This window comes from Variovorax sp. GW822-FHT04A09 (genome assembly GCF_058801005.1).
This window is the reverse complement of sequence record NZ_JBXAMV010000001.1, coordinates 1240607-1297174: the sequence shown is the minus strand read 5'-3', so window position 1 is coordinate 1297174 and position 56568 is coordinate 1240607. Positions and strand designations below refer to the sequence as shown.

Annotated in this window: 49 protein-coding genes (2 of these 49 only partly in view); 37 read left to right on the top strand and 12 right to left on the bottom strand. The window is 67.7% G+C overall.

What is annotated here, in order from left to right; translation table 11 throughout:
• The 23 genes from AC1RLW_RS05825 to AC1RLW_RS05715 all read left to right on the top strand — a co-directional run.
• Positions 1–459 carry the 3' portion of a cobyrinic acid a,c-diamide synthase CobB gene (locus AC1RLW_RS05825; RefSeq protein WP_493192461.1) on the top strand. Its footprint begins 939 nt before the window's first position, so 459 of the gene's 1398 nt are visible here — the last part of the coding sequence; its start codon lies beyond the left edge, outside the window; its stop codon occupies positions 457–459.
• Positions 446–1027, top strand: coding sequence for a bifunctional adenosylcobinamide kinase/adenosylcobinamide-phosphate guanylyltransferase (locus tag AC1RLW_RS05820; protein WP_159271953.1), 582 nt, complete (start codon positions 446–448; stop codon positions 1025–1027). The genes AC1RLW_RS05825 and AC1RLW_RS05820 overlap by 14 nt, the downstream gene beginning before the upstream one ends.
• 11 nt (positions 1028–1038) lie before the next feature.
• Positions 1039–1905, top strand: a complete 867-nt coding sequence (locus AC1RLW_RS05815) for an ABC transporter substrate-binding protein (RefSeq protein ID WP_493193062.1) — start codon at positions 1039–1041, stop codon at positions 1903–1905.
• A gap of 5 nt (positions 1906–1910) precedes the next feature.
• Positions 1911–2921, top strand: a complete 1011-nt coding sequence (locus tag AC1RLW_RS05810; RefSeq protein ID WP_095747588.1) for a FecCD family ABC transporter permease — start codon at positions 1911–1913, stop codon at positions 2919–2921.
• The gene (locus tag AC1RLW_RS05805; RefSeq protein ID WP_493192460.1) at positions 2918–3700 is read left to right on the top strand and encodes an ABC transporter ATP-binding protein; all 783 of its coding nucleotides are present in this window, start codon (positions 2918–2920) and stop codon (positions 3698–3700) included. Before AC1RLW_RS05810 ends, AC1RLW_RS05805 begins: the two co-directional genes overlap by 4 nt.
• Positions 3701–4007: 307 nt before the next feature.
• Positions 4008–4577 carry a cob(I)yrinic acid a,c-diamide adenosyltransferase gene (gene cobO, locus AC1RLW_RS05800; RefSeq protein WP_493192459.1) on the top strand — a complete coding sequence of 190 codons (570 nt, stop codon included), beginning with the start codon at positions 4008–4010 and terminating at the stop codon, positions 4575–4577.
• Positions 4578–4582: 5 nt separating this feature from the next.
• On the top strand, positions 4583–5281 hold the full coding sequence (gene bluB / locus AC1RLW_RS05795) for a 5,6-dimethylbenzimidazole synthase (RefSeq protein ID WP_354343563.1): 699 nt from the start codon (positions 4583–4585) through the stop codon (positions 5279–5281).
• A complete protein-coding gene (locus AC1RLW_RS05790; RefSeq protein WP_159271949.1) occupies positions 5281–5754 on the top strand; it encodes a MotA/TolQ/ExbB proton channel family protein in 474 nt (157 codons plus the stop codon). Before bluB ends, AC1RLW_RS05790 begins: the two co-directional genes overlap by 1 nt.
• Positions 5751–6104, top strand: a complete 354-nt coding sequence (locus tag AC1RLW_RS05785) for a DUF2149 domain-containing protein (RefSeq protein ID WP_062479884.1) — start codon at positions 5751–5753, stop codon at positions 6102–6104. Before AC1RLW_RS05790 ends, AC1RLW_RS05785 begins: the two co-directional genes overlap by 4 nt.
• Positions 6101–10093 carry a cobaltochelatase subunit CobN gene (cobN, locus tag AC1RLW_RS05780; protein ID WP_493192458.1) on the top strand — a complete coding sequence of 1331 codons (3993 nt, stop codon included), beginning with the start codon at positions 6101–6103 and terminating at the stop codon, positions 10091–10093. Before AC1RLW_RS05785 ends, cobN begins: the two co-directional genes overlap by 4 nt.
• A gap of 18 nt (positions 10094–10111) precedes the next feature.
• Positions 10112–11092 (top strand): adenosylcobinamide-phosphate synthase CbiB, encoded by a 981-nt coding sequence (gene cbiB / locus AC1RLW_RS05775; protein ID WP_493192457.1) that lies wholly within the window; start codon positions 10112–10114, stop codon positions 11090–11092.
• A gap of 95 nt (positions 11093–11187) precedes the next feature.
• Positions 11188–11958, top strand: a complete 771-nt coding sequence (locus AC1RLW_RS05770) for a hypothetical protein (protein WP_493192456.1) — start codon at positions 11188–11190, stop codon at positions 11956–11958.
• Positions 11959–12060: 102 nt separating this feature from the next.
• Positions 12061–13059 (top strand): aminotransferase class I/II-fold pyridoxal phosphate-dependent enzyme, encoded by a 999-nt coding sequence (locus AC1RLW_RS05765; protein ID WP_493192455.1) that lies wholly within the window; start codon positions 12061–12063, stop codon positions 13057–13059.
• A gap of 54 nt (positions 13060–13113) precedes the next feature.
• A complete protein-coding gene (locus AC1RLW_RS05760) occupies positions 13114–13467 on the top strand; it encodes a CidA/LrgA family protein (RefSeq protein WP_056581435.1) in 354 nt (117 codons plus the stop codon).
• A complete protein-coding gene (locus AC1RLW_RS05755) occupies positions 13464–14192 on the top strand; it encodes an LrgB family protein (protein WP_095947756.1) in 729 nt (242 codons plus the stop codon). The genes AC1RLW_RS05760 and AC1RLW_RS05755 overlap by 4 nt, the downstream gene beginning before the upstream one ends.
• 35 nt (positions 14193–14227) lie before the next feature.
• The gene (locus AC1RLW_RS05750) at positions 14228–14698 is read left to right on the top strand and encodes an OsmC family protein (protein WP_493192454.1); all 471 of its coding nucleotides are present in this window, start codon (positions 14228–14230) and stop codon (positions 14696–14698) included.
• 208 nt (positions 14699–14906) lie between these two features.
• Positions 14907–24644, top strand: coding sequence for a hemagglutinin repeat-containing protein (locus AC1RLW_RS05745; protein WP_493192453.1), 9738 nt, complete (start codon positions 14907–14909; stop codon positions 24642–24644).
• Positions 24645–24646: 2 nt separating this feature from the next.
• The gene (locus tag AC1RLW_RS05740) at positions 24647–25045 is read left to right on the top strand and encodes a hypothetical protein (protein ID WP_493192452.1); all 399 of its coding nucleotides are present in this window, start codon (positions 24647–24649) and stop codon (positions 25043–25045) included.
• A gap of 63 nt (positions 25046–25108) precedes the next feature.
• Positions 25109–25540: a hypothetical protein gene (locus AC1RLW_RS05735; protein WP_493192451.1), complete on the top strand. Its 432-nt coding sequence runs from the start codon at positions 25109–25111 to the stop codon at positions 25538–25540.
• Positions 25541–25542: 2 nt separating this feature from the next.
• A complete protein-coding gene (locus tag AC1RLW_RS05730; RefSeq protein WP_493192450.1) occupies positions 25543–26277 on the top strand; it encodes a hypothetical protein in 735 nt (244 codons plus the stop codon).
• A 114-nt stretch (positions 26278–26391) separates the two neighbouring features.
• Positions 26392–28107: a ShlB/FhaC/HecB family hemolysin secretion/activation protein gene (locus tag AC1RLW_RS05725; RefSeq protein WP_493192449.1), complete on the top strand. Its 1716-nt coding sequence runs from the start codon at positions 26392–26394 to the stop codon at positions 28105–28107.
• A 24-nt stretch (positions 28108–28131) separates the two neighbouring features.
• Positions 28132–28509 (top strand): hypothetical protein, encoded by a 378-nt coding sequence (locus tag AC1RLW_RS05720; RefSeq protein WP_493192448.1) that lies wholly within the window; start codon positions 28132–28134, stop codon positions 28507–28509.
• Between the two features lie 279 nt (positions 28510–28788).
• On the top strand, positions 28789–29415 hold the full coding sequence (locus AC1RLW_RS05715; RefSeq protein ID WP_493192447.1) for an FMN-binding negative transcriptional regulator: 627 nt from the start codon (positions 28789–28791) through the stop codon (positions 29413–29415).
• A 21-nt stretch (positions 29416–29436) separates the two neighbouring features.
• On the opposite strand, the gene AC1RLW_RS05710 is transcribed toward AC1RLW_RS05715, so the two are convergent.
• Positions 29437–30351: a LysR family transcriptional regulator gene (locus AC1RLW_RS05710; protein WP_493192446.1), complete on the bottom strand. Its 915-nt coding sequence runs from the start codon at positions 30349–30351 to the stop codon at positions 29437–29439.
• Between the two features lie 181 nt (positions 30352–30532).
• On the opposite strand from AC1RLW_RS05710, the gene AC1RLW_RS05705 reads away from it, so the two are divergent.
• The 4 genes from AC1RLW_RS05705 to AC1RLW_RS05690 all read left to right on the top strand — a co-directional run bounded on the left by AC1RLW_RS05705 (position 30533) and on the right by AC1RLW_RS05690 (position 37625).
• Positions 30533–31414: an alpha/beta hydrolase fold domain-containing protein gene (locus AC1RLW_RS05705; protein WP_070060505.1), complete on the top strand. Its 882-nt coding sequence runs from the start codon at positions 30533–30535 to the stop codon at positions 31412–31414.
• A gap of 155 nt (positions 31415–31569) precedes the next feature.
• A complete protein-coding gene (locus tag AC1RLW_RS05700) occupies positions 31570–32823 on the top strand; it encodes an efflux RND transporter periplasmic adaptor subunit (protein WP_062479898.1) in 1254 nt (417 codons plus the stop codon).
• A gap of 40 nt (positions 32824–32863) precedes the next feature.
• The gene (locus AC1RLW_RS05695) at positions 32864–36136 is read left to right on the top strand and encodes an efflux RND transporter permease subunit (RefSeq protein ID WP_070060506.1); all 3273 of its coding nucleotides are present in this window, start codon (positions 32864–32866) and stop codon (positions 36134–36136) included.
• Between the two features lie 25 nt (positions 36137–36161).
• Positions 36162–37625 carry an efflux transporter outer membrane subunit gene (locus AC1RLW_RS05690; RefSeq protein WP_493192445.1) on the top strand — a complete coding sequence of 488 codons (1464 nt, stop codon included), beginning with the start codon at positions 36162–36164 and terminating at the stop codon, positions 37623–37625.
• Positions 37626–37650: 25 nt separating this feature from the next.
• Here the strand turns inward: AC1RLW_RS05690 and AC1RLW_RS05685 are convergent, their stop codons facing one another.
• The gene (locus AC1RLW_RS05685; RefSeq protein ID WP_493192444.1) at positions 37651–37881 is read right to left on the bottom strand and encodes a hypothetical protein; all 231 of its coding nucleotides are present in this window, start codon (positions 37879–37881) and stop codon (positions 37651–37653) included.
• A gap of 90 nt (positions 37882–37971) precedes the next feature.
• Here AC1RLW_RS05685 and AC1RLW_RS05680 point away from each other — a divergent pair, with 90 nt between their 5' ends.
• Genes AC1RLW_RS05680 through AC1RLW_RS05665 form a run of 4 tightly spaced genes read left to right on the top strand, consistent with a single transcriptional unit; the run spans position 37972 to position 41835 of the window.
• Positions 37972–39438 (top strand): cobyric acid synthase, encoded by a 1467-nt coding sequence (locus AC1RLW_RS05680; protein ID WP_493192443.1) that lies wholly within the window; start codon positions 37972–37974, stop codon positions 39436–39438.
• Complete coding sequence (gene cobT, locus AC1RLW_RS05675; protein ID WP_493192442.1) at positions 39435–40478, top strand: nicotinate-nucleotide--dimethylbenzimidazole phosphoribosyltransferase; 1044 nt, start codon at positions 39435–39437, stop codon at positions 40476–40478. The genes AC1RLW_RS05680 and cobT overlap by 4 nt, the downstream gene beginning before the upstream one ends.
• Entirely contained in the window at positions 40475–41269 is a 795-nt protein-coding gene (locus AC1RLW_RS05670) for an adenosylcobinamide-GDP ribazoletransferase (RefSeq protein WP_095745119.1), read from the top strand. The genes cobT and AC1RLW_RS05670 overlap by 4 nt, the downstream gene beginning before the upstream one ends.
• A complete protein-coding gene (locus AC1RLW_RS05665; RefSeq protein ID WP_493192441.1) occupies positions 41266–41835 on the top strand; it encodes a histidine phosphatase family protein in 570 nt (189 codons plus the stop codon). The genes AC1RLW_RS05670 and AC1RLW_RS05665 overlap by 4 nt, the downstream gene beginning before the upstream one ends.
• Positions 41836–41845: 10 nt before the next feature.
• On the opposite strand, the gene AC1RLW_RS05660 is transcribed toward AC1RLW_RS05665, so the two are convergent.
• From AC1RLW_RS05660 to AC1RLW_RS05645, 4 genes are read right to left on the bottom strand one after another with little or no spacing between them, the layout of a single operon-like run.
• Positions 41846–42703, bottom strand: coding sequence for an Ivy family c-type lysozyme inhibitor (locus AC1RLW_RS05660; protein ID WP_493192440.1), 858 nt, complete (start codon positions 42701–42703; stop codon positions 41846–41848).
• Positions 42704–42724: 21 nt separating this feature from the next.
• Positions 42725–43372 carry an endonuclease III gene (nth, locus tag AC1RLW_RS05655; RefSeq protein WP_095745121.1) on the bottom strand — a complete coding sequence of 216 codons (648 nt, stop codon included), beginning with the start codon at positions 43370–43372 and terminating at the stop codon, positions 42725–42727.
• On the bottom strand, positions 43369–44724 hold the full coding sequence (locus tag AC1RLW_RS05650) for a type II toxin-antitoxin system HipA family toxin (RefSeq protein ID WP_493192439.1): 1356 nt from the start codon (positions 44722–44724) through the stop codon (positions 43369–43371). Before AC1RLW_RS05650 ends, nth begins: the two co-directional genes overlap by 4 nt.
• A gap of 9 nt (positions 44725–44733) precedes the next feature.
• Complete coding sequence (locus AC1RLW_RS05645; RefSeq protein ID WP_493192438.1) at positions 44734–44991, bottom strand: helix-turn-helix domain-containing protein; 258 nt, start codon at positions 44989–44991, stop codon at positions 44734–44736.
• Between the two features lie 139 nt (positions 44992–45130).
• On the opposite strand from AC1RLW_RS05645, the gene AC1RLW_RS05640 reads away from it, so the two are divergent.
• Positions 45131–46318, top strand: coding sequence for an aminotransferase-like domain-containing protein (locus AC1RLW_RS05640; RefSeq protein WP_493192437.1), 1188 nt, complete (start codon positions 45131–45133; stop codon positions 46316–46318).
• 9 nt (positions 46319–46327) lie between these two features.
• Here AC1RLW_RS05640 and AC1RLW_RS05635 read toward each other — a convergent pair whose 3' ends face one another.
• Entirely contained in the window at positions 46328–46555 is a 228-nt protein-coding gene (locus tag AC1RLW_RS05635) for a hypothetical protein (RefSeq protein ID WP_013541760.1), read from the bottom strand.
• Positions 46556–46612: 57 nt separating this feature from the next.
• On the opposite strand from AC1RLW_RS05635, the gene AC1RLW_RS05630 reads away from it, so the two are divergent.
• Positions 46613–46939: a DUF6172 family protein gene (locus AC1RLW_RS05630; protein ID WP_487847054.1), complete on the top strand. Its 327-nt coding sequence runs from the start codon at positions 46613–46615 to the stop codon at positions 46937–46939.
• A gap of 6 nt (positions 46940–46945) precedes the next feature.
• Here the strand turns inward: AC1RLW_RS05630 and AC1RLW_RS05625 are convergent, their stop codons facing one another.
• Genes AC1RLW_RS05625 through mfd form a run of 3 tightly spaced genes read right to left on the bottom strand, consistent with a single transcriptional unit; the run spans position 46946 to position 52199 of the window.
• Positions 46946–48010, bottom strand: coding sequence for an Ldh family oxidoreductase (locus AC1RLW_RS05625; protein WP_493192436.1), 1065 nt, complete (start codon positions 48008–48010; stop codon positions 46946–46948).
• Positions 48007–48720 carry a phosphoserine phosphatase SerB gene (gene serB / locus AC1RLW_RS05620; RefSeq protein WP_062480719.1) on the bottom strand — a complete coding sequence of 238 codons (714 nt, stop codon included), beginning with the start codon at positions 48718–48720 and terminating at the stop codon, positions 48007–48009. The genes AC1RLW_RS05625 and serB overlap by 4 nt, the downstream gene beginning before the upstream one ends.
• The gene (gene mfd / locus AC1RLW_RS05615; RefSeq protein ID WP_493192435.1) at positions 48717–52199 is read right to left on the bottom strand and encodes a transcription-repair coupling factor; all 3483 of its coding nucleotides are present in this window, start codon (positions 52197–52199) and stop codon (positions 48717–48719) included. The genes serB and mfd overlap by 4 nt, the downstream gene beginning before the upstream one ends.
• Positions 52200–52317: 118 nt before the next feature.
• On the opposite strand from mfd, the gene ispD reads away from it, so the two are divergent.
• The gene (ispD, locus tag AC1RLW_RS05610; protein WP_493192434.1) at positions 52318–53031 is read left to right on the top strand and encodes a 2-C-methyl-D-erythritol 4-phosphate cytidylyltransferase; all 714 of its coding nucleotides are present in this window, start codon (positions 52318–52320) and stop codon (positions 53029–53031) included.
• Positions 53028–53519, top strand: a complete 492-nt coding sequence (gene ispF, locus AC1RLW_RS05605; RefSeq protein WP_159277108.1) for a 2-C-methyl-D-erythritol 2,4-cyclodiphosphate synthase — start codon at positions 53028–53030, stop codon at positions 53517–53519. The genes ispD and ispF overlap by 4 nt, the downstream gene beginning before the upstream one ends.
• Positions 53520–53534: 15 nt before the next feature.
• Here the strand turns inward: ispF and AC1RLW_RS05600 are convergent, their stop codons facing one another.
• Positions 53535–54956, bottom strand: coding sequence for a sensor histidine kinase (locus tag AC1RLW_RS05600; RefSeq protein WP_062480711.1), 1422 nt, complete (start codon positions 54954–54956; stop codon positions 53535–53537).
• Positions 54957–55033: 77 nt separating this feature from the next.
• A complete protein-coding gene (gene ompR, locus AC1RLW_RS05595; RefSeq protein WP_007837017.1) occupies positions 55034–55765 on the bottom strand; it encodes an osmolarity response regulator transcription factor OmpR in 732 nt (243 codons plus the stop codon).
• Between the two features lie 95 nt (positions 55766–55860).
• Between ompR and AC1RLW_RS05590 the strand changes: the two genes are divergently transcribed.
• A complete protein-coding gene (locus AC1RLW_RS05590) occupies positions 55861–56298 on the top strand; it encodes a hypothetical protein (protein ID WP_223301309.1) in 438 nt (145 codons plus the stop codon).
• Between the two features lie 54 nt (positions 56299–56352).
• A protein-coding gene (locus tag AC1RLW_RS05585; RefSeq protein WP_492685569.1) for an SIMPL domain-containing protein crosses the window boundary here: on the top strand, positions 56353–56568 show its 5' portion. Its footprint extends 492 nt past the window's final position; the window shows 216 of its 708 coding nt (coding positions 1–216); it begins with the start codon at positions 56353–56355; its stop codon lies beyond the right edge, outside the window.

Genomic DNA, 56568 nt, shown 5'->3' with positions numbered 1-56568 from the left:
TCGGCCAGCGACCGGCTGCGGCTCTCGCTCGCCAACCACGTCACGGCCGGCAAGCCGATCTGGGCCGAGTGCGGCGGCATGATGGCGCTGTTCGACGAACTCGCCACGCGCGACGACGCCGAGCCGACCGACGTGCACCGCCTCTGGGGCGTGCTGCCGGGGCGGGCCGTCATGCAGAAGCGGCTGGCCGGCCTCGGCCCGCAGCAGCTCGACCTGGGCGCGCATGCCCTGCGCGGCCACACCTTCCACTACTCGCGCTGCGAGACGCCGCTCGCGCCCGCCGCGCGCACCGTCGGCACGCGCGGCGGCGAGGCGCTGTACGTGCACGGCCCCGTGCGCGCGAGCTACTTCCATGCGTGGTTCGCGTCCAGCCCGGAAGCGACCGCGCGGCTCTTCAGCGCCATGCCCCTCGAACTCGACAGCCACGCCGCACAGGCGCCCCCCGATGCCCCTCACTGAGCACGAATTCATCCTCGGCGGCCAGAAAAGCGGCAAGTCGCGCCGCGCCGAACAGCGCGCGGCCGACTGGCTGGCTTCCGGGCCCGCATCGCGCCGCGCGGTGCTGATCGCCACCGCGCAGGCCCACGACGACGAGATGCGCGAGCGCATCGCGCGCCACCAGGCCGACCGCGCCGAGCGCGTGCCCGGTCTGCAGACCCTCGAAGAGCCGATCGAGCTGGGGCGCGCCATCGTCACGCAGAGCGCGCCCGACACGCTCGTGGTGGTCGACTGCCTCACGCTGTGGCTCACCAACCTGCTGATGCCGCTGCGCACCGAAGGCGCCGCGGTGGTCACGCGCACGCCCTCGGCGCACGCCACGCTGCTGCTCATCGCGCTGCGCGAGGCGCGCGGGCCGGTGGTGCTGGTCGGCAACGAGATCGGCCTGGGCGTGATCCCGCTGGGCCGCGAGACCCGTGCTTTTGTCGACGTGCTCGGCCGGCTGAACCAGGACGTGGCGGCCGCCTGCCACCGCGCGACGCTGATGGTCGCCGGCCTGCCGCTGACGCTGAAGGCGCCAGGCGCATGAGCTTCGACCGCATGAAGACCTGGTTGCGAGCGTCGTTGCTCGGGCTCGCCCTGGCGGTGGGCGCGCAGGCGGCGCAGGCCGTCGACGTGGTCGACGAGCGCGGCGTCACCGTGCACCTGGCGCAACCGCCGCAGCGCATCGTCTCGCTGCTGCCGTCGCTGACCGAAGGCGTCTGCGCACTCGGCGCCTGCGACCGTCTGATCGGTGTCGACCGCTATTCCAACTCGCCCGCGCAGGTGCGCGCGCTGCCGCAGCTCGGCGGCGGGATCGATCCGAACGTCGAAGCCATCGTCGCGCTCAAGCCCGACGTGGTGCTGCTCGCCAAATCGTCGCGCGTGACGCAACGGCTCGAAGCGCTGGGCCTGAAGGCGATCGTGCTCGAACCCAAGAGCCACGCCGACGTGCGCCGCGTGCTGGGCGCGCTCGACCAGGTGCTCGGCACGCACGAGGCGCCCGCCGTGTGGCGCGCCATCGACGCGGCCGTGTCGGCCGCGGCGCAGTCGCTGCCCGCCAGCGCCAAGGGCCTGCGCGTGTACTTCGAGGTCAACACCGGCCCTTACGCGGCAGGCGACTCGTCCTTCATCGGCGAGACGCTCGCGCGGCTGGGCGTGAAGAACATCGTGCCGGCGTCGCTCGGCCCCTTTCCCAAGCTCAACCCCGAGTTCGTGGTGCGCGCGAACCCCGACCTCATCATGGTCAGCGTGCGCAGCGCGATGGGGCTGGAGCAGCGGCCCGGCTGGGGCGGCATCCGCGCGGTGCGCGAAGGCCGCGTGTGCCGCTTCGACGCCGAGCAGACCGACGTGGTCGTGCGCCCCGGCCCGCGCATGGACGAGGCCGCGCGCCTGATGGCACAGTGCCTGTCGGACAAGGGGCGGTGAGCGGCATGCATTCCGCCCATCTGCGTCGCGTGTTGCTGCTCGGTGCCGGCTTGCTCGTGTTGGGCGCGGCGCTGCTGCTCTTCGGTCTGGGCATCGGCAGCACCGGTTTCCAGAGCCTGCTGTCCGCGCGGCACGATCCGGTGGCGCTGCAGATCGTGTGGGACATCCGCCTGCCGCGCACCCTCGGCGCGTGGCTCGCGGGCGCACTGCTCGGGCTTGCGGGCGCGGTGGCGCAGGGCCTGTTCCGCAACCCGCTGGCCGACCCGTACCTGCTGGGCAGCGCCTCGGGCGCGTCGCTCGCCGTGGCGCTGGCGCTGATGCTGTTCGGCGGCTCCGTCACCAGCACGCAATGGGTGATGCGCCTGGGACTCACCGGCGCGGCCTTCGTCGGCGCGGTGGCGGCGGTGCTGCTGACGCTCACGCTGGCGCGTGGCGTGCAGCAGACCCTGCGGTTGCTGCTGGCGGGCGTGATCGTCGGCGTGGTGCTGGGCGCCGCCAAGGACCTCATCACCATCGCCTCGGCCGACATTCTTCAGGCGTTGCAGGGCTTCGTCCTCGGCAGCACCGGCCTGGTCGGCTGGGCCGCCTGCGCCGTGATGGCGGCGGTCGGCGCGGCCTGCCTGCTGCTGGCCTGGGCGCTCGCGCCGGTGCTCGACGGGCTCGCGCTGGGCGAGGCCACGGCGCGCAGCCTGGGCCTGCCGCTGGGCGCCATGCGCGCCGCGCTGGTGGCGGTGCTGGCGCTGGCGACCGGCGCCGCCGTCGCGCAGACCGGCCTCATTGCTTTCGTCGGCCTGGCCGCGCCGCACCTGGTGCGCTCGGTGGTCAAGACCACGCACGCGCGGCTGATCGTGCTGTCGGCGTTGATGGGCGGGCTGCTGCTGATGGCGGCCGACCTGCTGGCGCGCTGGCTGATTGCGCCGCAGGAGCTGCCAGTGGGCGTGCTCACGGCCGTGCTCGGCGGCAGCTACCTGCTGTGGCTGATGCACCGGCGCGGCGCGAAGGGAGGCGGCCTATGAGCCGCACGCCATCCGCCGCGCTCGAAGCGCACGGCCTCAGCGCCACGCTCGGGTCGGTCGAGGTGCTGCACGGCATCGACCTGTCGCTCGCGGCTGGCCGCTGGACCAGCATCGTCGGACCGAACGGCGCCGGCAAGTCGACGCTGTTGAAAGCGCTGGCAGGGTTGCTCGCACATCGCGGCGAAGTGCGGCTTTTCGGCGAGGCGCAGGCGGCCGTGCCGGCCCGCGTGCGCGCGCGGCGCCTGTCCTGGCTGGGCCAGAGCGGCACGGGCGAGGGCAGCGCCGACGATTTGATGGTCTACGACGTCGCCATGCTGGGGCGCCTGCCGCACCAACGCTGGCTCGCGGCACCCAGCGAAGCGGATCGCGATGCGGTGGAGCGCGCATTGCGCAGCACCCAGGCCTGGGACTGGCGCGACCGTCCGTTGGGGCAACTCTCCGGCGGCGAACGCCAGCGTGTGCTGCTGGCGCGCGCGCTGGCGGTCGAGGCCGAGCTGCTGCTGATGGACGAGCCGCTGGCCAACCTCGATCCGCCGCATCAGGCGGACTGGATGCAGACGGCGCGTGCACTGGTCGCGCAAGGCCGCACCGTGGTCAGCGTGTTGCACGAGCTGCCGATGGCGCTGGCTGCGGACGAACTGGTGGTGATGAATCGGGGGAGGGTGACGCATCACGGTGCCTGTTCCGACCCTGAAACTCACCAGGCGCTGGAGCAGGTGTTCGACCATCGCATTCGCGTGCATCGCGTGGCGGACCAGTGGATCGCATTGCCGCTATGAAGCTTCGCGCATCAAGTCATTCGGGGCGCGCTCCCGCCGACGGGGCACCTTGCTCCGCGAATGTCCCCCGGCCTGCGGCCTCCTCCTTGATTTCGCTGCGCAAGGCACCTCATCGACGCGAGCGTGGGGCAGTGCGGTTGTTGATCGAGCAGCACAACGACCGCGCTCGGTGTGCGCAGGACACTGGGTACTTCCCGCAGCGAAATCAAGGAGGAGGGCGAAGCCCGGGGGACATTCGCGGAGGGAAGTACCCGGTGGCCTGCGCACACGCCCTGAACCACAAGAACACCCAAGAACGGAACCCCTCATGCAAATAGAAACCCCTCCCAGCGAAAAGCCCTACGAAAAACCCGAAGGCGAACGCCGCGGCATCGTCATCGTCAACACCGGCGACGGCAAGGGCAAGAGCACCGCAGCATTCGGCCTCGCGTTGCGCGCACACGGCCGCGGCAAGGCCGTGAAGATCTACCAATTCATGAAGGTGCCCTCGGCGCGCTTCGGCGAGCACCGCATGTTCGAGCAGATCGGCATTCCCATCGAAGGCCTGGGCGACGGCTTCAGCTGGAAGAGCCAGGACCTCGAACGCTCGGGTCAGCTCGCGCGCGACGGCTGGGAGAAGGCCAAGGCCGCCATCCTGTCGGGCGACTTCTTCCTCGTGGTGCTCGACGAGATCACCTACCCGTTGATCTACGGCTGGCTGCCGCTCGAAGGCGTGCTCAAGACCCTGCGCGCGCGCCCCAAGCACGTGCATGTCGCGCTCACCGGCCGCCGCTGCCCGCCCGAGATCATCGAGCTGGCCGACACCGTCACCGAGATGCAGATGGTCAAGCACGCGTTCAAGGCCGGCATCCCGGCGCAGCGCGGCATCGAGGACTGACCCCGATGGTGGCGCATGCGTTCGCGGCCGACGAGGCGAAGGCGGTGTACCGCGCCATCCACGAGCGGCGCGACATGCGCCACTTTGCGGGCGGCGAGGTGGCGCCCGAGGTGCTGCGCCGCCTGCTCGACGCCGCGCACCATGCGCCCAGCGTCGGCTTCATGCAGCCGTGGCGCTTCATCCGCGTGCGCGGCGAAGGGCTGCGCCGGCAGTTGCATGAGGTGGTCGAGCGCGAACGCGTGCTCACCGCCCGCGCGCTCGGCCAGCGCGAAGACGAGTTCATGCGTCTCAAGGTGCAGGGCGTGCTCGACGCGGCCGAGCTGCTGGTGGTGACGCTCGCCGACGGCCGCGAGCAGCACGTGTTCGGCCGCCGCACCTTGCCGCAGATGGACCTGGCCTCGGCCTCCTGCGCCATCCAGAACCTCTGGCTCGCCGCGCGCGCCGAAGGGCTGGGCATGGGCTGGGTGTCGCTGTTCGAACCCGCCGAGCTGGGCGTGCTGCTCGGCCTGCCCGAAGGCGCCGAGCCGATCGCCTTGCTGTGCCTGGGCCCGGTGCATGCGTTCTACGAAGAGCCGATGCTGCAGCGCGAACGCTGGGCCCGGCGCGCGCCGCTGGCCTCGCTGGTGTTCGACGAAAGCTGGGGCCGGCCGTCGGACCTGTTCGATCCTTCTTCCACTTCATCTTCTTGCGTGGAGCCCACCTGATGCTGGCCTTCGACACTGTTCTCTTCGAGCTCGCGCGGCTGTTCCTCTGGCCCGTGACGCTCGGCGTGCTGCTGTCCTTCGTCTATGCCGTGTACTGCCTCGGCGCCTTCGGCATCGAGTGGTGGCAGCGCCGCCGCGACCCGTCGCGTGCGCTGGTGCTGCAGCCTCATGCGCAGGCCAGCCAGGAACAGATGGAGCTGGTCGTGCTCAAGCAGCTCGAAGGCGTGCGCCTGTGCAGCCGCGTGGCGCCGATGCTGGGGCTGATCGCCACCATGATCCCCATGGGCCCGGCGCTCGTGGCCGTGGCCTCGGGCGAATCGCAGGGCGTGGCGCAGAGCCTGGCGCCCGCGTTCGCGGCCGTGATCGTGGCGCTGGCTTCGGCCTCGATCACCTTCGTGGTCTACACGGTGCGCCGCCGCTGGCTCATGCGCGAGCTGGTGATGCTGCTCGACGCGCGGGACCGGCTGTCATGAGCCGCAGGCAGTTCTCCATCCTGAGCAGCCTGGACAGCGACGACGACGACCCGGTGCTCTCGACCATCAACCTGATCGACGTCTTCATGGTCGTCATCGGCATGCTGATGATCGCGGTCATCAACAACCCGGTGAACCCGTTCTCGCAGGACAAGGTGACGGTCATCCGCCACGAGGGCCAGCCCGACATGGAGATCATCACGCGCGAAGGCCGGAAGGTGACGCGCTTCAAGGCCAGCGGCGCAACGGGGCAGGGCGACGGCGAAAAGGCCGGCACCGCCTGGCGCCTGAAGGACGGCACGATGATCTACGTGCCGGCGGACGCGGTGCCGGCGTCGGGCGGGAAGTGACGCGGCTTTTCGTCTTCTGGCTTGGGCTCCTGTGCCTGATGGCACAGCCTGCGGTGGCGGCCGGGTCGCGCGTGGTGGTGCTGAGCACGGCGCTGGTGTCGCCTGCGCGCGTGGTGCGGCTGCAAGCGGCGGCGCGCGAGGCCGGCGTGCCGCTGCAGGTGGTGTCGGCTGCGCAGGACGCACCCGAGACGCTGGCCGCCGCGCTCGATGGCGCGCGCCTGCTGGTCATCGATGCGCCGCACCTCAGCGTCGCCCAGTCGGCGGCGGCGCGCTTCGGCGATGTCATTGCGCGAACCTCCGTTCCCTATGTGCAGATCGGTGAATTCGCCCTCGTGGCGAAGGGCCAGAAGCCACCCGAGGTGCCACCGCTCGCAGCCGAGCGCGGCGTCGATGCGGCCTGGGCGCAGCGGCTGCGCGCCTACTGGCGCTTCCCAGGCGAGGCGAATCTGAAAGCCTCGGTGCAAGCGATGGTGCGGATCGGCGATGCCGCCGGGCTGCCCGACCCTATGCCGCTGCCGCTCGCCGGCTTCTATCACCCCGACTGGCCGCGCGTCGAAAGCACCATCGCAGCCGTCGAGGCATTGCCGGGCGGGCAAGGCACCGTCGCCATCGCGGTCAACAGCGCCACGCTCACCGGCGACGACACCGACTGGCTCGACCGCCTGATCGGCACGCTCGCGCAGCGCGGCCTGCGCGCCTACGCCTTCTACGGCCCGCGCCAGCAGAAGGACCTGTTCTTTCGCATGACGCACACCGAGGAGAGCGAACGCCGCATCGCCGACCTCCTCATCAACGCCGCGCTGGTGTTCAGCCCGAACGAGCGCAAGGCTGAACTCGAACGCATCGGCGTGCCCGTGCTGCAGACGCTCCCCTCGCTGGCCATGGATGCGGCGCAATGGACGCGCAGCAAGGACGGCCTCGCGCAGACCGACATCGCGGCCTACTACAGCCCGAGCGAACTCGCGGGCATGACCGACCCGATGCTGGTCACCGCGCGCGACGCCGCCACCGGCAGCCTGCAACCGCTGCCCGCGCAGATCGACGCCGTGGCCGACAAGGCCGCCGCGCTGCTGCGCCTGCGTCGCACGCCCGCCGCCGAGCGCCGCGTGGCGATGCTGGTCTACAACTACCCGCCGGGCGAGGCGAACTTCGGCGCGTCGTTCCTCAACGTGCCGCGCAGCGTCGACCGGATGCTGTCCGCGATGCAGGCGGCCGGCTACCGCACCGAGGCGCCGGGCGCGGACAAAGTGATCGCGCAGGTGCAGGCCACGATGAAGGCCTACTACCCGACGGCGCAAGGCGGCGACGCGCTGCAGCCGCTGCTCGACCAGGGCCTGGCCGACACGCTGCCGCTGTCGCAGTACCTCGCCTGGTTTCGCGCGTTGCCCGCCGACACGCAACGCCGCATCGAAGCCTACTGGGGCCCGCCCGAGGCCTCGACGATGCTGCGGCCCGTGGCCGGTGCGCCGGCCTTCGTGGTGCCGCGCGTGCAGTTCGGCCAGGTGGTCGTGCTGCGTCAGCCGCCGCGCTTCGAGCCCGGCACGCAGGTGGCCGGCAAGGCGCAGCAGGTGTACCACCGCGCGGCCGTGCCGCTGAGCCACGGCTACCTCGCGACCTACCTCTGGCTGCGCAGCCGCTTCGGCGCCGACGCGCTGGTGCATGTGGGCACGCACGGCACGGTCGAGTGGTCGGCGGGCAAGGAGCGCGGGCTCTCGGTGCGGGACGATCCGCTGCTTGCGCTGGGCGACGTGCCCAACGTCTATCCGTACATCATGGACAACCTCGGCGAGGCGACGACCGCCAAGCGCCGCGGTCGCGCGACCATGGTGAGCCATTCGACGCCGATGTTCGCGCCCGCGGGCTTTCGCCCCGGCGTGCGGGACATGCACGAGCGCCTGCACGACTGGGAAACGCTGTCGCCCGGCGCGGTGAAGACCGCGCTGGAACGGCGCCTCACCACCGACTTCGTCGCGCAGCACTACGACCGCGACCTGCAATGGACGCCCGCGCGCATCCGCGCCGATTTCGCCGGCTTCATCGCCGTGCTGCACCCGTACCTCGACGAACTCGCGCAGACCGCGCAGCCGCTGGGCCTGGCCACCTTCGGCGAGGCGCCCGATGCGCAGCGGCGGCGTCAGACGATCCTGCAGATCCTCGGCAAACCCGTGGCGCAGGCGATGGGCGAAGACCTCGACGAGATGTTCCTCACCGATGCGCAGGGCATCGCGGCCTCGAAGCCCGCGCGCTGGCTGGAGGCCGTGCTGGCGGGCAACGACACGGCCACCGATGCTGAACCTTTGCGTTCGCTTGCCGCACGGGCCCGCGCGCTCGACGCCGTGCTGGCCCACAACGAGGAAATCGAAGGCCTGCTCACCGCGCTCGACGGCCGCTACCTGACATCGCGCTACGGCGGCGACCCGGTGCGCGACCCCGACAGCCTGCCGACCGGGCGCAACCTCTACGGCTTCGACCCCAGCCGCGTGCCCACGCGCGCCGCCTGGGACACCGGCGTCGCCGCGATGGACGGCTGGATCGCCGCGCACGCCCGCACCCACGGCGGCCGTGCGCCGCAGAAGATCGCCTTCACGCTCTGGGCCGGCGAGGCCTCGCGCCACCAGGGCGTGACCGAGAGCCAGGCCTTCCACGCGCTCGGCGTGAAGCCGCGCTGGGACGAAGCCGGGCGCATGGTCGGCATCGAGATCGTGCCGGCCGCGGTGCTGAAGCGGCCGCGCATGGACGTGCTGATCAGCGTCACCGGTTCGTACCGCGACCAGTTCCCGCACGTGATGCGCTGGCTCGACGAGGCTGTGCAGCAAGTGGCCGCGCTCGACGAGCCCGGCAACGCCGTCGCGCAGCACAGCGAGGCGATGGCGCGCACGCTGCGCGCCGGGGGCGCGACGGCGGCCGAGGCGCGGCGCTGGTCGACCGCGCGCGTGTTCTCGAACGAGCAGGGCAGCTACGGCGCCGGGCTCGAGGAAGCGGTGCTCGCCACCGAACTCTGGAAGGGCCAGCAGCGTGGCGGTGGCGACGCGCAGATGGCCGGGCTCTACATGGACCGCATGGGCCATGCCTACGGGCGCGGCCTCGACGGCGCGACGCGCCCGGGCGCCTTCGCGGGCAACCTCGCGCAGGTCGATGCGGCGCTCATGGCGCGCACCTCCAACCTCTACGGCGTGCTGACCAACGACGACCCGTTCCAGTACCTGGGCGGCATCGCGCTGGCCGTGCGCCACCTCACGGGCAAGGACCCGGCGCTGTACGTGCAGAACCTGCGCGACGGCGCGGCCGTGCGCACCGACACCGCCGCCGGCGCCATCGCGCGCGAGATGCAGACGCGCTACCTGCACCCGCAATGGATCGAGGCGCAGAAGGCCGAGGGCTACAGCGGCGCGCTGCAGGTGCTCAAGACCGCGCAGTTCCTCTGGGGCTGGCAGGCGACCGCGCCCGCCGCCGTGCGAGCGGACCATTGGCAGTCGCTGCACGAGGTGTATGTGCGCGACACCTACAAGCTCGGCACGCGCCAGTGGCTGGAGCGTGAGAACCGCGCCGCCTTCGCGCAGACGCTGGAACGCATGCTCGACGCCGTGCGGCTGAACTACTGGAAGCCCGATGCCACGACGCGGCGCGAGCTGGCGCAGGCCTACACGGAGGCGGTGCGCGCCACGGGACTGCGCGAGCGGAACGAGGCGGTGCAGCGGTTTGCGCAGGCTGCGTTGGCGCCGTCGTCTGTCACTGCTCCTGCACCGGTCGTCGCCGCACCCGCCATCACGCCCGTCGAAGCGACCCAGCCCGTACCCGAATCGCCCGCCGCAGCGGACTTCGCGCAACCGGTGGCCGGTCTCCAGCTGAAGCCCATCGCCGACACCCCCTCGCCCCCGCCGCCGTCCGCCGTGCTGCCGCGCCTGCTCGCCGCATTCGGCGCCGCCTTGTTGCTGGCCGTCGGCGCGCTGGTGCAATGGCGGCGCGGCCGGGCCATGCCCGCCGCCTGATTCACGAGAATGCCTGCCATGCCCGCGCTCGATCCCTTCACCGTCTTCGCCCTCGCGCTGGTCGCCGCCTTGTGGCTGGCACTGGCCGTCGACCGCTGGCTGGGCGAGCCGCCCACCGCGCTGCATCCGGTCGTGTGGATGGGCCGCTACCTGGGTTGGATCGGCAGCCGCCTCGCACCGCGCGCCGCCGACGCGAAGCCGCGCGACCTGCCGGGCTTCGCGATGGGCGCGCTCGGCTGGTGCGTGGGCGCGATGGCCGCGTTCGCCGTCGCGTCGGCGGTGCAGAGCCTGGCGATGCAATGGCTCCCGGTCTGGGCCATGGCCGTGGTGCTCGGGCTCGCGTTCAAGCCGCTCTTTGCATGGCGCATGCTGCGCGACGAGGTGCAGGCGGTCGAAGCCGCACTGGGCGAATCGCTCGACGCGGGCCGCGCACGGCTCGCGCGCCTCGTGAGCCGCGACGTCTCGGTGCTGAGCGAGCGCGAGGTGCGCGAGAGCGCCATCGAGTCGCTGGCCGAGAACCTCAACGACTCGCTGGTGGCGCCCGTGTTCTGGTTCGTGCTGTTCGGCCTGCCGGGCGCGGCGCTCTACCGTTTCGCCAACACCGCCGATGCCATGTGGGGCTACCGTGGCGAACGCGGCGGGCGCGACTGGACCTGGTTCGGCAAGTGGGCCGCGCGCGCCGACGACGTGCTCTCGTGGCTGCCCGCGCGCCTCACCGTGCTGCTGCTGGCCCTCGCGGCCGGCCGCTGGCCGCGCGGCGTGGCCCGCGAGGCGCGCCGCACGCCGTCGCCCAACAGCGGCTGGCCGATGGGGGCGATGGCGCTGCTGCTGGGTGTGCGGCTTGCGAAGCCGGGAGTCTATGCGCTCAATGCGGAGGGGCAGCAGGTCCAAGAGCCGCACACTCGACGCGCAATTGTCCTGAGCGAGAGGGCGGCTCGGATAATTGAAGGCGCGGCGGTCATCTTGGTGGTCATGCTGCTCGTGATGATCTATGCATAAAGGATATGTGGCGATTTTCCAGCCGGAGTTGGTGGTTGGTGCGCTGAGATCTAGCAAGCTAGACGACCAAACTGCTGAATGAACAACTCACTTCCATGACGTCGTACCTATCACTTCCTCTTGAAGTTCTCTCCTGGGATGCCACACGAGAGATTTCTTCAATCGCGGAAGACGTTGACTGGAAAAAACCGTATCAGTACTGGAAGCATGCAGACCATCTTCTGACGCATGAAGGAGATGAGCACTACCGAATCGACTGCATTGCGAATCTGAAAAGGGCAGTTGATCATCGATTGAAACGTTTGAACGCCTTATACCGATTCAAGAGAATCGCAGATCCAAGGAAGCCGGGTGAGCTTTTGGAGATGTTGGGCCATTTCGGGATAGCAAGGCCTGCGATGCTTGAGGAAATATCGGCGCTTCGAAACCTGTTGGAGCATCAGCACAAGGCTCCACCCGGCACAGCTCGCTGTCAGGAACTCGTTGAATTTGTCTGGTACTTCCTTCGGTCCACCGACGCACTTAGTACATCTGTAGTTAGCAACTTCGTGTTGAACCAGGACGGTCGCAGCGGAGACGGAGCTTTTTGGCTCGCAGTCACGTATGGCCCGAGTGTCGATTGGGTGTGCTCTGTGTACGGCTGGATCCCCGAAGCATTGGCTAGCAAGACCGCTGAGGGAGACATCGTTCTGAGTTTAAAAACTGCTGAAAGCTACGAGCAGTTCTCCGAAAGGAGCGCGAAAGTGGCGGACATGATGCCGCCGCGTCCAGCGCGCTTGGCAACAGACATCTACTTGAACGGTGAAGTGGTGGGAGGTTCGGAGGCGTTCTCAAAGCTGGCCGAAATCTACTTCTCAGTTCTTTGAGTGTTGCCTAGTACGCGATCTCGTTCAGCGCAGCTCGCAATGAGCTTGTGCGAGATTTCTTGAAGGCTTGGGGTAGTCGATTTGTCAAATTCGAAGGCTTTTGTGCACGGTGGCCCTGACGCCTCAGGCGCTGCGCAGCACGATTTCTCAACCAACGGCAACGCGGTCGGCTCGTGTCCCGTGGTGCTGGCCGCGCTGCGCGAGGCCGACGCGGCGCACTATCCCGATCCGCGCTACACCGCGCTGCGTTCCGCGCTCGCCGATTTCCATGGCGTGTCGGTGGAGCGCATCGCGATCGCCGCGAGCGCGAGCGAATTCATCCACCGCATCAGCGCCGCCGTGGCGCAGGATGGCGGCGGAGAGGTCTGGCTGCCCGCGCACAGCTACGGCGACTACGAACGCTCGGCCTTGGCCTGGGGCCTCGGCGTGCGGCGCGCACCCGAGGGGGGCGACGGCGCCGCGCTGCGCTGGTGCTGCGAACCGTCGAGCCCATTCGGCCAGCCGCAGCCCGACATCGCGCAGCATGCCGCGAGCGATGCCATCTGCGTGCTCGACATGGCCTACGAGCCGCTGCGCCTCGAAGGCCAGCCCTCGCACGACGCCGCACAGCGCGACCGCCTCTGGCAGCTGTGGACGCCGAACAAGGCCATGGGCCTCACGGGCATCCGCGCCGCCTACGCCATCGCGCCTGCGAACGTCGACGTGGCCGGTCCGCTGCTGGAACGGCTCGCGCGCCTCGCGCCGTCGTGGCCGCTGGGCACGCACGGCGTCGCGCTGCTCACGACCTGGACCAGCGACGAAGCGCAAGGTTGGCTCGCGCGCAGCCTCGACATCCTGCGCGACTGGAAGGCGCGGCAGCGCGCCGTCTGCGAATCGCTGGGCTGGCAGGTGCTGCCGGGCGACGCCAACTTCTTCGGCGCACGGCCCGACACGCCATACCCGCCCCGGGCCGCCGCGCTGCGCGCCGAGGGCATCAAGCTGCGCGATTGCGCCTCCTTCGGCCTGCCGGGGCACCTGCGCCTGGGCGTGCTGCCGCCGGCCAGCCAGCAGGCCTTGAAGGCCGCGTGGGCGAGGGCCAGCGCCGCACGACACAGCGGCTGAACACACCTCGCACCACAATAGGGCCGTCTCAAGAAAAGGAAAACGAACAGGCCCATGCTCTACGCCATCACCACGCTCTTCCTGTGCCAGCTTGCCGGCGAACTGCTCGTGCAGTGGCTGTCGCTGCCGATTCCCGGTCCGCTGATCGGCATGCTGCTGCTGTTCGTCGGCCTGCTGGTGCGCGGCGGCGTGCCGCAGGAGTTGACCGACACCTCGGGCCACCTGCTGCGCAACCTGATGCTGCTGTTCATCCCGGCGGTGACCGGCGTCATGCTGCATTTCGAGCGCGTGGGGCGCGAGTGGCTGCCGTTCCTCGCGGCCGGCGTCGTGGGCGGCGCCTTCACCATGGCGGTGACCGCGCTCACGCTGCGCTGGATGATCCGCATCACCGGCAAGGACGCCGAATGAACGCGCCCGCCAAACTGTCTGAAATCTGGGTCTTCCTGGCCCAGTCGCCGCTGCTGTGGCTGTCGCTCACGCTGCTGGCCTACCTGGGCGCGCTGTGGCTGCATGCGCGCAGCGGGCGCAACCCGATGGTCAACCCGGTGCTGGTGTCGGTGATCGTCATCGTGGGCGTGCTGCTGCTCACGCGCACGCCCTATGACACCTACTTCGAGGGCGCCAAGTTCGTCCATTTCCTGATCGGCCCGGCCACCGTGGCGCTGGCCGTGCCGCTGTACAGCCAGGTCGGCCGGCTGCGGCGTTTGTGGCTGCCGATCGGCGTGGCGCTGCTGGTGGGCTCGGTGGCTGCCATCGTGTCGGCCATCGGCATCGGCTGGGTGCTCGGCGGTTCGCGCGAGCTCCTGATGTCGCTCGCGCCCAAGTCGGCCACCATGCCGATCGCGATGGGCGTGGCCGAGAAGATCGGCGGCCTGCCGTCGCTGGCCGCCGTGGCCGCGGCCATCGCCGGCATCTCGGGCGCGATCATGGCCACGGGCTTGCTGAACCTGCTGCGCATCAAGGAGCCCGCGGTGCGCGGCTTTGCCGTCGGCATGGCGGCGCACGGCATCGGCACCGCGCGGGCCATCCAGGTGAACGAGACCGCGGGCGCGTTCTCGGCGCTGGCGATGGGGCTGAACGGCATCGCGACCGCGCTGCTGGTGCCGCTGATCGTGAAGCTGATGACCGTCTGACATCCATTCATTCCATCCATCGAGGAGCACGACCCATGTCCGAGTACACCGCCGAGATCGTCTGGGAGCGGGGCGACCGGGACTTCCTGGCCAACACCTACAGCCGCCACCATGTACTGCGCTTCGATGGCGGTGCGCAGGTGCCGGGCTCTTCGTCGCCGCACGTGGTGCCGCTGCCGTTCTCCGACGCGTCGGCGGTCGATCCGGAAGAGATGTTCGTGGCCTCGCTGTCCAGCTGCCACATGCTGTGGTTCCTCACTATGGCGGTGAAGCGCAAGTTCGTGGTCGACCGCTATGTCGACGCGGCCACGGGGGTGATGGAGAAGAACGCCGAGGGGAAGATGGCGATGACTGTGGTCACGCTCCGCCCGCAGGTGAGTTTTTCGGGCGAGAACCTGCCCACGCGCGAGCAGATCGAGCGCATGCACCATCGGGCGCATGAGGAGTGTTTCATTGCAAATTCGGTGAAGACCGAGGTGCGGTGCGAGCCGGTCTTCTTGCCCTGACGCCGGTCAATTTCCCGCTTTGTTTGCGGTTGCAAACAAGTGTTGTAGTGCCTTCGAATTACTTCTGAAAAACGCCGCTGCAAGCTTCGTCAAACCGTGACGAAGTGCCGTGTGCGTGGTGTTCCCCCTTCCCATAATCGGCCGCGACTGCTGCGTCTTGTCACAGACGGCGTCGCGAGATACCAACTATCAGGGGAGCACCAAAACAATGAACCGTCATCTGCATCGCATCGTCTTCAACGCCGCCAGAGGCATGCGCATGGTGGTTCAGGAGACCGCGAACAGCACTGGCAAGGGCGCCTCCAGGGCCACGACGGTGGCGGCGGCCGGTGCGGTTGCGTTGAGTCCCATGGTGGTCGGTGCAGCGCTCGCGGGCTTGCTGGGTGCGGGGCCGGCGAGTGCGCAGATGACGGGGGCGTTCAACGTTCCCGGGGCCCAGCGGCCGACCGTGCTGGTGGCTCCCAACGGCGTGCCGTTGATCAACATCCAGACGCCATCGGCCGCGGGCGTCTCGCGCAACATCTACAACCAGTTCAACGTCGGCCCGAATGGGGCGATCCTGAACAACAGCCGCACCAACGTGCAGACGCAACTCGGCGGCATCGTCCAGGGCAATCCGTTCCTCGCGACGGGGCCCGCGCGGATCATCCTGAACGAGGTCAACGGCGGCAATCCGAGCCAGTTGCGCGGCTACATCGAAGTCGGCGGGGCGAGGGCCGAAGTGATCATTGCCAACCCGGCCGGCATCAGTGTCGACGGTGGCGGCTTCATCAACGCGAGCCGCGCCACGCTCACCACCGGGACACCCCAGTTCAACGCGATGGGCGGGCTCGACAGTTTTCTTGTGCGTGGCGGCACGGTCACCATCGACGGTGCAGGCCTGGACGCTAGCAAGACCGACTACGCAGCCATCCTGGCCCGCGCCGTACAAGCCAATGCGGGCATCTGGGCCAGCGAGTTGAAAGTGGTGACCGGGGCCAACCAGGTCTCGGTCGATCACAGCCAGGTTGCGCCGACCGCCGGCACCGGCGCCGCGCCCACCTTTGCACTCGACGTGGCGGCGCTGGGCGGCATGTACGCCGGCAAGATCACATTGATCGGCACCGAAGCGGGCCTGGGCGTGCGCAACGCAGGAACCATCCAGGCCGCGCCGGGGACGCCTGTACTGGGCGGTGCCGGCCAGCTCGTCGTGACGAGCGCCGGCCGTCTCGAGAACATCGGAACCCTTCAGGCCACGGCCGATGCGAACCTGGTCGTGTCGAGCCTGGCCAATAGTGGCCGCATCAGCAGCGGCGGCAATCTGAAGATTGCCGCGCGAGACACGCTCACCAATTCGATCGACGGCAAGGGTGGTACGTTGGAGGGCGCGCGCGTCGAGTTGAGCAGTGCCGCAGGCAACATCGACAACCGCAATGGCGGCACGATCCGCCAGACCAGCAGTGCGCCGCTGTCGATCTCCGCGCCGGCATTGAGCAACACGGGCGGTGGCGTGATCGGGTTGGAGCCCGTTTCGGAAACGCCGCCGCAATCCGGTGGCGGCACGGGTTCCGGCGCTGGCGGCGGCACCAACCCTGGTGCGCCTGCAGAAGGCGGCAACTCCGGATCAGGCACGGGCTCCGGCGCAGGCGAAACAATCACACCGGCGCCCTATGTGCCTCCTTCGCCCGGTGTCATCCAGGCGGCGGGCGCGATCCTGAACGATGGCGGCAAGATCTACGCAGGCGGTCCGATCACGCTGCAGAGCGCGAACATCAACAACAACGGCGGGACCCTGAGCCTCGCCAGCATGAGCGTCAACCAGCCGACCTTCGACAACCACGGCGGTACCCTCAATGTCAGCAACGGCTTCAGCGCCAACGTCGGGCAGTTCGACAACACCGGCGGGAAGCTCAATGCAGGGTCGCTGAACATCGTCACGAGCGGCGACCTGATCAACGTCGATGGCTCGCTCGCCAGCGGCAGCGATGCCAGCCTCACGGTCGGCGGCAAGGGGGACAACACGCGCGGCACGGTCTCGGCCACCGGCAGCCTGACGGCGCAGGTGGTGGGTGCCATGAACAACAACGCCGGCACACTGATCGCCAATCAGGCGGTGGTGCTGGGTGCTGGCAGCCTCGACAACACGAAAGGCAGCATCCAGTCGGCGCAGGCCGGTGTGCAGGTCAACGCGGTCAATGCGCTGGTCAATGGCAGCGGTGGCTCGCTTGGCGCGGCGACCGATCTGAATGTCAAGGCGGGGTCGATCGCCAACAGCGGCAGCCTGCGGGGCGAGAACGATGTCAGCGTCGTGGCTGATGGGCAGTTGGCGAACGACGGCAGCATCACGGCAGGCCGCCACACGACGGTCGCGGCAGGCAGTGTGCAAGGTGCAGCGACAGGTGTCCTCGGCGCAGGCATCCAGAGCGACGGGAAGCTCGGCGGTGTGGGCGACTTGCGTGTCACGACGTCCGGGGCGTTGGTCGCGAACGGCACCAACCTCGCGGCGGGCGATGCCGTGCTGCAAGGCGCGAGTGTCGATGTGTCGGGCAGCCAGACCAGCGCGGCCAACATCGCCATCACTGCGACGCAGGGCAATGTGACCACCAGCGGGGCGACAGTGGTGACACCTGGAACGCTGGCGATCACGGCCAACAGCAATGCTGCGCAGACACTGCTCAACGAGGGCGGCAAGCTCAACGCGGATCGGTTGGATCTGAAGGTTTCCAACATCGCCAATACCCTCGAGGGCGAGATCGTTCAGACCGGCACGGGCGCGGCCACCATCGCCGCGAGCGGGACGTTGAACAACGACGGCGGCCGTATCGCCAGCAACGGCCTGGACATGACCTTGAAGGCCGCGACCATCACCAATAACGCGGGCAAGATCGAGCATGCCGGCTCAGGCACGCTGGCCATCACAGGTGGCGGATACGAGGGGGCGGCAACGGGAGGTGTCGCGAGCAAGATCACGACCAACGGCGCCCTGATGGTCGCGCTGTCCAGCGCCTTCAACCAGGACGGTGGCGAGACCAGCGCCAAGCAGATCACCATTGATGCGGGCTCCTTGAGCAACCGAGGCGGTCAGATCGTTCAGGTGGGCGGAGAAGTTGCGCGCGTCACGGTCGCCGAAGCGCTGGACAACACCGGCGGCACCATCGCCAGCAACGGCGGCGCCAGCATCTCTGCCGGCAGTCTCACGAACCGCGCTGGAACCATCCGTGCAGCCGAAACTTCCAGTCTCGGTTTGGCAGTGGACGGCATCCTCGACAACAGCAACAAGGGCGCGATCAGCGCAGGCGGCAACACCCAGATCACCGCCGGCCAGCTGAACAACGACAGTGGCAGCGCAACGGCTGTCGGCGATCTGAGTCTCACCATCGGCGGTGCCGCGACAAACGCGGGAGGCACCCTGGCAGCCAACGGCAACACGATGCTCGTTGCCAACACGCTGAACAATAGGCTCGGCACCGTTGCGGCAGTCAAGGGCAACCTGGCCGTGACCACCTCCGGCGTGACGACCAATGACGAAGGAACGCTGCAGGCCGGAGCCAAGGTTGCCCTGGCCAATGGGGGGCTGATCAACACGGGCGGCACGGTTTTCGGTGACAGCCTGACGGTGGACACGCGCGGCAATGCCCTGGACAACAGCGACAAGGGAACGTTGGCGGCGACCACCACCGTCGATCTGAGGTCGGGCGCGTTGAACAACGACGCCGGACTGATCCAGTCCGGCGCCGCGATGACCATCGACACGAAGAGCCAGACGCTGCGCAACACCAACGCCGCCGGCTATGACAACAAGCAGGGCGGCATCACGAGTGCCGACACGCTCGACATCAAGAGCGGTGCATTCGACAACGCGGCCGGATTCATCGGCGCCAAGAATGCGCTGACCGCCAATACCGGCGCCTTCTCCAACGCTGGCGGCGGCATGGTGCTGGGTCAATCAACCGTTGCGATCGACACAGGTCTCGCGGGGTATGACAACAGCAGTGGACAGACCCTGGCAGTTGGGGACCTCAACCTCACCACGACAGGACTTGCCAATGTGCAAGGCCTGATCCGGTCCACTGCGACGACCACGCTTCATGCCGTCGGGATCGACAACGCCGGGACGCAGGGCGCAGAACTGGGCATCGAAGGCAAGAACGTCAGCGTCACGGCCCAGTCGCTCTCCAACAAGACGGGGGAAATTCGCGCGGACGAGAATGCCACGCTCATCAGCAGCGGGCAGATCGACAACAGCGCAGGCTTGGTATCGGCGGGGAACACGCTCACCGTGAGGGACCCTGGTGCAGTCAAGAGTTTGTCGGTGCTCAACACCGGCGGCACTCTGATTGCCGGCAAGAACGTTGTGCTCGACGCAGGTTCGGTCACGTGGGACGGAAAGCTGCTGTCGCAGGGCGACATGAGCCTGGCGGTCACCGAGGACATCGCGTTTGCCGCAGGCAGCGAAACCATCGCCAACCACAACCTGAACATATCGACGGCCGGCAACATCACCAACGGTGGCAAGCTGACCGCCGGCAACGACCTCACGCTCTCTGCAAAGGACATCAACAACACGGCGACCGGCGACATCCAGGGGAAGAACACCACGCTGAACGCCAGCGGAACGTTGACCAACCGTGGTGTCATCGATGGCATCGAGACCCGGATCAATGCCGGGACGCTCGACAACATTGGCACTGGTCGCATCTACGGAGACCACATCGCGATCGGTGCAGGCACGCTCAACAACGGCGCGGAAACCGTCAACGGTGTGGCATCGGCCGGCACCATTGCGGCACGCAATCGGCTGGACATCGGCGCCGGCACCATCAACAACCGCGATGGTGCGCTGATCCTGAGCGGTGAGGACCTCTTCATCGGCGGCAAGCTGGTCGACGGCAAGGCCAGCGACGCTGCTGGCACGCTGAACAACCATGCGGCCACCATCGAAGCGGTTGGCAATGCCGATATCAAGGCCAATGTCCTGAACAACACCAACGGCGGCGTGACGTGGAGCACCCAGACCGCGTCGGATGGTCAGCAGCACACGGAATATGCATTGCCCGGCAGCTCGACGCGCTACGACGCGAGCCAGCTGGTGTTTGTGATCACCCAAGGGCCGGCCATGGGCGTCCTGTGGCGCAGCTTCGTCAACACGGGGATTGGGCCCGTTGCCGGTCAGTTCGCCGGAATTCTGGTGCCGTCCGCCAGCTACCCGTTGTCCCGGTACAAGGCGTACTACGCGAATCCGCCGCGCAACAGCAGCGATTTGCATGGCACACGCTATGTGAATATCGATGTCAGCGAGACCTTCACAGAGCCCGGCGCCTGGTACTCGCGCTCCGATCCGATCTGGGCGACGTTCGGCGTGACGCCACCAGCTACGGACGCACCGGTCAACGATGCCCAGTTGGCGGCCTATCTTGAGGCACATAGGCGTCTCGACGCTGCGACAGCGGCTTTTATTACGGACGTCTACGACAACTACGCGCGCTCCTACTACGCCTGGGTCTATACCGAGTCGACCACCGTCCCTGTATTACAAACATCTTCGCCTGCGCGAATCATCGCTGGCGGCAAGATGGATATCGCCGTTGGCAGCGGCACCAACGACATGAGCCAGATCTTGGCCGGTGGTGCGTTGAATGTGACCGGCGGAACGATCGCGAACAAGAACGTCGAAGTATCGGGTTCGCAGATTCGTACTGGCGTGCAGCTGTTCCAGGCCGGCTACGGCGATGGAGAACAGGTATCTCCCTACAACTCCAGTGTTCCGATCACTGTGACTCTGGCTGCCGCACGACAGGAGGGAAACATCGCGGTCTCGGGGAGTGGGGCAGGCACCGGCAGCTTGACCCTTGGCCATACCAACGAAGGCGTGGCAGGCGCCGGTGGCGTGACAGCTGTCGGCCCCGCTGGCGTCGGCGGTGGTACCGGGCCCTCGGTGAACGCGCCGGGCGCAGGCTTGGGCGGGAGCACCGGTCCCATCGTTCATCCGATCATCGAAGTTCGTCTGGCCGCCAGCGGTGGCACCACGCAAGTCGTACGCACGACCTTGCCGGGGCTGAGCTTGCCCACTGCCAGTCTGTTCCGTACGCATGCCGGGGCTTCCAGCCGCTACCTGATCGAGACCGATCCGCGCTTCGCGGGATATCGCAACTGGCTCAGTAGCGATTACCTGTTGAACAACCTGGGGCAGGACCCGAGCAACACGTTCAAGCGACTGGGCGACGGCTACTACGAACAGCGCCTGATCCGCGAGCAGGTGGCGCAGTTGACGGGGCAACGCTACTTGGACGGCTACGACAGCGACGACAAGCAGTACGCCGCGCTGATGGACGCCGGGGTGACGTTCGCGCAGCAGTACGGTCTGCGTCCGGGGATCGCGCTCACGGATGCGCAGATGGCCCAGCTCACCAGCGACATCGTATGGCTGGTCGAGCAGACGGTCACTCTGCCGGATGGCTCCTCGCAGCGTGTGCTCGTGCCGCAGGTCTATGTGCGGGTGAAGAACGGCGACATCGATGGTTCGGGCGCGTTGCTGGCTGGCAAGGAGGTCAACATCAAGCTCGATGGAGATTTCGTCAACAGCGGCACTGTGGCGGGGCGCAAGACGGTGAACATCACCGCGGAAAACATCCAGAACCTGAATGGACGAATTTCCGGTGGCAGCGTCGATCTCAAGGCCAGAACCGATCTGAACAATATCGGGGGCACCATCGATGCGGTGAGTCAGCTTAAGGTCGAGGCTGGTCGCGACATCAATGTGCGGACCACGACCAGCAGCAGCGGCCTGGCGTTGGACCTCACGCCGGGCGCAGTGAGTCTGCGTGGTGCGACCATCGTGGACCGGGTGGCCGGACTCTATGTAAGTGATCCGAAGGGCGTGCTCGTGGCTTCGGCCGGTCGCGATGTCAACCTGATTGGCGCCATCGTCTCCAACAGCGGCAAAGAAGGCACGACCGAGATCGGTGCGGGGCGTGACATCAATCTGGGCACCGTCACGACGGGAAGGCAGGATGCGTCATGGCGCGATACGCGCAACTTCCGGGCCGAGGCGAGCACGCAAGAGGTCGGCACCCGCATCGAGACCAGCGGGGATATCAGCCTGCATGCCAAGCGAGATGTGAATGTGCGTGCCGGCACCATCAACAGCACGGATGGTGCACTGGAGGTGATGGCGAAACGCGATATCAACATCGTCGAAGGAAATTCCGGATCGGCCCTCAGCGAAATGAGGTACCGCAGCGACAGCGGGTTCTGGGGGAGTGACACCAGTCTCCAGCGCGGAACTTCCAGTGGGACGGAGGTCATTGGCAGCAGCTTGGGTGGAAAGACCATTGTGTTGGATGCGACTCGCGACATCCGCATTCGCGGGTCGAATGTTGTGAGCGACAAGGGCACGGAGCTCTGGGCTGGCAACAACATCACCATCGAAGCGGCTACGCAGAACAAGGCCAGTGACTTCACGCGCGAGGAATCGAAGAGCGGGATGTTCGATGCGAACTCGGGCTGGACGTGGGGTCAGCAGCAGCAAAGCAGTAGTGGCCGCCGGGAGCAAAGCACCGCCGTGGGCAGCACAGTGGGAGCCATCGACGGCAATGTCCTCATCACTGCCGGCAACCGATACCGCCAGGTGGGCAGCGATGTGATCGCTCCCGGTGGCGATATCGACATCCAGGCGCGCGACGTACAGATCGTCGAAGCCCGCGAGACCAACCGCAGCGACAGCAAGCAGAGCTTCTCGCAAAGCGGCATCACACTGGGCATCAAGGCCCCGCTGATCGACATGCTGCGGAGCGTTGAGGACACCACTCAAGCAATGGGTGACAGCCAGGACGACCGGATGAAGGCGCTGGGCGCAGCGAGCATGGCGCTGAGCGGCTATTCGGCGTATCAGGACATCTCCCGGGCGGCGATTACAGGCAGTGGCGACACCAACGGCGCTGTCAGCATGGGGGGCACCCTCACACTGGGCAGCAGTTCCAGCGAGTCCACCCGGAAGGAAAGCAGCAATACGTCAGCCGGCTCACGCGTGCAGGCCGGTGGCAACGTCATCATCACTGCCACAGGCGGCGGGCAAGACTCCAATATCCTCGTGCGCGGAAGTGAGATCAGCGCCGGCAAGAACGTCAACCTAGCGGCGGACAACGGCATCACGCTCGAGGCGGCGGCCAACTCCAGGGAGCAGAGTTCCACCAGCCGCAGCAGCAACGCCAGTATCGGTGTTGGCTTTGCGTTCGGGGAGAGCAACGGCCTCACGATCGAGGTAGCGGCCGGCAGTCAGCGCGGGCGGGACAACGGCACCGACGGCGCATGGACGAACACCAACATCCATGCGGGCCAGCAAGTCAATATCGCCAGTGGTGGAGACACCAGAGTCCGGGGTGCGACGGTTTCGGGAAACCGAATCAATGCAGACGTAGGCGGCAACCTGCACATCGAAACCCTCCAAGACACCAGCACCTATCACAGCCAAAACAGTGGGGGCGGCTTGAACGCCACCATCTGCGCTTGGTATTGCTATGGCGACAGCAGCGTGAGCGTCCATGCCAACAACATGCGCGGCGATGGCAATTTTGCGAGTGCAACGCAGCAAAGCGGGTTCCTCGCTGGTGACGGCGGTTTTGGCGTGAAAGTGGGGGGCAACACCAGCCTCGTGGGGGGCGTGATCAGTAGCACCGATGCGGCGGTCAATGCCGGCAGGAACAGCTTCACGACCGGCAGTTTGACGATGACCGATCTGGTCAACCACGACACCTTCCGAGGCAGTGGGTACAGCGTCAACTTCAGCACAAGCACCTCGGGGTCGAGTTCTGGCAACGTCGGCATCGGGAGCAAAGATGTCAATCGGTCGAGCCTCACGCAAAGCGGGATTTCGGGGATAGCCGGCAATACGGCGGTGCGAACCGGGCTGGACAGCACCAACGGATTGCGTATGACCGACCGGGACCGGGCCATGCGAGAGATAGGGGCTCAAGTTTCGATCACGTCCACGGCATCGGGCCTGTTGGTCGAATTGGGCCCGCTTGCCGTGCATGCTGTGCTCAACGCACTGGAGGGATTCTTCACATCTGCATCCAGTGGCCCCGGCACTCAACCACAGATTCCGGCTCAGCAGGCGCGTGACGAGATAGAGCGACTTCGCAATGACCCGTCCTTGACGGAGCAGCAGCGCGCCGAGTTGCAGGGGCTGGAAAACTTCTTGAACGAGATGGAAAAAAGATTTCCGCAACGGGGTTCCGCCGGCGGCGGAGATCAAGTTGTGCAGGACCGCGATCCGAATTTCGAGAACATGCGGTTCGTGATTCCGATCAAGCCGGGCGGTGGGGGTGTCGGTGTGGGGGGCGATCCGGGAGCCGCCGCCGGGGTGGGAGGGTTGCAGGTAGACCCGGATACAGGGTTGCTGATTCCGCCGAAGTTGTCGAGCCTTGAAAACTTGATCACCCCCAAGTCAGGGGCGCTGTATGTGTTTTACCAAGCTGCGCTGCAGGTCATGCAGGCGACTGTGAATGCGACGTCTGGGTCTGGTGACGGCGGATCAAGTGGGGCTGGGCCGACTGGAGGCAATGGCGCGGACACCTATGGAACACCTCCAAATGGAGCCAGCCCTCCTCCAGAAGATGATTCAAGAGAACGGGGCGGTGCCGCGCGCCAGAATCTAGGCGCCGAACGAGAGCAAAGGGTTGCCGATCAAGTTGGTGGGCGCCGTTCTGGAGAGCAAGTCAGTACGACGCGTGGTTCGACCGATATTGATGTGGTTGCTCCGAATGGAGATCTAATTGCCGTAGGTGGACCCAACAAAGCTGGGAACCTAGGGAACTTGGGGCGGGAATTGAATATATACAAAGAGATCGCCGCTCAACGAGGTGTTTCCGCACGCGCCTACTTTACCGAAGGGACTCCTGATACTGCATTGAATTTGGCCAGAAGAATTTTGGGAGAGAGTAATGTACATATTTTTCCAGGACGTTGACCATGAGTGATCATCGCTGTCAAATTAATTTCTCTTGCTCTTGGAGGCAGGCTTTTGATTTTTCGAAAAACTCTTTAATGAAAATTGGTGCAAAGCTCGAGCACCCTTTAAATGGGATGGCCTATTATTTTCCTCCTGATGGAAGCGATCGAATTGCTTTTGACGAGAATATTGAAAATATCGAGGGTGGCGTTCAGTTTTGGATAAACGCAAACTCTGATATATATGTATCTTGGAGAGGTATTGATGGCGTCTTGAGATTTGAGTTTGATCTTAAGGGGAAGAGCATATCGATCCAAGAGAAAATAGTTGGCACTCTTTATGTTGGGCTTCGCACTGAGGGGATTAATTTGGTTGGAGACGGGGAGGTTATGAGCATCGTTTTCTTTGATGAAAATTAACGCTGACGAAGGTGGCATCTGGAGCAGTTTCAAAGAGAGATTATTCTGATCAAATCATTGAAAATGAAAATTCAATCAATTTGCATGGCCATACTGGCGTGCATCGCCCTTCCTGCTTGCCGAACCGCGCCTCTGTACGAACCCGTCCGCCGCGCATTGGTGGCCGCAGAAGAAGACGAAGAACGCACCATCGTCGGTCAGCCCGTACCGGGCACAGCCATCGCTCAATTGCGCACCGGCATGACCTACGCAGAAGCCCGCCAGATCATGGGCAAGCCGGATGCCGAAACGGTGGACAACACCGGCAAGGCGTGGATACCCACGTATAACGGAACAGACCGTTGGCGCCATTACCTCGCCTACAAAGGGCAGGGCGTGCTGGTCTTCGCCGGCGCAGCCGGCGGCGAGATCGCCGAGATCTCCCGCACCAAGGCCTATGCGCCCGACGTGCTGATCCAGATCGTGCACAACCCCAAGGACACGGGCCGGTTCTGAGAATGAAGCTGTCACACCCGTTCGCATGGGCGGTCGCTGTCATCGCATTGATTGCCGGCGCGCTTCTTTCCGGCTGCGCTCGATCGCCCGTCTCGCCCGTCCCGCAGCCCCCGCTGGCGCGCGTCGTGGTGGTTCCCGTGGCTCCCATCGACAAGCTGCACACCGAAAACAAAGGCATCCCGCTCGGAGTGTTGTGGCAGTCGATCGCGGATCGCATCAAGAGCTCTGACTTCAATGCCCGTATGGAGACGACGCGCAAGGACATGGGGCCGAGGCTGACGGCGGCACTGGTTCGTCAACTGGCAGCGCAGGGTTACGAGACGCAGGCGCTCGAAGGCACGGCGGGCCGATCTGGCTTGCCGGATATCGACGAGAGCCAGTTGCCCGAGTCCGACGCTGTGCTGCGCATCTACCTCAACGAGGTCGGTATGTACTCCGCCCGCTTCTCGAAAGACTACGTGCCGCGCGTCAACCTGAGCGCCTATCTAGTTCGAGGGAGGACGGAAGACAGCCTCTATAGCGAAACGCTCTACTACGGTGCAGATGCGAGTGGTGACGCGTCGTGGAGCGTGCCAGCGAATCCCGATCATCACTGGTCGAGCTTCAACGAGCTGTTCGATCATCCACAGGAGGTCGCCCAGAGCTACGACTACGCGGTCGATGCGCTGGCGGCAAGGATCGTTCAGAACATTCGAGCGCAGGCTCCGCCGGCCGCCGTGCGTTCTGCGAGGCCTTGAGCCCCCAGTCAAGCCAAGGCTTGCATCTTGTTTTCGGGTGGTGAATGCACCGCCCCGTGTGCCGTACGCAGATAGAACGACCAGGGAGAGAAATTGAAAGCAAATTCGCGAGCCATGCTGGCTGGCGTGCTGTTGGGCGGCCCCTTGTGGGCTCAGGCCCAGGTCCCCAGCACGCCACAACCTTTCGTCGAACAGCAGCGCCAGCAAGAGCGCGAGCGTGCTTTGCGCGAGCAGAACGAACGCACCGTCGACCAGCGCCTGCAAGTCGCACCTCCGGCACCGACCCAGCGCATTCCCGAATCCGAGTCCCCGTGCTTTCGCATCGATCGCGTACTGCTGATCGGCGAGCAGTCCGAGTCCTTCCAATGGGCCGTAGCCGACCTGTCTGGCCCCGAGCACAACGATTCCCCCATTGGCCGGTGCCTTGGTACTGCCGGTGTCAACGTCGTACTCGCACGCGCCCAGCAAGCAGTCATCGCGCGCGGTTACGTGACCACCCGGGTGCTGGCCGCACCGCAGGATCTCTCGACGGGCACCTTGACCTTGTCGCTCGTGCCCGGCCGCATTGCCGCCATTCGGTTGACGCCGGACTCGTCGCCCGCGTTGCTTGGAAGTTCGGCGCTACTGACCTCCGCCATCCCAGCACGCCCCGGCGATCTGCTGAACCTGCGCGACATCGAGCAGGGCCTCGAAAACCTCAAGCGCGCTCCGACAGCAGAAGCCGATATCCAGATTGAGCCCTCCACCGCGCCCAATGCAAAGCCCGGCGACAGCGACCTCGTCGTCAAGTACGCGCAGTCCAAGAAGTGGCGCGTCGCACTGAGTCTGGACGACAGCGGCACCAAGGCCACGGGCCGCAACCAGGCCGGTGTCACGGTGTCGGTGGACAGCCCTCTGGGCCTGAATGACCTGTTCTACGTCAGCGCCAACCACAGCATCAACAGCCATTTCCTGTCCGAGCCCAGCTATGGCACCGAAGGCCAGACGCTGCACTACTCGGTGCCGTACGGCCATTGGCTGCTGGGCTTCACGGCTTCCAACAGCCAGTACCACCAGAGCATCGCCGGCCTGAGCCAGGACTACATCTACGCCGGCAAGTCCAACAACGCCGAGGTCAAGCTCTCGCGCCTGCTCTACCGCGACCAGAGCCGCAAGACGACGATGGCGATCAAGGGTTGGCGGCGCGAGTCGCGCAATTTCGTCGATGACACCGAAGTCGACGTGCAGCATCGCGTGGTGGGCGGTTGGGAGTTGAGCCTGAACCACAAGGAGTTCATCGGCGAAGCCACCCTCGAAGGTACGCTGGCCTACAAGCGCGGCACGGGTGGTTTCGGTTCGCGTGCGGCGCCTGAAGAGGAGTTCGGAGAAGGCACTTCGCGACTGAAGCTCTACACGGCCGAGATCAGCCTCAACGCGCCGTTCAAGCTCGGCGAACAGAAGCTTCGCTACTCCGGCCTGGTCCGCGCGCAGTGGAACCGCACGCCGCTGACGCCGCAAGACCGCTTCTCCATCGGTGGGCGCTACACCGTGCGTGGCTTCGACGGCGAGACCAGCCTGATGGGCGAGCGCGGCGTGTTGATCCGCAACGACGTCGGCTGGGCGATGGGGCAGAGTGGGGCGGAGCTGTACGCAGGCCTGGACTACGGCCATGTCGGTGGTCGTTCGACGGCCGATCTGCTGGGGCGTCAGCTGGCGGGGGCTGTCATCGGCGTGCGTGGCCAATGGAGCAAGTTGAGCTACGACTTCTTCGTCGGCGCCCCAGTTGCCAAGCCTGAGGGCTATCGCACGGCGAAGGTCACGCTCGGGTTCAATCTCAACGCGAGCTTTTGACAGAGCCTGATCACCGATTCACCTATGGACCTCAAGCCCACAGTGATGCAAGGCCGTGAGATCGGCATGCGTCGAAATTCCAAAGCCATTGCGGCTTTCGCATCGGCCGCCGCAGTGATGTTGGCAGGCTGCGCCGCAGCGCCTTACCGCGCGCCCGGCACCGAGACGGCTCCGCTTTCCAGCCTTGCCATCGTCAAGTCCGGGCCGCGCGGAGCGTCCTACTTTCACTCGATCGATGGAGAAAGAGTCCCCCATGTGCTTCTGCCCGTGGACCGATGGGAAATAGTGCCTGGCGAACACGCCGTGGTGGTCGGGCTCAGGACGCATCCGCAGTTCCAGGCGAGCACCATCCCCATGAAGTTCGTCGCGCTCCCAGGGAAAACCTACGTGATCCACGTATGAAGTCAAGACATCGTGGGGTCGCGGCACGTGGCGGGGATGGATCGAAGACGAGAGCGGTACGACGGTCTCGTTCCAGGACACCGCCCGATCGAGTCCGGTGAGCAAGTAGAGCGACCGATCATCCGTTCTGTGCTCCAACTGTTGGCGGGCGGCCGCCGGTCTTCTTCTTCGTGAAGCCCTGACACCACCTCGGCGGCAACACGAATCGCCCAGGCGACGGAGGAAAGCCAGACGCGGCGCAATACTCGACGCGCGTCGATCCCCCGAAAGGCCTCCCCCGTGCACATCCAGCCCCTTTTCGCCATCGAGGCACGCGACGAGCTTCACCGGCTCATGCGTGCCTACCCGCTCGCCACGCTCTTCACTGTCGCGGGTGGTGCGGTCGATGCGAACCTGTTGCCGCTGGAGGTGATCGATCGCGGCACGCACGGCATGTTGGCAGGCCATGTAGCCCGCAGCCATTCGTTGTGGAACAGCGAGGCGCGCGAGGGTTGTGACGTCACGGTCGTCCTCCAGAGCCCGAACGCGTTCATTTCCCCGCGCTGGTACGTCAACGGCCAGCGCAGCGGGCGATTGGCGCCGAGCTGGAACTACATCGCGGTGCAGGCGACGGGGCGGTTGCGGTTCATCGAAGACGCCGTCTGGCTGCGCACGCATCTCGAAGCGCTGACGCGGTCGCAGGAGGCGGGGCGCGAAGAGTCCTGGTCATTGGCCGATGCATCGCCCGAGTTCGTCGATGACGCGTTGAAGCGGCTGGTCGGGTTCGAGATCGACATCCTCGCGCTGAGCGGCAAGCGCTTTCTCTCGCAGCAGCGCACCGAGGCCGACCGGCGCAGCCTGGTCGAGCACCTGGGGCGGGAAGAATCGCTGCCGGCACGTGCGCTGGCAGCGCTGATCCAGCCCTGAAAAGGCGAGAAAGGGCGCCCCTCAGCGCCGCTGCAACCGCGGATTCTTCGCAAACAGATCCGCCGCCCAGTCCACAAACGCCCGCACCTTCGCGCTCAGGTGCCGGTTCGGCGGGTACACCACGTGGATCGGCAGCGGGTCGCGCTGCCAGTCGGCCAGCACCTCGACGAGTTCGCCGGTCTCCAGCAGCGGCTCGGCCGTGAAGGTGATGCACTGCGACAGGCCGAAGCCCGCGAGCACGGCCGTCATGTGGGCGTTGCTCTCGTTGACCGACACGCGGTAGGGGCCGTTGAGCTCGATGTACTCGTCGCCCTTCTTGAACTCGTGCGGGTACACGCGCCGGGTGGTGCCCGAGAAGTAGCTCACGACGTGGTGGCGCTTCTCGATGTCGTTGGGATGCTGCGGCGCACCATAGCGCTTGATGTAGGCCGGCGAGGCCACGGTGACGAAGTGCAGGGTGCCGATGCGGCGCGCCACCAGCGACTGGTCGCTGAGCTCGCCGGCGCGGATCACGCAGTCGACGTTGTCGCTGATCAGGTCGACGGTGCGGTCGCTCACGCCCAGGTCGACCTGGATGTCGGGGTAGCGGTCGCAGAAGCTGGCCAGGTTGGGCAGGATGATCTGCTGCGCCACCGAGGTGCCCACGTCGATGCGCAGCCGCCCCGTGGGGTTGGCCTGCGCGTTCGTCATGCTGGCTTCCATGTCGTCGAAGTCGTTCAGCAGCCGCGCGGCGCGCTCGAAGTAGGCGGCGCCGTCGGGCGTGACGGTGACGCGCCGCGTCGTGCGGTTGAGCAGCTTCACGCGCAGGCGCGATTCCAGCGCCTGGATCTGCTTGGTGACGGTGCCCTTGGGCAGGGCCAGAGAGTCGGCGGCACGGGTGAAGGTGCCGGCTTCGACCACGCGGACAAAGATCCGCATTGCCTGGATTTGATCCATCGAATGCCTGTTCAGGGAGACCGGCGTATGCCGGAAGGAGGCGGATTCTCACACAAGGAATGCGCCCCTACGGTATGCCCGATTGTTCTCCGTTTGGAAACAGAGTAGGGCTGTGTTTCCTGTTTCAACGCGCTTGTAGCGCCTTATATTTCAACCATCGCCCATCCCCCTGAGGTCGCCCATGTCACCCCGTCCATCGTCCCGGTCCGCTGAAGCTGCTGCGCTTGCCGCGGCGCAAGGCGTGGAGTCCGATCTGTCGATCGAGCTGCCCGGCCGCGAGCCCGTGGCTGCCCGTGTCTACGGTCAGCGTCCACGGGGCGAGACCGTGCCGCTGGTGCTGCATTTCCATGGCGGCACCTTCATCTGCGGCAACCTCGACAACGGCCGCAACGTGGCCCGGCTGCTGGCCGGCGCGGGCGCGGTGGTGGTCTCGCTGGACTACCCGCTGGCCCCGGCGGCCCCGTTCCCGGAGCCGGTCGAGGTGGGTTATGCGGCGCTCGAATGGCTCTACAAGCAGCGCGTGAAGCTTGGCGGCAAGGGCGCCCAGGTGTACCTGGCCGGCGAAGAGGCCGGCGGCAACCTGGCGGCCAGCGTGGCCCTGGTGGCCCGCGACCGCGCCCATCCGCCGCTGGCGGGCCAGATCCTGCTGTCGCCCATGCTCGACCCGTGCGCCGGCACCGCCTCGCTGCGCAATGCGACCAACGACGCGGCCGAATGCCGCTGGGCCACGGGCTGGGCCAAGTATTTGAGCTGTCCCTCGAACGCCACGCACCCCTATGCGGTGCCGAGCGGATCGCTGCGGCTGGCCGCCCTGGCGCCGGCGCTGGTGCTGGTGGGGCCCGACGACGCGATGCGCGACGAGGCCATGACCTTCGCGGGCCGCCTGCGATCGGCCGGCATCGAGGTCACGAGCAGCGTGCTGACCGGCGCCGACAACTGGCCCAAGGCGCTGTACGACACCGAGGCCGTGGGATGCGCATCCTGCGAAGCCAGCGTGCAGCAGCACTTCCGCGAGTTCTTCAGCGCCACCACACCGCCCCCGGCGGTCCCTGAGCCCAGCTAGGCCCGCGAGGGTCCGCTCCGCCCCCTGAACCAAGCCGCCGCCTCCACCGAGGCGGGTGGCAGGGCTTTCTGTTCTCTGAATTCCGCCTCCTGACGCCGCCGGCGCCGGGATGGCCTGTTGCATCCCGAAAAAGTCATCGAGAAGGACGAACCATCATGTCGAACAAGAACGAACAATCGCTGTCTTCCATCACCCGTAAGGGGCTGTGGCCCGCCGTCACCGGCCTCACCGCGGTGCTGGCCGTGGCCGCCGCGGTGGTGGGCATGTACAGCTTCAAGGCCGAGGCCACCGCCCCGGTCGCCGCGCAACAGGGCACGCCGGTGTCGGTCGCCACCGTGGCGTCGAGCGAGATCAACGCCTGGGACGAGTTCTCGGGCCGGCTCGAAGCCGTGCAACGCGTCGATGTGCGCTCCCGCGTGGCAGGCGCCGTGCAGGCGGTGCACTTCCGCGAAGGCGCGCTGGTGAAGCAGGGCGACCTGCTCATCACCATCGACCCGGCGCCGTACGCCGCCGAGGTGGAGCGTGCCGAAGCGCAGGTCGCGTCGGCACAGGCCCGCCAGGCCTTCAGCCGCAGCGAGCAGGAACGCGCCCGCCGCCTGTGGGACGAGCAGGCCATCGCGCAACGCGAACTCGACGAGCGCGTGAACGCCGGCCGCGAAGCCGAAGCCAACCTGCGCGCGGCGCAAGCCTCGCTGCAGACCGCACGCCTGAGCCTGGGCTACACCCAGGTGCGCGCGCCGGTCTCGGGTCGCATCGGCAAGCTCGAAGTGACCGTGGGCAACCTGGTGGCCGCCGGCCCCGGCGCGCCCGTGCTGACCACGCTGGTGTCGGTGAGCCCGATCTACGCGAGCTTCGACGCTGACGAGCAGGTCATCACCCGCGCGCTGAAGGACCTGCCGGCCAACGCCGGCGCCCGCGGCCAGATCGACACGATCCCTGTGCAGATGGGCACCGCAGGCCTCGAAGGCACGCCCTTCACCGGCAAGCTGCAGCTGATCGACAACCAGGTCGACGCCCGCAGCGGCACCGTGCGCGTGCGTGCCTCGTTCGACAACAAGGACGGCGCGCTCATTCCCGGCCAGTTCGCCCGCATCCGCATGGGCCAGGCCCGCAACGACACCGCGCTGCTGGTGAGCGAGCGTGCCATCGGCACCGACCAGAACAAGAAGTTCGTGATGGTCGTGGGCGACGACAACAAGGCCATGTACCGCGAGGTGACGCTGGGCGCGCCCATCAACGGCCTGCGCGTGGTGAGCAAGGGCCTGAAGGCCGGCGACCGCGTGGTGGTGAACGGCCTGCAGCACATCCGCCCGGGTGCGCTGGTGGTGCCGCAGACCGTGACGATGGACGCCAAGCTCGATACGAAGCAACAACAACCGGAACGCGTGGCCGAGGCCGCGAAGTCCTGATTTCGGAGGAGGGCGCCCTGGCGCCCGCCGGAGAACCAACATGAATCTCTCAAAATTCTTCATCGACAGGCCGATCTTTGCCGGCGTGCTGTCGCTACTGATGCTGATCGCGGGCCTGATTGCGCTGCGCGGTCTGCCGATCTCGGAGTACCCGGAAGTCGCGCCGCCTTCGGTGGTGGTGCGCGCGACGTACCCGGGCGCCAACCCGAAGGTGATCGCTGAAACGGTGGCCACGCCGCTCGAAGAGCAGATCAATGGCGTCGAAGGCATGCTCTACATGGGCAGCCAGGCGACGACCGACGGCGTGATGACGCTCACCGTCACCTTCCGCCTCGGCACCGATCCCGACAAGGCCCAGCAGCTGGTGCAGAACCGCGTCTCGCAAGCCGAGCCGCGCCTGCCCGAAGAAGTGCGGCGCCTCGGTATCACGACCGTCAAGAGCGCACCCGACCTGACGATGGTGGTCCACCTCGTCTCGCCGAACAACCGCTACGACATCAACTACCTGCGCAACTACGCGGTGCTGAACGTGAAGGACCCGCTCGCGCGCATCGAAGGCGTGGGCCAGGTGCAGATCTTCGGCGGCGGCGACTACTCCATGCGCGTCTGGCTCGACCCGCAGAAGGTCGCGCAGCGCGGCCTCTCGGCTTCCGACGTGGTGGCGGCCATCCGCGGCCAGAACGTGCAGGCCGCGGCCGGCGTGGTCGGCGCATCGCCGGGCCTGTCGGGCGTGGACATGCAGCTGTCGATCAATGCGCAAGGGCGCCTGCAGAGCGAAGAAGAGTTCGGCGACATCATCGTCAAGAGCGGCACCGACGGCGCCGTGACCCGCCTGCGCGACATCGGCCGCCTCGAAATGGGCGCCGCCGACTACTCGCTGCGTTCGCTGCTGAACAACGACCCGGCCGTCGGCATGGGCGTGTTCCAGGCACCGGGCTCCAACGCGCTCGACATCTCGTCCAACGTCCGCAAGACGATGGAAGAGCTCAACAAGAACATGCCCGAAGGCCTGGAATACCGCATCGCTTACGACCCGACGCAGTTCGTGCGCGCATCGATCGAATCGGTGATCCACACGCTGCTCGAAGCCATCGCGCTGGTGGTGCTCGTGGTGATCCTGTTCCTGCAAACGTGGCGCGCGTCGATCATTCCGCTGCTGGCCGTGCCGGTCTCGGTGATCGGTACCTTCGCGGTGCTGCACATCCTCGGTTTCTCGATCAATGCACTGAGCCTGTTCGGGCTGGTGCTGGCGATCGGCATCGTGGTGGACGACGCCATCGTGGTGGTGGAGAACGTCGAGCGCAACATCGAGGCGGGGCTCACACCGCGTGAAGCCACGTACCGCGCGATGCGCGAAGTGTCGGGCCCCATCATTGCGATCGCCCTGGTGCTCGTGGCCGTGTTCGTGCCGCTGGCGTTCATCAGCGGTCTCACGGGCCAGTTCTACAAGCAGTTCGCGGTGACCATCGCGATCTCGACGGTGATCTCGGCCATCAACTCGCTGACGCTGTCGCCGGCCCTGGCAGCACTGCTGCTGCGCGGCCACGACCAGCCGAAGGACGCCCTGACGCGCGGCATGGACAAGGCCTTCGGCTGGCTGTTCCGCGGCTTCAACAAGTTCTTCCATCGCGGCTCCGAGGCCTACAGCGGCGGCGTCAAGCGCGTGATCTCGCGCAAGACGCTGATGCTGGTGATCTACCTCGCGCTGGTGGGCGTGACCTTCGGCCTCTTCAAGGCCGTGCCCAGCGGCTTCGTGCCGGCGCAGGACAAGCAGTACCTCATCGGTTTTGCCCAGCTGCCCGACGGCGCCACGCTCGACCGCACGGAAGAGGTGATCACCCGCATGGGCGAGATCATGAAGAAGAACCCGAACGTGGAAGACGCGATTGCCTTCCCGGGCCTGTCGATCAACGGCTTCACCAACAGCTCGAACTCGGGCATCGTGTTCGCCACGCTCAAGCCCTTCGACCAGCGCAAGCGCGCCGACCAGAGCGGCGGTGCGGTGGCCGGCCAGCTCAACGGCGCGTTCTCGAGCATCCAGGACGCGTTCATCGTGATGTTCCCGCCGCCGCCGGTGGCAGGCCTGGGCACGACCGGCGGCTTCAAGCTGCAGATCGAAGACCGCGCCTCGGTCGGCTACGACCAGATGGACGTGGCGGTGAAGGCCTTCATGGCCAAGGCGTATGCAGCGCCTGAGCTGACGGGCATGTTCACGAGCTGGCAGGTCAACGTGCCGCAGCTGTACGCCGACATCGACCGCACCAAGGCCCGCCAGCTCGGCGTGCCGGTGACGGACATCTTCGACACGATGCAGATCTACCTCGGTAGCCTGTACGCCAACGACTTCAACAAGTTCGGCCGCACGTACTCCGTGCGCGTCCAGGCCGATGCGCCGTACCGCGCCCGTGCCGAAGACGTGGGCATGCTGAAGGTGCGCTCGACCTCGGGCGAGATGGTGCCGCTGGCCGCGCTGATGAAGGTCAACTCGACCTTCGGTCCGGAACGCGCCATGCGCTACAACGGCTACCTGGCCGCTGACATCAACGGCGGCCCGGCCCCCGGCTATTCGTCGGGTCAGGCACAGGACGTGATCACCAAGATCGCGGCCGAGACGCTGCCCAAGGGCGTGAGCTTCGAGTGGACCGAGCTGACGTACCAGGAAATCCTGGCTGGCAACTCCGCCTTCCTGGTGTTCCCGCTGGCGATCCTGCTGGTGTTCCTGGTGCTGGCCGCGCAGTACGAAAGCCTGACGCTGCCGATCGCGATCATCCTGATCGTGCCGATGGGCATCATGGCCGCGATGGCGGGCGTGTGGATCTCGGGAGGCGACAACAACGTCTTCACGCAGATCGGGTTGATCGTGCTGGTGGGGCTGAGTGCGAAGAACGCGATCCTGATCGTGGAGTTCGCACGGGAGCTGGAGTTCGCCGGACGCACGCCCATCCAGGCCGCGATCGAAGCCAGCCGCCTGCGCCTGCGCCCGATCCTGATGACCTCGCTGGCCTTCGTGATGGGTGTGCTGCCCCTGGTGCTCTCGACCGGTGCCGGCTCCGAGATGCGTAAGGCGATGGGCGTGGCGGTGTTTGCCGGGATGATCGGTGTGACGGCCTTCGGCCTGTTCCTGACGCCGGTGTTCTATGTGCTGATGCGCCGCCTGGCGGGCAACCGGCCGCTCAAGCTGCACGGCGAAGTGCCGCACGGCGACGACTTCGTGTCGGCCGACCATCCGGTGGCGCCTTCGCACGGTGGCGGTGGTGGTGGTCTGCACCCGGTGCCGGCCTCGCCGCGCCCCTCGCATGGCGCGCATGACTGATCGACAAGAAGAAAGAAGGTTGTCCATGACATTCGCAATCCCAACCCTGATGCGCCCCTTGCGCGCCGCCGTGCTGCCGCTGGTGGCGGCCCTGGTGCTGGCCGGTTGCGCCAGCGTGCCTTCGGGCATGCCCACGGTGCCGACCGCGGCGCAGTTCAAGGAACAGCCGGGTGCCACGGCCCCGACCGGCTTCACCCGGGCCACGCCCGCCGAGGCGCAACCGCGCGGCGAGTGGTGGCTGGCGTTCAACGACCCGGTGCTCAACACGCTGATCCAGCGCGCCGAGGTCGACAACACCAACATCCAGGCCGCCGCCGCGCGGCTGGCCGAGGCCCGCGCGCTGGCGCGCAGCGCCCAGGCCGACCGCCTGCCGCAGATCGGCCTGGGCGCCGGCGCCAACCGCGGTGCGGGCCTGGACAAGGCCACGGCCAGCACCCGGCCGGGCACCATGACCAACATCGGCGCCACGTTCTCGTACGAGGTCGACCTGTTCGGGCGCCTTTCGGGCGCGGCCGATGCGGCCAAGCTCGACGCGGCCGGCCGCGAGGCGCTGCTGCAGAGCACGCGGCTCGCGGTGCAGGCCGAGGTGGCGCAGACCTACCTGCAGCTGCGCGCGCTCGACGCCGAGCGCGTGCTGGTGCGCGAATCGGTCGCCGCCTACCGCGACACGCTGCGCCTGACGCAGCGCCGCCAGCAGGCCGGCGACATCGCCGAGCTCGACGTGGCGCGCGTGCAGACCGAGGTGTCGTCCACCGAGTCGGACGCGCTCGCGCTCGACCGCCAGCGCGCCCAGGTGGAACATGCGCTGGCCGTGCTGGTGGGCGATTCGGCCTCCAGCTTCGGCATGCGGCCCGACGACTGGGCCACCGCGCTGCCGGTGATCCCGCCGGGCGTGCCGTCCACCGTGCTCACGCGCCGGCCCGACGTGTCGGCCGCGCAGAGCGCCGTCATGGCCGCGCAGGCCCGCGTGGGCGTGGCGCAGACGGCGTGGTTCCCGAACATCTCGCTGACCGGCGCGGCCGGCTACGCCTCGCCCGAGATCGGCGACCTGTTCAAGTGGTCGGCCCGCTCGTGGGGCGTGGGCGCGCTGCTGTCGCTGCCGATCTTCGACGGCGGGCGCCGCGAGGCCGGCGTGCAGGGCGCGAACGCCCAGCTCGACGGCGCGCTGGCCAGCTACCGCTCGCAGGTGCTGGTGGCGTTCCAGGAGGTCGAAGACCAGCTGGCGGCCATCCGCATCCTGCAGGAGCAGTCGGTGGTGCAGGCGCAGGCCGTGACCTCGGCCCAGCGCGCCACCAGCCTGTCGGACACGCGCTACCGCAACGGCTACGTGAGCCAGCTCGACCTGCTTGACGCGCGCCGCAGCGAGCTGCGCAACCGGCGCCAGGCGCTGCAGGTGAAGTCGGCCCAGTACCAGGCGACGGTGGGGCTGATCCGCGCCATCGGCGGCGGGTGGGAAGTGCCGGCCACGGAGAAGGTGGCGACCCGCTGATCGCGGCCTTCCGGGCTCAGGCGCTCTAGCCGGGGCCCGGATGCGTCGCCGTGGCGGCGGCCTGTTTCAGCGCCACCGCCCCCAGCGCGAGCGCACTCGAATAGCTGGCCTGCGGGCGCGCAGCCACCCGCAGCGGCCGGTAGCCGAGCGTGTCGGAGGTGCTGCCGGTGTCGTGGACGGCTTCGAGCAGGAGCCAGTAGAACCGGCCCGGCTCGCGTTCCTCGACCGTCAGCGCCAGATCGTTGAGGGCGGACATGATTTTCCGGTGCGGCCCTGAGAGGCCTCATCCTTATTACGTCTGAGTCGGCCTTCCGGTTTCAGTTCGGCGCTCAACGACAATCCCCGGATGAGTTCTAGAGCGACAAGCGGGCCGGCGCGCTGCGTCATGGTCCTGGGCACCACCAGCGGCGCCGGCAAGAGCTGGCTGGCCACCGCGTTGTGCCGGTGGTATGCCCGCCAGGGGCTGCGGGTGGCGCCGTTCAAGGCGCAGAACATGAGCAACAACGCCCGCGTGGTCGAGGGCGGCGAGATCGGCAGCGCCCAGTACTTCCAAGCCCTGGCCGCCCACGCCGTGCCCGACGTGCGCATGAACCCGCTGCTGCTCAAGCCCGAGCGCGACACCCACAGCCAGGTGGTGCTGATGGGGCAGGTGAGCGAGGCGCTGTCGACCCTGCCGTGGCGCGGGCGCAGCGAGCGCGTCTGGCCGCAGATCGCGCAGGTCTTCGACGAACTGCGCGCCGAGAACGACGTGGTCGTCATCGAAGGCGCCGGTTCGCCGGCCGAGATCAACCTCATGGCCAGCGACATCGTCAACCTGCGCGTCGCCCGCCACGCCCAGGCGCACTGCCTGCTGGCGACCGACATCGACCGCGGCGGCGCCTTCGCCCACCTGTACGGCACCTGGGCGCTGCTGCCCGAGGCCGACCGGGCGCTCATCACCGGCTTCGTGCTCAACAAGTTCCGGGGCGACGCGTCGCTGCTGGCGCCCGCGCCGCAGCAGCTGCAGGCACTGACCGGCGTGCCCACCGTGGCCACGCTGCCCATGTGGTGGCAGCACGGCCTGCCCGAGGAAGACGGCGTGTTCGACGACCGCAGTCGCGCCAGCGGCGTGGTCACGCGCACCGTGGCGGTGGTCGCGTACCCGCGCCTGAGCAACCTCGACGAGTTCCAGGCGCTGAAGAACGTGCCCGGCGTGCGCCTGGTCTGGGCCCGCACGCCGGCCGACGTGGCCGGCGCCGACTGGATCGTGCTGCCCGGCTCCAAGCACACGAGCGGCGACCTGGCCTGGCTGCGCGCGCAGGGGCTGGACCGCGCGGTGGCCGAGCACGCCGGGCGCGGCGGCGCGGTGCTGGGCGTGTGCGGCGGGCTGCAGATGCTGGGTGAGGCGCTGGTCGATCCGCACGGCATCGATGGCAACGCGCCCGGGCTCGGGCTGCTGCCGCTCGTGACCGTGTTCGAGCGCGAGAAGACCGTGCGGCACCGCGCGGCGACCTTTTCGGCGGATTTGGTCGACGGCCCCTGGGCCGCGCTGGCGGGCGTGCGCATCGCCGGCTATGAAATCCACCACGGCCAGACGGCCGCCCACCCTCAGCTGGCCCACGACGGCCGCGCCGTGATGCCCGAGGGGCTGGCCTGGCAGAACGCGCGCGGCAACGTGCTGGGCCTGTACCTGCATGGCCTGTTCGAAGACCCGGCCGCGCTGCAAGCGCTGTTCGGCACCACGGCGCCCACGCTGGACGCCACCTTCGACGGCCTGGCCGACTTCATCGACACCCACTTCGACGCCGGCGTGCTTGCCGGCCTGATCGCATGACCGACACCGATTTGATCCCCGCCATTCCAGACATCGCCGACGCCGCGCTCGCGGCCCGCCTGCAGGCCGCGCTCGACAACAAGACCAAGCCCGTCGGCGCACTGGGCCGCCTCGAAGCGTTGGCGCTGCGCATCGGCACCATCCTGGGCACCGAGCAGCCCGTGCTCGACGCGCCGCAGATGCTGGTGTGCGCGGGCGACCACGGGCTGGCGGCGCGCGGCGTGTCGGCCTACCCGAGCGACGTGACCTGGCAGATGGTCGAGAACTTCCTGGCCGGCGGCGCGGCCGTCAGCGTGCTGGCGCGCCAGCACGGCCTGGCGCTCACCGTGGTCGATTGCGGCGTGCGGCGCGACTTCCAGCCGCGCCCCGGCCTGGTGTCGCGGCGCATCGCCGCCGGCACGGCCGACGCTTCGGCCGGCCCCGCCATGACGTCCGAGCAGTGCGCCCAGGCCATCGCCAACGGCCGCGAGGTGGTGCGCGCGCTGCCGGGCAACGCGCTGCTGCTGGGCGAAATGGGCATCGGCAACAGCTCGTCCGCCGCGCTGCTGCTGTCGCGCCTGACCGGGCTGGACATCGGCCTGTGCACCGGCGCCGGCACGGGGCTCGATGCCGACGGCCTGGCACGCAAGCGCGAGGTGCTGCGCGAGGTGCTCGCCCTGCATGCGGGCGCGACCGCGCCGCTCGAGGCGCTGGCCGCGTTCGGCGGCTTCGAGGTGGCGACGCTGGTCGGCGCCGTGTTGCAGGCGGCGCAGGAGCGGCGCGTGATCGTGGTCGACGGCTTCATCGCCAGCGCCGCCGTGCTGGTCGCCCAGGCGCTCCGGCCGCAGGTGACGCAGCGCTGCGTGGCGGCGCACAGCTCGGCGGAGCCCGGGCACACGCTGCTGCTGAAGCACCTCGGGCTCGAGCCCTTGCTGAACCTCGACCTGCGACTGGGCGAGGGCTCGGGTGGCGCGCTGGCATGGCCGCTGCTCGAATCGGCCTGCCGCATCCTGCGCGAGATGGCGAGCTTCGAATCGGCGGGCGTGTCGCGCCAGCAATGAACGGTGTGCGCCACTTCCTGCTGGCGGTCCAGTTCTTCACCCGCGTGCCGGTGACGGGAAAACTCGCCGCCTGGGTCGGCTTCAGTCCGCAGATGCTGCGCGCCGCCGCGGCGCACCTGCCGGCCATCGGCTGGATCGCGGGTGGGGTGGCGGCGGCCGTCTTCGTTGCCGTGGGGGCGGGTCTGCCGGGCGTGGCAGGGGCGCTGGTCGCCGCCGTGCTGAGCACCGTCGCCACCGTGATGCTCACGGGCGCCTTCCATGAAGACGGCCTGGCCGATGTGGCCGACGGCCTCGGCGGTTCGGCCAGCCGCGAGCGCGCGCTGGAGATCATGAAGGACTCGCGCATCGGCGCCTTCGGCGCGGTCGCGCTGGTGCTGGCGCTGGGCCTGAAGTTCGGCCTGCTGGCTGCGCTGGCCGCGCGCGGGCTGGACGTGGCGGCGGTGTCCATCGTCGGGGCGCACGTGCTGTCGCGGCTGGCGCCGCTGTTCCTGATCCGCTGGCTGCCCTACGTGGGCGACAGCAGCGGCAGCAAGGCCAAGCCGCTGGCCGACGCGATCAGCGGCGGTGCGCTGCTCGTCGCCGTGCTCTGGGCCGCGCCCGCCGTGGCGCTGCTGCTGTGCGCGCACGACGCGGTGCACGTGGGCGCGGCGCTCGTGGCGCTGGTGCTCGCGGGTGGCTGGATGGCGCGGCTCTTCGTGCGTCGGCTGCAGGGCTTCACGGGCGACGGGCTCGGGGCGACGCAGCAGGTGTGCGAACTGGCGATCTACCTCGCGCTGGCGTGGAAGGCATGAGTACCGCGACCGCCCAGCTCTGGCTGCAGCGTCACGCACCGGTGATCGCGCCGGCGGGCCTGTGCTACGGCGCGACCGACCTCGATGCGCACGCGGACGGCACTCAAGCCGCAGCCGCGCGCATCGCCGCGGTGCTGCCGGTTGGCATCGCGCTGTGGAGTTCGCCGCTGCGGCGCTGCGCCATGCTGGCGGACGCCATCGTCGCGCTGCGGCCGGATCTGTCGGTGCGGCGCGATGCGCGGCTGGCGGAGATGAGTTTCGGCGCCTGGGAAGGGCGCCTGTGGTCTGCGGTGACCCGCGAAGAATTCGAGGCCTGGACGAATCGTTTCGCCGACGCCCCGGCCGGAGGCGACGGCGAGAGCGTGCGCGCCTTCATGCAGCGCGTGGCCTCGGCGCATGCCGACTGGCTGGCGACCGGCGCCGACGCGCTGTGGGTCACGCATGCCGGCGTGCTGCGGGCGGTGCAGCTGCTGTCGCAGGGCGTGTCGTGCCCCGAGCGGGCCGATCAATGGCCCAACGACGCGGCGGCTTTTGGCGACTGGCGCGTGGTCGCCGCGCCGACCTGAGGGGAACTCGTCAGTTCTTGGCGCGCCACTGCTCGCGCCAGAGCCGGTCGAGCTGCCCCGCGAACTGCGGCGACGGGCCGCCCAGGAGCTGGTTCTGCCCGTTGCGCTGTACCAGCCCATAGAGCCGGCCCGAGCCCTGGTCGTACAGCGCGATCGCGTTGTGGTCGTAGCAGTCGTGCGGCTTGCAGAAGGCGTGCAGCAGGTAGCGCGTGCCGTCCACCGTCACCCATTGCGGCTCGGGCGCCGGGCCTTCGCGGCGCACCAGCCAGCGTTCAGTTTCCCGTGTGCCCAGCGCGGCGCGCCAGGCCTTGTCCATCGCCGGGCCCCGGGCGAGGGCGGCCGGGCTGCCCGTGGCGGGTGCCGGCGGCTTGGGGGCGGCGGTCGCGGGTTCGGCGGGCGGCGCCGCGGCGCGCGCCGGACCGTCGCAGCGCCAGTAGCGTGGCTTCATCAGTTCCGGGCCCAGCTGGCCCATGACCGGCTTGTCGGCCTTCAGCGTGATCGACTGGCCGCGCGCATCGCGAAAGACCAGGAAATTCATCATTGCGTCGTCACCCTTGCCCACGCGGCTCATCAGCGCCACGTCGAAGTTCGGCGGCGGCGCCTGGTTGCCGAAGAAGCTGTGCGCCGTGTCCGGCTGGCGGCCGACGACGCGGCGCTTGCCGCGCTCGGCGATCAGCATGTCTTCGCGCACTTGCAGCGTCGGTGCCGCTGCGTCGGCGCAATTGGTGGACCAGCGCCCGCCGTAGAGCGCCATCGTCTCCGGCGGCAGCACGCCGTCGCGCGACCAGGCGGCGCCCGCGCTGCACAGCGCTGCGAGAAAGAGGAGGGCGGCGGAAGGCGTCTTCTTGAAAGTCGTTGTCGTCGTCATGTGCGAGGTGGTGTGTGCCGCTCAGGCGGTCTTGGGGGCCGGCGTCTTGGGCTTGAACGAGCAGAAGGTGGAGACCGCGCATTCCCAGCAGCGCGGCTTGCGCGCCACGCAGACATAGCGCCCGTGCAGGATCAGCCAATGGTGCGCGTGCAGGCGGAATTCAGGTGGGATGCGCTTTTCGAGCTTGAGTTCCACGTCCAGCGGCGTCTTGCCGGGCGCAAGCCCGGTGCGGTTGCCGATGCGAAAGATGTGCGTGTCGACCGCGATGGTCTCTTCGCCGAAGGCCACGTTGAGCACCACGTTGGCGGTCTTGCGCCCCACGCCCGGCAGCGCCTCGAGTTCGGCGCGCGTGCGCGGCACCTCGCCGCCATGCAGCTCGACCAGCATGCGGCAGGCCTCGATCAGGTGCTTGGCCTTGCTGCGGTACAGCCCGATCGTCTTGATGTACGACTCCAGCCCTTCCACCCCGAGGTCGAGGATCGCCTGCGGCGTGTTCGCCACCGGGTAGAGCCGGCGCGTCGCCTTGTTCACGCCCACGTCGGTGGCCTGCGCCGACAGCAGCACGGCGGCCAGCAGTTCGAAGGGCGTGGTGTATTCGAGCTCCGTGCGCGGCTCGGGGTTGGCGGCCTGCAGGGTGGCGAAGAAGAGGGGGATGTCGGATTTTTTCATGGGGTCTTCGTGGAATTCTGTGCCTGGTCGAGGCCGGCTTCGAAGCGCGCGCACTGCGTCCGCACGCCCGCCTCGACCGCGCGCCAGACCGGCTCGGGGAAGTCCGGTGGCAGTTCCTTCTCGACCCGCTGCAACGCGAGCGGCGCATCAGCGACCAGGCTGCACAAGGTGTCGAAGGCACCGGGCACGCCCGATTGGGCTGCGAGCGCCCGCCAGTGGCGTGTCTGGATGCTCTGCAGCGTGTAGTGGGCATTCTTGCCGCGCAAGGCCATCGCAAGGCGCGCCTTGTGTGCGGACACGAGGGTGGGTCCGTTGCCGATGATGGGCCACATCGACAGCATGTCGTACAGCGGCGTCATGTCGTAGCCGCCCCCGCGGCGCAGGAAGATCGAATAGTTCTTGGCGTGCCCGTCCGTCGCGGCCAGCAGCCAGAACGCCAGTTGCACGCGCACGAAGGTGGCCTTGTCCTTTCGTGCATCGCTGCTGCCCGCGAGCAGCGACAGGCATTGCCGGATGCCCGGTCCGCCGTCGCTCTCGTATTTCAGCGTCGCGGGCAGTCCGCTGGCCTGGCAGAAGTCTTCCTGGGGCAGGCGCGCGATCCAGCGGCCCTGGTCCATCCAGCGACGGTCGAAGCGCTCGACCACCAGTGCCTTCTGGTCGCCGAAACGGCCGATGGCGGTCGGGGCCACATCGAAGCCGAAGGCCGCCATCAGCCGCGCACAGAGCCACTCGTTCTCCACGGAGTGGGTCATGTCCGCGCGCATGTTGCCGACCAGCCCAAGCGGCAGCTTGAGGATGTGCGTGGTCGGCGTGGCGCCGTGCGGGCGGTGCCATCGATCGCCGATGCGCAGCAGCGCGGTCTTTTCCTGTGCGCCCGCGATCGAGATGCGAAAGTCGTCGTCGGCAGCGTCGTCGCGTTGCCCAAGCACCGGATCGCTGGTGACATTGCGCAGCAGTTGCGCCACGCGGTCTTCCGTCAGGGCTTCACTGTCGACGCGGTCGAAGGGCTCCGGTGCCTGGCCGGCAGGGAGCAGTTGCACGGCGCCGACACAGTCGCGCCCGATGGCCGCGAGCAGGTCGGCGGCCTCGATGCTGGCCGTGCGAAAACGTCGGCGCAGACGTTCGCGGATGCGGTCGCTGTCGGGCAGGAGGTTGTCGAAGTAGTTCTCGACCGCGGGACCCCGCAGTTCCTTTTCGCCGTGCGGGATCGGCAGCGACAGCGACAGCGCGCGCACGTTGGGCGAACGCAGCCACGCGTCGTCGTAGCGCAGGGCCGGCACGCCGGTTCGAGTCCAGAACCAGGCGCCGACGTACTCGCCGTTCATCCAGATGTCGAGCGCGGGCTGGGCCATGGGCGGCGGCTACCAGTCGGCGGCGCCCGGTGCGGCGCTGGGGGAGGCCTTGTCGGCGGAGGTCAGCAGCAGGCGCGTGTCGAGCGCATGCAGCACCTCGAGCAACTGGGCCACGTTGACCGCACCGGGGTTCTTTTCGATGTCGGCCATGCGGGCTTGGCCGACGCCGATCAGCGCCCCGAGCTGCGCTTGTGTCAGCCGGCGGGCCTTGCGCAGCGACTTCAGGTGTGCGGAGAGCTGGGTCGGGGAATGTATGAGGGAGTCCATCGTTTACCGCCTTGAGGTGGTAAATGCAAATTATCGTCTTTGGGCGATATTGTCAATATATCGTTGAAAGGCGATAAATCTACGCAGTTTTATTGCCTGCTGCTTTCGCGACAATGACGCCCAGAAAGTGAGACTGACCATGCAATTCGCCTCCCGCCTCGACAACGTCGAAACCTCCGCCATCCGCGAACTCTTCAAGCTGCTGGGCAAGCCCGGCATCATCAGTTTTGCGGGCGGTTTCCCGGACAGCGCCATGTTCGACGTCGAGGGCCTGAAGGAGGCGAGCCAGAAGGCGCTCACCGAAGAGGCCGGCGGGGCCCTGCAGTACGGCGCCACCGAAGGCTACGAGCCGCTGCGCAACCAGCTCAGTTCCTTCATGAAGACCAAGGGCGTCGACGTGGACCCCAGCGGCCTGATCGTCACCACCGGCAGCCAGCAGGCGCTCGACCTGCTGGGCAAGACCATGATCTCGCCCGGCGACAAGGTGATCGTCGAAGGCCCGACCTTCCTGGCGACGATCCAGTGCTTCCGCCTGTACGGCGCGCAGCTCATCAGCGCACCCATCGACGCCAACGGCGTGAAGACCGACGAGCTCGAGAAGCTCATTGCCGAGCACAAGCCCAAGTTCGTTTACCTGATCCCCACCTTCGGTAACCCCAGCGGCGCGATGCTGACGCTGGAGCGTCGCAAGAAGGTGCTCGAGCTGGCCGTGAAGTACCAGACGCTGATCGTCGAGGACGATCCCTACGGTGACCTGTACTTCGGCGAGGCGCCGCCGCCGTCGATCATGTCGCTGAGCAAGGACGTGCCCGGCAGCCGTGAGCTGCTGGCGCATTGCGGCAGCCTGAGCAAGGTGCTCAGCCCCGGCCTGCGCATCGGCTGGATGATCGCGCCGCCCGAGCTGCTGGCCAAGGCCACGATGTGCAAGCAGTTCAGCGACGCCCACACCAGCACCTTCGCGCAAGCGACGGCCGCGCAGTACCTCAAGAGCGGCCGCATGCCCGGCACGCTGGCGCATGTGCGCGAGGTCTACGGCCAGCGTGCGCAGGCCATGGGCGCCGCGCTGACGCGCGAACTGGGCGATGCGGTGAGCTTCACGCAGCCCAACGGCGGTTTGTTCTTCTGGGCGCGCCTGACGGGCGCCAACGGCAAGCTGGCCGATGCCAACGAGCTGGCCAAGCGTGCGATCGAGAAGCTGGTGGCCTTCGTGCCCGGTGCGCCGTTCTTCGCCGAGAAGCCCGATGTGGCGACGCTGCGCCTGAGCTTTGCCACGGCCGACATCGAGAAGATCGAAGAGGGCGTGAAGCGCCTCGGCCAGGCCCTGTAACGCCGACGTTCAGGGGGACCGGTGCAGCCGGGGCGCTGCCAGCAGGTCCAGGTTGTCTGAAATGGCCGCATCCACGTTCGGATAGCGGCCTTTCATTTTGGAGAGCGTCATGATGGTCTGCAGCGCCTTCAGGTCCTTGACCGAGGGCGCGACCTTGATCTGCGCAATGGCCGCCGGGGCGTTGCCGCCGTTCACCAATGCCATCACCTTGCTTGCCCAGTCGTTTGCGCGTGCCATGTCTTCACCTGCTTTCCATTTGAACCGCCGACTTTACACAGCGGGTTACCATCACCCATGAGAAAAACCTTCCAGCTTCAGGTCGAGGGCAAGCACCCCGACCGTCTCCTCGAAGCCGTCAAGCACGAGATTCGCAAGTACATCAAGCGCGAGCGCCGCCGCGACCTGCCCGAAGGCGCCGACTTCTGGGACTTCGACTGCCGGTTCGGCAGCGCCCAGGAATCCGCCGAAACCATCCACCTCACGGCCATCACCGGCCTCATCGACGGTGTGGTGAAAGAGGGCGGCAAGCAGTTCTACATCGAGATCCTGGCCAAGCCCGGCAAGCGCCAGCCGCGGCCTGCGGGTGCGCCCGACCACGCCGAGAACGACGGCGAGGAATAAACCCCGTCAGATCAGCGCCTGCGCCAGCCGCAGGCCATGCCGCTGCTCCGCCTCCTGCAGCGAGCGCGCAATCGACGGGTGCAGCCGCACCCCGTTCGCCGATTGCGCTTCCCGACGCTTCAACCCGCCTTCACCCGGCAGCCGCACAGGCCTCGCCGAGTCGATGGGCGCGTTGTCGCGGCATTTCTCGGCCACGTGGTCCATCTGGCGCAGGAAGGCGTCCTTGCCGCCGAAGGCGTGCAGGTCGTGCAGCGTGAGGTGCACCGTCGCGCCCCAGCCCTCGGGCGGGTCGGCACGGCCGTGGCCCGCGAGGCCGGCCGTGAGCGTCTCGACCAGCAGCGCCATGCCGTAGCCCTTGTGGCCGTGGCTCAGGCCGCCCACGGGCAGCAGCGTGCCGGGCGGCTGGTCGAACAGCACCTGCGGGTTGTTCGACGGCTTGCCGGAGGCGTCGATGAGCCATTCCTCGGCGAAAGTCTCACCGGCCGCGCGCTTGCGGTTGCTCATGCCGTTGGTGGTGATCGAGGCCGAGATGTCGACCATCACGCCGCCCTGCGAGAGCGGAAAGCCCATCGCCAGCGGATTCGGCGTGAACACCGCCTGCGTGCCGCCGAAGGGCGCGACGCTGGCCGTGTTGGGGTCGGAGCAGGCCAGCAGCATCAGCATGTCTTCCTGCAGCGCGCGCAGCATGTAGACCGCGAGGCAGGCGATGTGGTGGCTGCGGCGGATCACGAGCGAGGCCGTGCCCAGTTCGCGGGCCCGAGGCACCAGCAGGTCCATGCCCTGGTCCATGAGCCAGGGGCCGGGCAGGCGCTTGCCGTCCCACAGCACGGCGGCGGGGCGGTCGGACAGCACCTCGGGTGCGCCGTCGCGCGTCATGCCGCCCGATTCGATCTCTTTCACGTAGCCGGCCAGCAGCGCGAGGCCGTGGGTGTCGTGGCCCAGCAGGTCGCCTTCGACCAGCGTGCGTGCCACGCTGTCGGCCATCGAGGCCGCGAGCCCCGCCTTCTGCAGCAGGGCGCTGGCGTAGTCGCGCAGCGCGTCGGCGCGGTACAGCGGGGCGGCGTCGGTCATTTCAGGATTTCCAGCACGCGGTCGAGCCCGCCTTCGTTGATCGCCACCATGGCCTGCTCGCGCACCTTCGGCTTGGCGTGATAGGCCACCGACAGCCCGGCCTCGCCCATCATCGGCAGGTCGTTGGCGCCGTCGCCCACGGCGATGGTTTCCTGCGGCGAAATGCCCATGAGCGAGGCCACTTCGAGCAGCGTGCGGCGCTTTTCGGCGCCGTCGCAGATGTCGCCCCAGCTCTGCGTCACGACCTGGCCGGTGAGCTGGCCGTCGGCTTCGTCGAGCAGGTTGGAGCGTGCGAAGTCGATGCCCAGGCGGTCCTTCACGCGGTTGGCGAAGAAGGTGAAGCCGCCCGACACCAGCAGCACCTTGAGGCCTGCCTTCTTGCAGGCCGCCACCAGTTCGGTGGCGCCGGGGTTGAGCTTCAGGCGCTCGTCGTACACCTGCTGCAGCGCGGCCACGGGCACGCCCTGCAGCAGCGCCACGCGGCGGCGCAGGCTTTCCTTGAAGTCCTTGATCTCGCCGCGCATCGTGGCCTCGGTGATCGCGGCCACCTCGGCCTTCTTGCCGACGGCATCGGCGATCTCGTCGATGCATTCGATGTTGATGAGCGTCGAGTCCATGTCGAACGCGATCAGCTTGAAGTCGGCGAGCTTCAGCGGCGGCTTCACGCGCTGGAGGACGAGGCCGGGGGAGATTTCAGTCGTAGCGCTCATGCGGGGGCGATTTCCTTGACGAGGGGTTGTCCGAGACTGCGCAGCACGTCGCGCACCATCTGGGCGCGGTCCTTCGGCTCCTTGAGTTCGCGCTCGATGCGCAGCTTCTCGTTGCCGGCGAGCTTGATGTGCTTGTTCTTCTGGATCAGCTGGATGATGGCCATGCCGTCCACCGGCGCGTCCTTGCGGAAGGTGATGTTGATGATGCCCGGCGCCGCGTCGACCTTGACCACGCCGTAGGGCCGCGCGAGCACGCGCAGGCGGTGCGTGTCGATCAGCGTCTGGGCCTGCGGCGGCAGCTTGCCGAAGCGGTCGACGATTTCCTCCAGCAGCGTGTCGATCTGGTCGGGGTTCTTCGCGGTGGCGAGCTTCTTGTAGAACGACAGCCGCAGGTGTACGTCGCCGCAGTAATCGTCGGGCAGCAGGGCCGGGGCGTGCAGGTTGATCTCGGTCGTGACCGACAGCGGCGAGAGCAGGTCGGGCTCCTGCCCGGCCTTCAGCGAGCGCACGGCTTCGCTGAGCATCTCGTTGTAGAGCTGGAAGCCGATCTCCATCATGTTGCCGCTCTGGTTCTCGCCGAGCACCTCGCCGGTGCCGCGGATCTCCAGATCGTGCATCGCGAGGTAGAAGCCCGAGCCCAGCTCTTCCATCTGCTGGATGGCTTCGAGCCGTTGCGAGGCCTGCTTGGTCAGGCCTTCGGTGTCGGGCACCATGAGGTAGGCATAGGCTTGGTGGTGCGAGCGGCCGACGCGGCCGCGCAGCTGGTGCAGCTGCGCCAGGCCGAATTTGTCGGCGCGGCTCATCACGATGGTGTTGGCGGTGGGCACATCGATGCCGGTCTCGATGATGGTCGAGCACAGCAGCATGTTGTAGCGCTGGGCCACGAAGTCGCGCATCACGCGTTCCAGTTCGCGCTCGGGCATCTGGCCGTGGGCCACGGCGATGCGGGCCTCGGGCAGGATTTCTTCGAGCTTCTGGCGCCGGTTCTCGATGGTCTCGACCTCGTTGTGCAGGAAGTAGACCTGCCCGCCGCGCTTCAATTCGCGCAGCACGGCTTCGCGGATCACGCCGGTGCCCTCGTTGCGCACGAAGGTCTTGATGGCCAGCCGGCGCTGCGGCGCGGTGGCGATCACGCTGAGGTCGCGCAGGCCTTCGAGCGCCATGCCCAGCGTGCGCGGAATCGGCGTGGCCGTGAGCGTGAGCACGTCGACCTCGGCGCGCATCGCCTTCATCGCCTCTTTATGACGCACGCCGAAACGGTGCTCCTCGTCGATGATGAGCAGGCCCAGGTTCTTGAACTTGACCGACTGCGAGAGCAGCTTGTGCGTGCCGACCACGATGTCGACCTGGCCCTCGGCCAGGCCCTTGGCGGCAGCCGTGATTTCCTTGGCCGAGCGGAAGCGGCTCATCTCGGCCACCTTCACCGGCCACTTGGCGAAACGGTCGACCAGCGTCTGGTAATGCTGCTCGGCCAGCAGCGTGGTGGGCGCCAGGAAGGCCACCTGCTTGCCGCCGGTGACGGCGATGAAGGCGGCGCGCAGCGCCACCTCGGTCTTGCCGAAGCCCACGTCGCCGCACACGAGGCGGTCCATCGGCTGAGGCGAGATCATGTCCTGCACCACGGCGTGGATCGCGGCCTTCTGGTCGGCGGTTTCCTGGAAGCCGAAGTCGTTGGCGAACACCTCGTAGTCGGCCGGCGAGTAGCGGAAGGCATGGCCCTCGCGCGCGGCGCGGCGGGCGTAGATGTTGAGCAGCTCGGCGGCCGAGTCGCGCACCTGCTCGGCGGCCTTGCGCTTGGCCTTTTCCCACTGGCCGGAGCCCAGCTTGTGCAGCGGCGCCTCGTCGGCACTCACGCCGGTGTAGCGGCTGATCTGGTGCAGCTGGCTCACAGGCACGTAGAGCGTGGCTTTGTCGGCGTACTCCAGGTGCAGCATTTCCTGCAGCAGCGGCTTGCCGTCGGCGCCCGTGCCCTGGCCCAGGTCCATGTGGATCAGGCCGCGGTAGCGGCCGATGCCGTGCGCGCTGTGCACCACCGGGTCGCCCACGTTGAGTTCGGACAGGTCCTTGATCAGCGCCTCGACGTCGCTGACCTGTTCCTGCTTCTTGTTGCGCCGGCGCGTGGTGGGCGCGGTGGCGAACAGCTCGGTCTCGGTGACGAAGTCGATCGCCTGTTCGCGCCAGGCAAAGCCCGAGGCCAGCGCGGCGGTGGCGATGCCGATCTTCTCGTCGCCCGAGGCTTCGAACTCGGCCAGCGAGTCGAAGGCCGGCGGGTTCACGCCGCTGGCGCGCAGGAAGTCGAGCAGGCTCTCGCGGCGGCCGTCGCTCTCGGCGATCAGCAGCACGCGGTGCGGCGTGGCGGCGATGTGGGCCTTCAGGCCGACCAGCGGGTCTTCGGCGCCGCGCACGACGGCAAAGGGCGGCAGCTTGTCGAACTCGGCGTAGGGCGCGTCGGTGGCGATGTCACCGCGAATGGCGAGCTGTGCATGCGGCTTGGCGCGCTGGTAGAACTGCTCGGCGTTGAGGAACAGCGCCTCGGGCGGCAGCGCGGGGCGCTCGGGGTCGCCCTGCACCAGGCGGTAGCGCTCGTTGGTGTCCTGCCAGAAGTGCTGGAACGCGGGTTCGAGGTCGCCGTGCAGCACCACGGTGGCGTCGGGGCCGAGGTAGTCGAACACCGTGGCCGTCTCGTCGAAGAACAGCGGCAGGTAGTACTCGATGCCGGCGGTGGCCACGCCGTTGCCCATGTCCTTGTAGATGCGGCTCTTGGTCGGGTCGCCCTCGAGCAGTTCGCGCCAGCGGCTGCGAAAGCGCGCGCGGGCGTCGTCGTCCATCGGGAACTCGCGGCCCGGCAGCAGGCGCACCTCGGGCACGGGGTAGAGGCTGCGCTGGGTGTCGGGGTCGAAGGTGCGGATGGAGTCGATCTCGTCGTCGAACAGGTCGACGCGAAAAGGCACCGGCGAGCCCATCGGGAACAGGTCGATCAGGCCGCCGCGCACGGCGTACTCGCCCGGGCTCACGACCTGCGTGACGTGGCTGTAGCCGGCCAGCGTGAGCTGGGCCTTGAGCTTGGACTCCTGCAGCTTCTGCTTGGCCTTGAACTGGAAGGTGTAGCCCGCCAGGAAGGCCGGCGGCGCCAGCCGGTACAGCGCGGTGGTGGCGGGCACCAGCACCACGTCGGCCTCTTTCTGGCTGATGCGCCACAGCGTGGCCAGGCGCTCGCTGATCAGGTCCTGGTGCGGCGAGAAGCTGTCGTAGGGCAGCGTTTCCCAGTCGGGGAAGAGGGCGCAGCGCAGCTCGGGCGCGAAGAAGGCGATTTCGTCGATGAGCCGCTGGGCGTCGTTCGCGTCGGCGGTGAACATCGCGGTGGCGCGACCCGCGGCCTTCTCGCGCATGCCGAGCTGGGCCAGCATCAGCGCATCGGCGGACAACGGGGGACGCGGCAGCGTGAAACGCTTGCCCGCCGGGAGAAGGGGGAGGTCCATGGAGCGGTTCGAAAAATGCACGACACCCCGCGCCGGACGGCGAGGGGTGTGCGAATGTCAATTCTAGAATGGCGGCCCCTTATCCGCTTGTCGGCCATCGGCCCGTGCCGCACCCTCCATGTCTTCTTCCCGTTTCTACGTGCTGATCCCCTGTGCCGGTTCCGGCCACCGCGCCGGCGGCGCGCAGCCCAAGCAGTACCGGCGCCTGGCGGGCCAGTCGATGGTGGCCCACACGGTGGACGCGTTTCGCGCGCTGGCCGGGCGTTTCGCGGGCGTGGCCGTGGTGGTGTCGCCCGACGACCGCGAGGTGCAGACGGCGCTGCCGCGCTTCCCGGCGAACGGCGAGTACCTGCTGCGCGTGGGCGGCCTGACGCGCGCCGCCTCGGTGCGCAACGGCCTGGCGGCGCTGCGCCAGAAGGGCGCCGGGCCGCACGACTGGGTGCTGGTGCACGACGCGGCGCGCTGCCTGGTCACGTCCAGCCAGATCGAGGCGCTGATCGCCGCCTGCGAGCACGACGCCGTCGGCGGCCTGCTGGCGCAGCGGCTGGCCGACACGCTGAAGGTCTCGTCGACCGACAGCCGCTCGACCCAGACCCTGCCGCGCGCCGACAAGTGGCTGGCCCAGACGCCGCAGATGTTCCGCATCGGCATGCTGCTCGACGCGCTGGAGCGCGTGGGCGACGTGGTGACCGACGAGGCCAGCGCCATCGAGACCCTCGGCCTGGCGCCGCTGCTGGTGCCCGGCAGCGCGCAGAACTTCAAGGTCACCTTCCCCGAAGATTTCGCACTGGCCGAGGCGGTGCTGCTCGGCCGCAAGAAGGCCATGGCATGACGACGACACCGTTCAACATCCGCGTCGGCGAAGGCTGGGACGTCCACCAGCTGGTGGCGGGGCGAAAGCTCATCCTGGGCGGCATCGAGGTGCCGCACACCACCGGCCTGCTCGGGCATTCGGATGCCGACGTGCTGCTGCACGCCATCACCGACGCGCTGCTCGGCGGGGCCGGGCTGGGCGACATCGGCCGGCATTTTCCCGACACCGACGCCCAGTTCCGCGGCGCCGATTCGGCCGTGCTGCTGGCCGAGGCGGCGCGTCGCGTGCGGGCCGCCGGCTGGGAAATCGGCAATGTCGACAGCACCGTGATCGCGCAGGCGCCCAAGCTGGCGCCGCACATCCCGGCCATGTGCCAGCGCATCGCCGACACGCTGGGCATCGCGCTCGATCAGGTCAATGTGAAAGCCAAGACGGCCGAGAAGCTCGGCCCGGTGGGCGAGGGCCGGGCGATGGAAGCCCGCGCCGCGGTGCTGCTGCACCGCTGAGCCCCGGGTTCTTCTTCAGGCGACCTGTTTCTTGCCCGGCACCTCGCCGGGCTTGCTGCTGCCCGCCGGCATCGCACGCGGCATCCGGATGTGGGCCGCGAGGCCCCGGCCCGGCGTGCTGGTGAGGGCGAAGGTGCCGCCCATGCGCTCGATGTTCTTCGCCACGATCGACAGCCCCAGGCCGGCACCGGCCGCGGAGGTGCGCGCCGCGTCGCCGCGGAAGAAGGGCTTGGTCAGCTGCACGAGCAGGGCGGGCTCGACGCCCGCGCCGTGGTCGCGCACCTTGATCAGCACCGCGTCGTTGTTGGCCTGCGCCTGGATCGTGACGTCGGCCACGCCGGTCGACGGCGTCTTGCCGTAGCGCCGGGCGTTCTCGACCAGGTTGGAGATCACACGCGTGAGCTCCACCTCGTCGCCCATCACCTTCAGGTCGGCGGGCACGTCGACGTGGATGTTCATCTCTTCGTAGTCCTGCACGGCGTAGGTGCAGGCGTCGATCACGTCGCGCAGCAGCACGGGGCGCTGGTCGACATGGTCGGGGCGGGCGTAGTCGAGGAACTTGTCGATGATCGCGTCGAGCTGCGCGATGTCGGCGGCCATGTGGTCGCGCGCGTCTTCGTCGGCCACGCTCATCTCGGTCTCGAGCCGCAGCCGCGCCAGCGGCGTGCGCAGGTCGTGCGAGATGCCGGCCAGCATGATGGCGCGGTCCTGCTCGATCTTGGCGAGCTGGTCGGCCATGCGGTTGAAGCCGATGTTCACCGCCCGGATCTCGTTGGTGCGGGCGCGCTCGTCGAGCCGGTGCGCCTCGTACTCGCCCTCGCGCACCTGCAAGGTGGCGCGCGACAGCTGCTTGAGCGGCAGGTTGATGAGCCGCGTGATCAGCGCCGCGCCGGCGAGCGACAGCGCCATCGCCGTGCTGAGCCAGACCAGCCAGGTGCGCCCGCCCACGCGGCTGAAGCGCGTGGGGTCAAGCAGCAGCCAGTAGGTGTCGCTCTCGATGGTGAAGCCGATCCACAGGCCCGGCTCGTCGTTCACGCGGCTGGCCACCGTGGTGCCTTCGCCGAGTTGGGCGATCAGCTCTTCGGTGACGCGCTCGTCGAGCGCGCCGCTGGTGTAGGGCTGGAAGCGGTCGTTGGGCTCGCGCGGCAGGATGCGCACGCCTTCCTGGTCGGCCAGCGTCTTGATCAGCGAGACCCGCGTGATCGCGTCCGAGTACACGAGCGCCGCGCGCGTGAGGTTCACGAGCGAGGCGATCTGGTGTCCGGTCTGGATGGCGCGTGGCTCGTATTCGAGCGAGCGGAAGGTCTGCAGCCAGGCGACCGTGCAGCCGATCAGCAGCAGCGCGAGCAGGAAGAAGGTGCGCCAGAAAAGGCTGAAACCCAGCTTGAGGCCGGGGCGGCGGTCACGCTGCGCGCTCGCTTCGAGCGGGCTCGGCATCGTGACCTGTGCCCCGTCCTCCTGGGCCGGGTCAGGTCGGGCGGAATGGAGGCCGATGGCCACCTCTCAGCGGATCGTCAGGCCGTGCCGTCCGGCACGAACACGTAGCCCACGCCCCAGACGGTCTGGATGTAGCGCGGCGCCGCGGCGTCGGACTCGACCAGCTTGCGCAGGCGCGAGATCTGCACGTCCAGGCTGCGGTCGAAGGGCTCGAATTCGCGCCCGCGTGCCAGCTGGGCCAGCTTTTCACGCGACAGCGGCTGGCGCGGATGGCGCACCAGTGCCTTCAGCATCGCGAACTCGCCGGTGGTCAGCGAGAGTTCCTCGCCGTCCTTCTTCAGGGTGCGCGAGCCGAGGTCGAAGGCGAACGGGCCGAAGGTGACGGTCTCGTTCTCGGTAGAGGGGGCGCCGGGCGCCTCAAGCGGCGGACGGCGGCGCAGCACCGCGTGCACGCGGGCCAGCAGTTCGCGCGGGTTGAAGGGCTTGCCGAGGTAGTCGTCGGCGCCGACTTCGAGACCGACGATGCGGTCCACGTCCTCACCCTTGGCGGTGAGCATGATGATCGGCGTGCGGTCGTTGGCCGCACGCAGACGGCGGCACACGGAGAGGCCGTCTTCGCCGGGCATCATCAGGTCGAGCACGATCAGGTCGACCGTGTCGCGCAACAGGATGCGGTTGAGCGCCTTGCCGTCCTCGGCCACGATCACTTCGAATCCTTCCTGCGTCAGGTAGCGGCGCAGCAGGTCGCGGATGCGGGCGTCGTCGTCGACGATCACGATCTTGTCGGTGCGAGCGGGAACTTGAGTCATTTCTACAACGTTGAATTTGTAACAGCGCCGATTCTGAAGGCGTTAGGACCCCATTGCTGCCGAATTCCGTAGTGGTTGACACTAAGTTACACAACTTGCGGCCGCTCGCCGTCTGGTCATCCGGGCTTTGCCCGGCGGTGGCACAGTCCGTGCTGCCTTATGACGATTGCGCGATGAGACCTTCTTTTTCTGCCTTGCCTCTGCTTTTTTTCGCATGCGCCTGTGGTGCGACGTCCGTCGCCTCCGAAGGGTTTTTGCGGGTCAGTGAAGGGCGCCGCAGCGAAGTGCGCGATGCCGTGGCCGCGCACCGGGCGGCCCAGCGGGAAGAGCAGCGCCGCGGCGAAGCGCTGGCGGGGCGCCGTCTCACGGCGGGCGAACTCTTCGAGTTGAGGCAGCAGGTCCGGGGGCAGTGGGTGCCTGCGGGAACGGGTGTTCTTCTGAATTCGGCAGAATCACAGCCTGCCGAGCGCATCGTGCCGGTACCGCAGCCCGTCGCCAGTCCGCAAACCGCGCCGCGCAGCCTGCGCCACTGAAGAAGAAGGCGCGGGCGAGGGCTTTTCCTCGCATCCACCAGGGAGAAATCTGTCTTGAAGACTGTTCAATTGATCGCGGCCTGCGCCGCGCTGACCTTTGCCGGCGCCGCCTTGGCCCAGAATGCCGTCATGCCTGCTCCACAAAACGTGCTCCAGCTGTCGGCCTCCGGCACCGTCGAAGTTCAGCAAGACCTGCTGAGCATGACCCTCATCACCACGCGCGACGCCGCCGAGGCGGGCACCGTGCAGACCCAGCTCAAGACGGCGCTG

Excerpts from the sequence above, each read along its gene's own strand:
- AC1RLW_RS05700 (WP_062479898.1), top strand. The coding sequence starts at position 31,570 with ATGTCGAACAAGAACGAACAATCGCTGTCTTCCATCACCCGTAAGGGG.
- AC1RLW_RS05690 (WP_493192445.1), top strand. The coding sequence starts at position 36,162 with ATGACATTCGCAATCCCAACCCTGATGCGCCCCTTGCGCGCCGCCGTG.
- AC1RLW_RS05710 (WP_493192446.1), bottom strand. The coding sequence starts at position 30,351 with ATGGATCAAATCCAGGCAATGCGGATCTTTGTCCGCGTGGTCGAAGCC.
- ispD (WP_493192434.1), top strand. The coding sequence starts at position 52,318 with ATGTCTTCTTCCCGTTTCTACGTGCTGATCCCCTGTGCCGGTTCCGGC.
- AC1RLW_RS05670 (WP_095745119.1), top strand. The coding sequence starts at position 40,475 with ATGAACGGTGTGCGCCACTTCCTGCTGGCGGTCCAGTTCTTCACCCGC.
- cobO (WP_493192459.1), top strand. The coding sequence starts at position 4,008 with ATGCAAATAGAAACCCCTCCCAGCGAAAAGCCCTACGAAAAACCCGAA.
- AC1RLW_RS05650 (WP_493192439.1), bottom strand. The coding sequence starts at position 44,724 with ATGGCCCAGCCCGCGCTCGACATCTGGATGAACGGCGAGTACGTCGGC.
- AC1RLW_RS05755 (WP_095947756.1), top strand. The coding sequence starts at position 13,464 with ATGAACGCGCCCGCCAAACTGTCTGAAATCTGGGTCTTCCTGGCCCAG.
- AC1RLW_RS05630 (WP_487847054.1), top strand. The coding sequence starts at position 46,613 with ATGAGAAAAACCTTCCAGCTTCAGGTCGAGGGCAAGCACCCCGACCGT.
- serB (WP_062480719.1), bottom strand. The coding sequence starts at position 48,720 with ATGAGCGCTACGACTGAAATCTCCCCCGGCCTCGTCCTCCAGCGCGTG.
- cbiB (WP_493192457.1), top strand. The coding sequence starts at position 10,112 with ATGCCCGCGCTCGATCCCTTCACCGTCTTCGCCCTCGCGCTGGTCGCC.
- AC1RLW_RS05735 (WP_493192451.1), top strand. The coding sequence starts at position 25,109 with ATGAAAATTCAATCAATTTGCATGGCCATACTGGCGTGCATCGCCCTT.
- AC1RLW_RS05820 (WP_159271953.1), top strand. The coding sequence starts at position 446 with ATGCCCCTCACTGAGCACGAATTCATCCTCGGCGGCCAGAAAAGCGGC.
- AC1RLW_RS05680 (WP_493192443.1), top strand. The coding sequence starts at position 37,972 with ATGAGTTCTAGAGCGACAAGCGGGCCGGCGCGCTGCGTCATGGTCCTG.
- AC1RLW_RS05665 (WP_493192441.1), top strand. The coding sequence starts at position 41,266 with ATGAGTACCGCGACCGCCCAGCTCTGGCTGCAGCGTCACGCACCGGTG.
- AC1RLW_RS05725 (WP_493192449.1), top strand. The coding sequence starts at position 26,392 with ATGCTGGCTGGCGTGCTGTTGGGCGGCCCCTTGTGGGCTCAGGCCCAG.
- AC1RLW_RS05785 (WP_062479884.1), top strand. The coding sequence starts at position 5,751 with ATGAGCCGCAGGCAGTTCTCCATCCTGAGCAGCCTGGACAGCGACGAC.
- AC1RLW_RS05810 (WP_095747588.1), top strand. The coding sequence starts at position 1,911 with ATGCATTCCGCCCATCTGCGTCGCGTGTTGCTGCTCGGTGCCGGCTTG.
- AC1RLW_RS05740 (WP_493192452.1), top strand. The coding sequence starts at position 24,647 with ATGAGTGATCATCGCTGTCAAATTAATTTCTCTTGCTCTTGGAGGCAG.
- AC1RLW_RS05635 (WP_013541760.1), bottom strand. The coding sequence starts at position 46,555 with ATGGCACGCGCAAACGACTGGGCAAGCAAGGTGATGGCATTGGTGAAC.
- ompR (WP_007837017.1), bottom strand. The coding sequence starts at position 55,765 with ATGACTCAAGTTCCCGCTCGCACCGACAAGATCGTGATCGTCGACGAC.
- cobT (WP_493192442.1), top strand. The coding sequence starts at position 39,435 with ATGACCGACACCGATTTGATCCCCGCCATTCCAGACATCGCCGACGCC.
- AC1RLW_RS05790 (WP_159271949.1), top strand. The coding sequence starts at position 5,281 with ATGCTGGCCTTCGACACTGTTCTCTTCGAGCTCGCGCGGCTGTTCCTC.
- AC1RLW_RS05625 (WP_493192436.1), bottom strand. The coding sequence starts at position 48,010 with ATGACCGACGCCGCCCCGCTGTACCGCGCCGACGCGCTGCGCGACTAC.
- AC1RLW_RS05815 (WP_493193062.1), top strand. The coding sequence starts at position 1,039 with ATGAAGACCTGGTTGCGAGCGTCGTTGCTCGGGCTCGCCCTGGCGGTG.
- AC1RLW_RS05685 (WP_493192444.1), bottom strand. The coding sequence starts at position 37,881 with ATGTCCGCCCTCAACGATCTGGCGCTGACGGTCGAGGAACGCGAGCCG.
- AC1RLW_RS05660 (WP_493192440.1), bottom strand. The coding sequence starts at position 42,703 with ATGACGACGACAACGACTTTCAAGAAGACGCCTTCCGCCGCCCTCCTC.
- AC1RLW_RS05645 (WP_493192438.1), bottom strand. The coding sequence starts at position 44,991 with ATGGACTCCCTCATACATTCCCCGACCCAGCTCTCCGCACACCTGAAG.
- bluB (WP_354343563.1), top strand. The coding sequence starts at position 4,583 with ATGGTGGCGCATGCGTTCGCGGCCGACGAGGCGAAGGCGGTGTACCGC.
- AC1RLW_RS05805 (WP_493192460.1), top strand. The coding sequence starts at position 2,918 with ATGAGCCGCACGCCATCCGCCGCGCTCGAAGCGCACGGCCTCAGCGCC.
- nth (WP_095745121.1), bottom strand. The coding sequence starts at position 43,372 with ATGAAAAAATCCGACATCCCCCTCTTCTTCGCCACCCTGCAGGCCGCC.
- AC1RLW_RS05750 (WP_493192454.1), top strand. The coding sequence starts at position 14,228 with ATGTCCGAGTACACCGCCGAGATCGTCTGGGAGCGGGGCGACCGGGAC.
- AC1RLW_RS05640 (WP_493192437.1), top strand. The coding sequence starts at position 45,131 with ATGCAATTCGCCTCCCGCCTCGACAACGTCGAAACCTCCGCCATCCGC.
- AC1RLW_RS05760 (WP_056581435.1), top strand. The coding sequence starts at position 13,114 with ATGCTCTACGCCATCACCACGCTCTTCCTGTGCCAGCTTGCCGGCGAA.
- AC1RLW_RS05745 (WP_493192453.1), top strand. The coding sequence starts at position 14,907 with ATGAACCGTCATCTGCATCGCATCGTCTTCAACGCCGCCAGAGGCATG.
- mfd (WP_493192435.1), bottom strand. The coding sequence starts at position 52,199 with ATGGACCTCCCCCTTCTCCCGGCGGGCAAGCGTTTCACGCTGCCGCGT.
- AC1RLW_RS05720 (WP_493192448.1), top strand. The coding sequence starts at position 28,132 with ATGGACCTCAAGCCCACAGTGATGCAAGGCCGTGAGATCGGCATGCGT.
- AC1RLW_RS05695 (WP_070060506.1), top strand. The coding sequence starts at position 32,864 with ATGAATCTCTCAAAATTCTTCATCGACAGGCCGATCTTTGCCGGCGTG.
- ispF (WP_159277108.1), top strand. The coding sequence starts at position 53,028 with ATGACGACGACACCGTTCAACATCCGCGTCGGCGAAGGCTGGGACGTC.
- AC1RLW_RS05770 (WP_493192456.1), top strand. The coding sequence starts at position 11,188 with ATGACGTCGTACCTATCACTTCCTCTTGAAGTTCTCTCCTGGGATGCC.
- AC1RLW_RS05600 (WP_062480711.1), bottom strand. The coding sequence starts at position 54,956 with ATGCCGAGCCCGCTCGAAGCGAGCGCGCAGCGTGACCGCCGCCCCGGC.
- AC1RLW_RS05705 (WP_070060505.1), top strand. The coding sequence starts at position 30,533 with ATGTCACCCCGTCCATCGTCCCGGTCCGCTGAAGCTGCTGCGCTTGCC.
- AC1RLW_RS05730 (WP_493192450.1), top strand. The coding sequence starts at position 25,543 with ATGAAGCTGTCACACCCGTTCGCATGGGCGGTCGCTGTCATCGCATTG.